Source organism: Streptomyces sp. NPDC054786 (genome assembly GCF_053611685.1).
Window position 1 is genome coordinate 171,592 of the sequence record NZ_JBSHAW010000003.1, and the last position, 57,671, is coordinate 229,262.

The following is a 57,671-nucleotide window of genomic DNA, read 5'->3' on the forward strand; positions in this document are numbered from 1 at the left end:
TCGCTCACCGCGCGCTTGCTGACGATCATCAACGCGATCAGCCCGGCAAGGTTGCGCAAGTCCTGGGCCGCCGGGGAGTCCATCTCCGTGCCCGGGGCGGCGGAGGCGCGCAGCACGCCCAGCCGCTCGGTGCCGTCGAGCAGCGGAACCCACCACTGGGCGGCCTCGGAGGTGGCGCCCGCGACGACGCCCCCGGTCTGGAACGCCCGCCCGGCGAGGGTGCCTTCCACCCGCACCACTTCCGGCGGCGCCGCCGCCCCGCCGCCCGCACCGGGCCCCTGACCGGCAAGCAGGCACAGGACGTCCTGCTGGAGATCGGCCAGGTAGATCAGCACCCCCGTCCAGCCGACCCGGGACGTGTGCTTGACGACCAGGTCCGGCACCTGCTCCAGCGTGATCACGTGACTGGCGGCGATCAGGTCAGCCAGCATCCGCCCCCGGGCGGCTGGACTGCTCATTCAGGTACCTCTTCTCGGTCGACAGCTCGCCGAGCCTTCGCCCCGTGGGCTGTCCATCTCGTGGCACCGTCGGTCGCCATTGCTCCCAGCGGCGATGCGTGTGCTTTCGATGGTGACACCGAGACGGAGCTTGCCGAGAGCGACACCGCGATGAGGTACGAGAGCGACGGCCCGAATCCGTCGCGCGGTGTCGCTCCGCGTCCTCGGCCGCGCCACCATGGACGCGTCGCGCCACCATGGACGCGTCGCACCACCATGGACGCGTCGCTGCACCAGGACCCGAGCGGCAGCGCACCGCCGTCGGCGGCAGGTGGGGCCGGCCGGACCGGCCTAGGGCGCCATTCGGGCAATCGCTCCGATTTCCAGCGCCACGTACGCGCCGTCAGACCCGAAGGCCAGGCTGTCTGGTCCGGCAGCGGGAACTCGTCAAGGAGTGGCGGCGCCGCCCCTTCCCGTGGACGCGCCCCGGCGCGGGAGGCGCGTCGCGATGCCGTCGATGAGGAACGCCAGGCTGAGCTCGAACTGCTCGTCCATACCGGCTCCCGACGGAGCGGTCATCCACTCCGTGAGCAGCGGATGGCGCCCGCCCTCGGCCGCCAGGTCGCGGGCGGCGGTGATGGCCTCGCTGAGCTGCCGCGGGGAGTGGAGTCCGTGCCGGCGGCGCATGGCGAGCTCCTCCGCCTCCTGCTGCGCGCTGCCGAGGATGTGCCGGTCCAGGAGCGCCGCGTAGGTCATGGCCTCGCCGACCGTGATGCCCTGCCGCACCAGTACCTGGAGGACGAACTCGGTGCGGCGCATCAGGTGCGGGCCCAGGGGCGGGCGTGTGGGCATGAGCTGGGCGTACCAGAGGTGGCGCTTGACCATCGCCCAGCTCTCCGTGGCGAGTGCATGCAGGTCGGCGCGCCAGTCGTCGCCGGGCTCGTCGGGCACCGGGATCTCCGCCGTGACGCTGTCGAGCATCAGGTCGGTCAGGCCGTCCTTGCTGAGCACATAGCGGTACAGCGCCATCGGCGTGTAGGGCCCGAGCCGCTTGGCGACCGCCGTCATCGTCAGCGCCTGTGCCCCGCCCTCGTCGGCGACCGCGACGGCGGCCCGCACGATGTCGTCCCGCTCCAGCGGGCTCCGGCGCCGCTGTGGCGAGGGCTGGGTCCAGATCAAAGGGGCCGGTGAGCTGCTCGAATTCTCCTTCACATGGTGAGTTTACCGAATCAAGGTAAGGTATATGCCATATACGTAAGAGCGAAGGAGAGCGCATGAGTCAGTCCGCCGCCCCGGCCGGGGTCCGTCTGGGCATCGTCAGGGGAATCAGCTACGGCATGTTCGGAGCTCCGGACAGCTTCGTGCCCGAGATGAGGAAGCTCGGCGGCACTCTGGTGCGTGTCTACGTCTACTGGGGCCAGGTCGAGCCGGAGCCGGGACGCCATGACTGGACGGTCGTCGACGCGATCCTCGATCAGCTGGATCCGGCCGACGAGGTATGGGTGACCGTGTGCTCCAGCTCCCCGTGGGCGACCCGGCACCGGACCGGCTTTCTGCCGTCGTCGCCCGCCCACGACCCGCGGCGGTACGAGCGTTTCGTCGGCGATCTGGTGACCCGCTGCCGTGGCCGCGTCCACTACTGGCAGTGCAACAACGAGCCCAGCAACACCGGCCTCCTGTGGGCGGGAACCGCGCCGGACTACGTGGAGCAGCTCACCGCCTTCCACCGCTGTGTGCGCGGCGCGGACCCGGAAGCGAAGGTCGTCCTCGGGGGCTGCGGCTACGACGTGCTCTCCAGTCCCGCCGACAGCCCGGCCCGGCAGTTCTTCGACCATGTCGTCGAGCACGGCCGCGAGGCCTTCGACCTGTTCTCCGTCCATCTCTACGGCGACCCGCACGACATCCCGGAGCAGGTGGAGTCCGTCCGCGGGATGATGCGCCGGCACGGCTATGAGCGGCCCGTGGTGGCGGGGGAGTACAACGGGCCCACACTCTTCGAATTCCCCGAGGCCCAGGCCGTGTTCCAGCAGGCGATGATGGCGGCCTTCGCGGGGACGGACCCGGCCGCTCCCGAACCCCGGCCCTCGGACGAGACCTCGGACGCCACCTCGGACGGAACGGTGGACGCGCCCCCGGACGCGGCCTTTGACGCGACCCTGGACGAGGCGCCCCACGAGCCCCCGGACCGCAGGACCATGCGCCTGCTCTACGCCCGTATGCCTCAACTCCCGCCGCAACTACAGATGTTCATGGAGGACTGTCCCCCTTGGCTCGCCGCGAAGCGGGACCGGATCAACTGCCGCCAGATCGTCACCCGTAACGTCCTCGCCCTCGCCGCCGGTGTGTCCCGGACGGCATGCTGGAATCTGGCCCCCGAAATCCCCGGCTACCGTGACCGTCTGAACATGATGGGATTCCTGTTCGGCAAACTGGCCTTGATGGACTACGACGGCACCGGCCTCACCCGACGCCATCCGTCCGCCGACACCTTCGCCCTCCTCACCGCCTTCCTCGACGGCACCACACACGTCCGTCGACTCGACGCCGAAGGCCGGCCGGAGCTGTACGCCTTCGAGGTGTCACGTGAGGGCCGCGGGCCGCTTCACGTCCTGTGGGCGGCCGGGGACGTCTTCACCGGAGAGGACGAGCCCGGGACACCCGTCGACTGGCCGTGGCCCCATGCGACGGTCCACGCCCTCGACGCGTTCGGCACCCCCGTGCCCGTCGAGAGCGACGGCACCACCGTGCACCTTCATGCCTCGGTCACCCCGCTGTTCCTCTCCACCGGCTCGGAGGCGTCGGCCCGGCGCTGAGGTCATCTGCCGCGCGCTTCGGGCGGGACGAGGGCGCCGACGGGACCGGGCGGGAAAGGGAAACGACCGGACATGCCTGCGGCAGCGGCGGGTAGGGGAGCGTGCGACGGGGGCTCAGCAACAGGCGGGAGCCAGAGCATGAGCAACAGCACCACGACCGTGGGACCGGAGACCCTGTCGACGGAGTGTGCCGTTCCGGCTCCGACGGTGCTGCCGCAGATCCAGGTTCCGCAGCGCGTCGCTCCTTCCGACGCGCGGGAGCTGTCCAAGCAGTTCCTGCTGCGGCTGCAGGAACTGGACGAGGGGACCCCCGAGTACCAGTACGCGCGGAACACCCTCATCGAGATGAACCTCTCCCTGGTGCGCTATGTCGCCCGGCGTTTCTCCAGCCGCAAGGAGTCCATGGAGGACGTCCTGCAGGTCGGGACGATCGGTCTGATCAAGGCGATCGACCGCTATGACCCCTCCCGCGACGTGGAGTTCACCACGCTGGCCGTCCCCTACATCCAGGGCGAGATCAAGCGGTTCTTCCGCGACACCACCTGGTCGGTGCGTGTGCCGCGGCGCCTGCAGGAACTCCGCATCGACCTCGCCCGCGCCCGGGAAGAGCTGGAGGGCGAGGGCAGCCACGAGCCGTCCGTGACCGACCTCGCCGCTCATCTCGGTCTGGAGGAGGCCGAGGTGGCGGAGGGGCTCGTGGCCAGCAACGGCTACGACAGCGACTCCATCGACCGGCCGATCCAAGCCGGCGGCAAGCAGCAGACCGGTCTCGTCGCCGACCTCATCGGCACCGAGGACCCCGCCCTCGCCCTGGCAGAGGACATCCAGGCCCTCAAGCCGCACCTGGCCAAGCTCGATGACCGCGAACGCGCCCTCCTCCAGCTGCGCTTCGGGGAGGAGATGACACAGTCCGAGATCGGCGAGGAACTCGGCCTCTCCCAGATGCACGTCTCCCGCCTGCTGACCCGCACCTGCACCACCCTGCGCAAGGGACTCCTGGCCGAGACGTGAGCTGCCCGCCGTGATGACGGCAACGGGCCGGTGGCCGCTTCCGGGGCGCGCGCCGTACCGCGGACGTAGGGGCGAGGACCGGCCCCGCCCGCCGCGTATGACGACAGCGGGGCGGGAGGGCCGGTCTTCGTCCGTCGTCAGCCCGGTTGGCTGCTGTCCTTCAAGCTGCCCCAGCCGTGCCAGCGGTCGATCTCGATCCAGGCGCTGACCCGGCGGCGGTCCCGCTGCGGGTACGGCTTGCCGATGTACTGCTGCGCCAGCCGGTCGATGTCGGCCAGGTCTTCGTCGTCACGGAGCTCGGCGACATGGCCGATGATGCTGATGTGCGTGTACCAGTTGCCCTCGTCCATCACGGTCAGCGAGACGCGGGGGTCATTGCGGACATGCTCCAGCCGTTTGCGGCCCTCATCCATATTGACCAGGACCCGGCCGTTGTCCCAGAGATACCAGGTGGCCGTGGACACCGGCTGCCCATCCGACCGCAGCGTCGTGATGACGGCCGGATTCGGCTTGCCCAACATGGCGACTGCTGCATCGGGAAGCGGTGGTTTCGACATACGCGGCGCTCCTCAGTACGTGAGTACGGTGCTGTTGGCCGGTCAGGACGATCAACATGATCGACTGTACTCACCCCTGCACCGGTTCCCGTCTCCCCGGTCCGCCGCCACACCACACACCCTCCGGTGCGGCGCTCTACTCGGCGGCCACTGAAGAGGAGCAGCGCGGTCCGCTCGGCGCGTCCGGTTCGTTCGGTGTCACCGGCGTGGTGCGGGCCGGCTTCCGGAGAAGGAGCATGGCGGCGTCGTCGTGCAGCTCGCCGCCCACGTGCGCGAGCAGGTCCTCATGGAGCGCGGCGAGGGTGCGGGAGGGCTCGTCCGAAATATGCCGGGACAGTCGCTCCACGAGCGGGTAGAACTCCCGCTTGTGGTCACGGGCCTCGGTCACCCCATCGGTGTAGAAGAGCAGTTGGTTCCCGTCGGCCAGGGCGATTTCCTGAAGGCCGGGGGCCTCGTCGGCCAGGGCCCGCAGACCGAGCGGCGGGGCCGGGCGGACGGGCTCGACGGGCAGCACGCCCGAGTCGTGGACCAGGAGCGGAGCGGCGTGCCCGCAGTTGACCAGCTCCATACGGTCGGCCTCGGGGTATCCGGCCAGCACTGCGGTGACGAAGTCGTCCGGACCGAGGTTGCGCGCCAAGCTCCGCTCGATCCTGTGGACCACATCGAGAAGATCGGCCTCGTCGTAGGCCGCTTCCCGGAACACGCCCAGGACCAGTGCGGCGATCCCGACCGCCGGCAGCCCCTTGCCGCGCACATCGCCCACGATCAGCCGGACCCCGTACGGCGTCGGCACCAGGGCGTAGAAGTCCCCGCCGACCCGGGCCTCAGCAGCGGCGGCGCTGTAGCGGACCGCCGTCTGGAATTGCCCGACCGTCGCCGGCACCGGTTTGAGGAAGGCGTGCTGAGCGGCCTCGGCGACCGAGCGGACGGCGGCCAGTACCTGTTCGCGACGCCTGCGCAGGCCGCTGGCCAGAGCGCTGGCCAGGGTCACGGCGGACAGCGTGGACAACACGATCGCCTGTTCGTTGCCCGGCGCACCACCATGAACGCCCAGCGCTGCACCCACCGCCACCGCCAGGACACCGACGCGGATCACTCCCCACGGCCCGCTGGTGGCGGCAGCCAGCGCGGGGCCCACGGCGAGCAGCGGCAGCCAGCTCAGACCGGTGCCGCCGGAGAAGGCGAGGATCGACACGGCCGCAATGAGCACAACCGGCACGCTGGAGGTGTAGTGCCGACGGGCGTCCGACACGCCGGACGGCGCGGCGCCCCGGGGCGGGGCGGTCTGCCGGACCGGTGCCCGCAGAGCGGAGAACGGCTTGGTGAGCTGCCACCGCGGCCGGTGGTCGTGGTGATGGATCCGGGCTTGGCGCATGGTACTGGTCCGCAGCTCGCTTCCCTGCTCATCGCACTTGAATTCCAAAATGTCCGCTTCGTCAAGGAAACGGGCATCTGCCGGGAAGGGGCAAGGACCGAAATTTCAGATAGTGAGCGACAGTCCCCTGGTCACACGGCTCGCTGTGGGAAGCAGCCGCTTCCGGACCTCGTCGATACGGGAGACCCGGTCCGCCCGGAGCGATACGCCGAGGGCCCCGAGCGTCTGACCGCTGTAGACGGGTACCGCGACGCAGAACGTACCGAGCGCGTACTCCTCCATGTCCGTCACGACCGGCGCCATGGGCAGGGTGTCGAGCTTCCGCAGCAGTTCGGCGCGGCCGGTGATGGTGCGCGGTGTGAGGTCGGCAAGGGGGTGCCGGGAGAGGTAGTCGTCGCGGGCCTCGTCGTCCAGCTCGCGCAGCACGCACTTGCCCAGCGCCGTGGCGTGCCCGGCGTCCTCGAAGCCCACCCAGAGGTCGACGCGTGGTGCCCGGGGGCCGTCGACGATCTCGGCGACCCGGATCTCGCCGTCCTCGTAGAAGGTCAGATAGGCGGCGGCCGACAGATCGTCCCGCAGAGCCGCGAGCGCGGGCCGGACCCGGTTGAGCAGCGCCTGCCCCTGCCCGCCGGTGCGCAGGGTGTCCAGCTTGTCCCCCAGGACGAAACCGCCGTCCTCCAGCTTCCGGATGTATCCGTCGTGAGCAAGCGTGCGCAACAGGTGATACGTGGTGGCCAGAGGCAGCCCCGTCTCCCGTGCCAGCTGTTTCGCCGGCGCGCCGCCCTCGTGCGCACCCACGGACTCCATCAAGCGGAAGGCTCGCTGGACGGAAGTGATGAGCGTAGGGCCTTCTCCATTGCCCATGTATTCAGCCTGCGCCCGGTGCCCCGCGCAGGCAAGGCCGTCCCGTGGCGGCCGCCGCTTCCTTGCGGAGAAGGGTGTGCCCGAGTGGGGTGGGCCAGCCCCGAGGTGCGCGACAGCGGGCACACAGAACACTTATTCGATTATTGGGTACCCTGAAAGCATGTCCATGCATCTCCAGGGCTCGCTCTTCGACCAGGCCGACGAGGTCCGTCTCGGCCCGCTGCGCGGGATGCGCAGGACCGAGCTCGGCGACGGGGCCTGGCTCGATCTGCTGCCCGGGTGGCTGAGCGGGGCCGATGCCCTGTTCGCGCAGCTCGCCGCCGAGGTGCCCTGGCAGGCCGAGCGCCGGCGGATGTACGAGCGGGTGGTGGACGTACCGCGGCTGCTCGCCTTCTACAAGGCCGACGACGCGCTGCCGCACCCCGTATTGGACGAGGCGAGGGACGCGCTCTCCGCCCACTACGCCACCGAGCTCGGCGAACCGTTCACCACGGCCGGGCTCTGCTACTACCGGGACGGCCGCGACAGCGTGGCCTGGCACGGCGACCGGATCGGCCGCGGCAGACGCGAGGACACGATGGTCGCCATCCTGTCCGTGGGGGCGCCGCGCGATCTGCTGCTGCGTCCGCGGCGCGGCGGCGGCACGGTACGGCGACCGCTCGGGCACGGCGATCTGATCGTCATGGGCGGCTCCTGCCAACGGACTTGGGAACACGCGATCCCCAAGACCACGCGGGCGGCGGGTCCGCGGGTCAGCATCCAGTTCCGGCCGCACGGCGTGCACTGAAGACGGGCGCGTCATCCGGTGCGATGCCGACCCGGCTTCCGGGTGAGGTATCCGGCTTACGGAAACGGGTGGGCCCCCGAGTCTGCGTCGGCTCGGGGGCCCGGCAATTGCTGAGGGGAAATGGTCAGTGCCGGTGGCAGACCAGGTGCTCCCGGTGCCAGATCCTGGTCCAGTAGCCGTGGTGGCGCACGCCGTGCCGGTCGCGCCAGGCCGGGTGCCAGGTGCGGGACCAGTGCCCGTGGACCATGTGGCACCGCCCCCGGTCGACGTGTCGCGTGGCCGTATGGTCTCCGTGGTGCGACGGCGTGGCCGAGGCGACACCCACCGAGGAGAGGAGGGCGCCTCCGGCGAGGGCAACGGTGGCGGCGCCGAGAGCGATGGCGCGCTTGAATCCGTCAGTCATTGAGGATCTGCCTTTCTGCATTGCCATGGTGCGAGATGCCCCGCCGATGGCCGGGCATGACTGAACAATGCACCACGACGCCGCCCAAATCCCGCCAACACCAAAGGTTTTGCACAATACAGATGGAAGGCGAAAGAAAGTAACAATCGGACTAATGTGGCTGTGGGGGAGTTGGCGCTTGGCGTGGCGGCCATGGTGGGTCCGGCCGGCGTGCGGCCGCTACGGGGATCGCGCCAACTCCCGTGCGGTGCACGCCGAGCGGAGGCGCCGTTGCCGGCCGGCGCGCTCGGAAGCGGTGTCCGCCTCAGACGACCCAGTGCGCTCGTCGGGTGGTGGAGGACAGCGAAAGGTCATCGGTGAGGGCCGTGGCCATCCGGTGCACGGCCTCGCGCAGGGTGTCCGGTGACGTGGTGTACGGGATGCGGAGGCGCTGTTCGAAAATCCCCGGGTCGGTGGCGAAGTACGCACCGCCCTCGATCCGCACCCCGTAGTCCAGGGCCCGCTCCGCCAGCGCCGAGGCGACGGGGGCGCCGAGGTCGGCCCACAGCGACAGTCCGCCGGGCGGCAGTTGCCAGGTCCACTGCGGCATGTGCTCGGTCAAGGCAGCGGCCAGAGCGGCGCGTTGCCGGCGCAGCTGTTCCAGGCGGGGCGGCAGCAGTTCGCCGGCGCGGGCCAGCAGGGAGAGGGCCAGCAGTTGGTCCAGGACCGAGCCGCCCATGTCGGTGGCGACCCGCTGGCCGGCGAGTTCGGTGGCGAGGCGGGCGGGGGCGCGCAGCCAGCCCATGCGCAGACCGCCCCAGTGCGTCTTGCTCATCGAGCCGATGGTGATGACCTGGCCGGTCCCGCCGGGTGTGGCGCGGGAGGCGAAGGGCGGCGGGGCGGGGACGTCGAGGGCGAGGTCGGCCAGGGTCTCGTCGATGACCAGCCAGGCGCCGGAGCGCCGAGCGGCGTGCAGGATGCGGACGCGCTCTTCATCGGGCATGAGGCAGCCGGTCGGATTGTGGAAGTCGGGGATCAGATAGGCCAGTCGGGGCACCGCCTGGCGGAAGGTCGATTCGATGATCTCGATATCCCAGCCGGTATCGGTCACAGGGACCGACAGGGTGCGCAGCCGGGCGCGGCGCATCGCCTCCAGCGCGTTCGGGTAGGACGGGTTCTCGACCATGACCCGGTCGCCGGTGCGGCACAGCAGCCCCAGGACGAGCGTGAGCGCGTGCTGGGCGCCGGCGGTCACCAGGATCTGCTCGGGCACGGTGGCCAGTCCGCGCCGGGTGAACCGCTCGGCGACGGCGGCGCGCAGTTCCGGGAGGCCGTAGGGGTGGTAGCCGGGAGTGTGCGTGTGCTCGGCCAGTCGAGGGGTGACCTCGGCAAGGGCCTCGACGAGTATCTGCTCCGGCAGTCCGGGGGCGGCCCTGGCCAGGTCGATCGCGGTGTCCTGCGGGCCGAGGAGGCGTGTGATGCCGTTGGGGGCCTGGCCCTCGGGCAAGGACGTCCAGGTGCCGGAGCCCTGGCGGCTGTGCGCGTGGCCGCTCTCGCGCAGCAGGTCGTACACGGCGGTGACGGTGGCCCTGCTGGTGTTCAGGGCCGTGGCCAGTTCCCGTTCGGCGGGAAGTCTGACGTGCAACCCGATACGTCCGTCCAGAATCAGCGCGCTGATCGCCCGGGCCAGGTGGCGGTAGGCGGGCCGCGCTCCCGCAGGGGCGGGCAGCATCGCGGCGAGCTGCCGGCTCCCCAGGTTCCGCTCGGTGCGGTCCGCCCTTTCCACCTGTTGGAACGGATGCGGGTCGGCCATACCACTCTCCTGGAATTGGTCGTGTTGCCCAGGCCAATCACTCTACAGACTTGCCCCGTTGGCCTTGAGGCTCAGACATCACACGATGGAGGCGACCGGGCATGCGGCAGGACATCACGGACCACTTCGCGCGCGGACTCCGGCGCCGTCACGGGGAACGCACCGCGACGCCGCTCAGATCCCGTACGCGCCCGTCCCGGCCCCCACTCGCCTATGTCCCTCTCGGTGAGCGTCCGTTGCGGCGCCTGCCCCAACTGTTCACCGGCCTCGCCCTCTACGGACTGAGCCTCTCGGCCATGGTCCGGGCGTCGCTGGGCGTCAACCCCTGGAGCGTCCTGTACGAGGGCCTGCAGAGCCACACCGACCTGAGCTTCGGCACGATCAGCGCCGTCCTGGGCCTGCTCGTGCTGCTGTTGTGGATCCCGCTCCAGCAACGGCCGACGTTCGGCACCGTCGCCAACACCATCGTCCTGGCGTGCTCATCCGACCTCGGTCTCTTGCTCATCCCCCAGCACCTCGGGCTCCCCGCCCGGGTCGCTCTGCTCGTCGGTGGTGTAGTCCTCAACGGGCTGTCCGTCGCCGTCTACGTCGGCGCGCGCTGCGGACCCGGCCCCCGGGACGGGCTGATGACCGGCGCATCCGCCACCACCGGGCGTTCCCTCCGCCTCATCCGCACCCTGATCGAGATCGCGGTGCTCGCCATGGGCCTGCTGCTCGGTGGGAGCGTGGGGGCGGGCACCGTGCTCTACGCACTCACGGTCGGCCCGACGACCCAGTTCTTCCTGCCGTGGTGCGCCTACCGGAGCACTGCCGAACGTGCCGGTGACGCAGGGCTGTCCGGGCAGTCGCATCCCCGCCGTCCCGGCCCCTCGACACATGACGTCACTGCTGCTCGATGACTCCATCCTGCAACAGCGCTGCGATCGCGGCGTGTCCCGTTTCCTCTTGCCACTGGGACCCGTGAATTCCGTCCGGTGAGCTGACGGTGAGCTCGACCAGCTCCGTGCCCTCGGGGCGCGGACTGCGCCGGACCTCGCAGCTGTCACCCGGGGCGGCGCCCGCCTTCTTCCGCAGCTCGCTCTCGACGTCCTTGCCGCACTTCTCGCGGGCGATGTCCTCCGCCGTCCGGCCCAGCGCATCGGTGAGTTGGGGGTCGGCGCCGTGGCGCAGCAGTGCCCGCACCACCGCAATCGACCCCCGCTCGGCCGCCGCCATCAACGGGGTGCGGTCGCGGTTGCCCGCGTCCGGATCGGCATGTGCTTCGAGCAGGAGTCGGACGGTCCGGTGGTGGCCGCCGGTGGCCGCCCAGATCAAGGGGGAGCAGGAGGTGCCGTCATCCTCCCGCAGGTTGGGGTCGGCGCCGTGCGCGAGCAGTTCGCGCACCACCTCGGCATGGTCCCAGCAGGCCGCCGCACACAGCGGCAGACCCTCGCTCCCCGGCTCTCCCCCGCTCTCCGCATCGGGTGAGGCTCCCGCTTCGAGGAGCAGCCTCACGATGTCCGTGCGCCCGCCTACCGCGGCCAGGTACAACGGCGTCTCCCCGTCGGGGTGCGGTGTGGACGGGGAAGCCCCTTGCCGCAGGAGCGCGTCCACCTGGCGCACCTCGTCCTCGTAGACGGCAGTGATGAGTCGTTGGGCCAACGCCTCGGTCATGCACATTCCTTCCCCGGGAGCATCATCGCGGCTCCCTGGCCTTCAGCCGCTCGTGCGGTTCACATCAGGACGGGCACGTCATGGATCGTCCGCAGGGTGTTCATGGGGGCCGAGGCTAATTCCGGATGCGGAGGTGGTCGACGCAATTTTCCGGGCGGCCGCCCGTGGGGCAGGTGCTCCATGGGCCACCGCTGCGGGGTCCGACGGCGGGGCCGCTTCACCCGCCGTTCGGGAAGAGCCGGTCCAGGTGGTGGCGGAGGACCGCCGCTGCGGACTCCGCGGTGCGCTGGCCCACCAGGACGCTGGTGCCGAGGCCCGCCGACAGGGCGAGCAGGCTGACCGCCTCCGTGCGTACGTCCATGTCGGGTGCGGTCAGGCCGGCTTCGCGCGCCCGCTCCAACTGGCCGGCCACCAAGTCTTCGGCGGCATCGGGCCCGTCGATGAACGGCTGGGCGGCCAGTGCCTCATCCGTCACCGAGAGCACGGCGTAGGCGGTGTAGACGAGGTGAAAGGTCCGGCTCTCCTCGTCGGTGGGGAGTGATTCCAGGAGCACGGCCTCGATCATCTCGCGCGGTCCCGGGGCATCCCCGGCGGCCCGTACCCGCTCGGCGATACGGGCGCCGAGCTCGGTGGTCAGCTGCTGCAAGCCGTGGAGCAGCAGCTTCTCCTTGGTCTCGAAGTAGTACTGCACCAGCCGCAGGGACACTCCCGCTTCGGCCGCCACATCGCGCATCCCGATGGCGTGCAAACCGCGCCGCCCGGCAACCCGGACCAGCGCCTCGGCGATCTGGGTACGACGCTCCTCGTGGTCCACGCGCTTCGGCATCAGCCCGTGTCCTCCGCCTCATTCGTTCCGTCCGGCCTGCGGGGTCGGCTACATGGTACCGCTGTACCACTTTGGTGGTACGGTGGTACCACTAAATCCGCTGTCCGGAGGTGGCCTGCCGTGCCCGAGACCACGACGCATAACCGCAACCCCGCTGTCGGCCGCTATGTGAACGAGGCCGTACGCGACCGGTACTTCGCCGCGTGCGACGCCGTCTACGCCCTGGGGCCGGCCCCGCGTGACGAGTGCGACGTGGAGACCCGCTCCGGGACCACACACGTCTACCGGTACGGGCCGACGGAGCCCGGCGCCGCGTCCCGGACCCCGGTGGTCCTGGTGCACGGCGCCGGCGGCAACTCGTCGCAGTGGTACCCGAACGTCGCCGCCCTGAGCGCCCAGCGCCCGGTCTATGCGATCGACACCCCCGGCGACCCGGGCCGCAGCGTGCAGCGTGAACCCATTCATCAGCCCGAACGTGCCGCACAGTGGCTCGACGAGGCACTCGAAGGCCTCGGACTCGACCGCGTCCACCTCGTCGGGTCCTCCTACGGCGGATGGCTCGCCCTCAACCAGGCGCTGCACCGGCCCGGCCGACTGGCCTCGGTCACCTTGCTGGACCCGGGTGGCCTGGAGAAGGTGGGACTCCGATTCTTCGCCTGGATCTTCGTCAGCCTCTTCGCGACCTGCGCGCCGAAGGCGATGCGACCACGCCTGGCTGCCTGGCTCGACCAGCCGGTCCTGGTGGTGCCGGAACTGCGCGCGATGGTGCGGCTCGGCATTCGCGCCTACCGCATCCGCCGCCCCGCACCGCTCCCTCTCACCGAAGCGGAGCTGCGCGGTATCCGCACCCCGCTCTATCTGTTGCTCGGGAAGCGGAGCCTGCTGGTCCACCCGCAACGGCAGCGGGAGCGCGTCCCGCGCCTGGTGCCCGGTGCCCGCGTCGACATCGTCGCCGACACCGGCCATGGACCACAGATCGACCACGCGGAGTCGGTCAACAGCCGCATGGTGAGCTTCATGGACTCCGTTCACTGAGGAGCGTCCGGGCCGGCCGAAGGAAGCCGGGCCCCGCCCAGCAGCTCCGGGCTCTGCCGCCGCGACGCGTGCGCGCCCTCCGTCAAGCAACCTCAGCGGCCGGGGCCTTGGCCCTCTCCGCTGTCTCCACCCGCCAGTTGCTCCACCGCCGTCAGCACCCGGCCGGCACCGTCCTCCGTGCCGAGCAGCGCCGACACCTGCCGGGCGCGATGACGGTATCGGGGGTCGTGCACGGCCTTCCGTACAGCGGCCGCGAGATTCTCCGCGGTCAGCCGCTGGAAGGGGAGCCTGCAGGGACTGACTCCGAGCGAAGTGAGACGCGACGCCCAGAAGGGCTGGTCCAGCATCATCGGCACGGGGACCGCCGGCACGCCCGCGCGCAGGCCGGCTGCCGTGGTTCCGGCACCCGCGTGGTGGATGACGGCTGCCATCTGCGGAAACAGCTGGGCGTGCGGGACCTCACCCACCGTCAGTACGTCGTCCCCCTCGACCGACAGGCCGGCCCAGCTCGACTGGACCACGCCGCGCACTCCGGCGAGCCGCAAGGCTCGTCCCAGGAGACGTCCGAGGCGTTCCGGGTCGCCGGGCGCCATGCTGCCGAAGCCCACAAAAACCGGTGGCGGACCGGCCTGGAGGAAATCCGCCAGCCTGGATTCCGGCGTCCAGCCGGGGGCCTCCGACGGCCACCAGTAGCCCGCCACCTCCATTCCCGGCCGCCAGTCGGCGGGCCGGGGCACCACCGCCGGGCTGAAACCGTGATGGACGGGCCACGTCGCCCGACGACGTTCCAGGGCATCCTGCCGCACGCCCAGCCGACGCTGCAGATGGTGCACCCCGGGGGCGAAAGCGCGGGCCAGCAACGACTGGGCGCACCGTCCCAAGGCCCGGTTGGCGAACGGTCCCCAGGACGGCATGTCGAAGATGACCGGCGGGAACTCCCGGGTGGGCTCAAGCGGCTGTAAGAACACGCCGACGCTGGGCAGTTGCAGACCCTCCGCCGCCACGAGCCCCAAGGGAGCCAGGCTGCTGGAAAACAAAAGGACTTCTGCGCCCGATGCGCAGGCCTCGGTCACCGCGTCGGCCATCTGCGGAGCCAATTCCCGTGCCAGCTGTACTTGCTCGACCTTGGAGAGGCGGGCCCCCTGGCCGCCCTTCCCCGGGCCGTGCCCTCTGGTGTCATCGGTTCCGGACGTGGCGTACCGGTCGAGCGGAAGGGGGTGGAAGCCCAGGCCGCTGCGGCGCACCAGCGCGGCCGAGCGCGCATGGGTGGCCATCACCACCCGGTGCCCGGCGCGATGCAGCCGGGCCCCCAGGCCGGTGTAAGGAGCCACGTCCCCGTGCGAACCTGCGGTAGCGATCAGGATGTGCATGGTCGGCAGTGTTCCGTTTCGTCGTCGGCGATGATTCCGACCGCGCTCGGCTTCACTCGGCTGGTCTATCCGCCGAATTTCTGATGCAGCCGAACGCGCTTGAATTCCCGCGCAGTTGTGTGGTGGACGGGCAGCGCCTGCGCCCCGCGAGGCGGCGGCCCGGTGCTGGGGTCAGTCGCGGCGCGCGACCACCCGGTAGGCGTTGGACAGCCGGGTGCGCCGGGTGAGGGGCGCGAGCAGGATGTCGAGCCCGACGAGGACGAGCAGCACGGGTGCGACGGCCAGCAGGGACAGCCGGCGGATCCAGCGGTGGAAGGGTCCCGGTCTTTCGGCCAGCCAGGGCAGATCTTCGCTCGGCAGAACGGACTTGAGCAGGTTCACCGCCGCGGACGTCAGATCGGTGGGGACATGGGGCTCCTGCCGGTCGGTGGCCACGACGGTGAAACCCTGCTCGGCCAGTGCGCCGCAGAGGTTGTCCAGGGGGACGAAGTGCAGGTGCTGCGGCTGGAGCCACGGGCCCCACCACTGGCCGAGCAACCGGGCCGCGGCGGATTCCGGGTCGGGCACTTCCACCAGGAGATGACCGCCAGGCCGGAGCGCCGTGTGGGCGGCGGCCAGTTCCTGCCGTGGCGCCAGGGTGTGTTCCAGGTAGTGATGCATGCTCACCACGTCGTACTGGCAGGCCAGTTGGCCTGCCATCCCGACGAAGGAGCCCCGGTAGGCCCGGACGATGCGGCCTTTGCGTGCGGCGATCTCGACGCCTTCACCCCAGTCGAGCCCGTGGAACTGGGTGTCCGGATGGATTCTTCGGGCTTCGGCGCAGAAGTGGCCGTGACCGGTGCCGACGTCCAGCCAGCGTAAGGGGCGGCTGAACGGGAGCAGTGCCCGGGCGCGGGCCCGGTAGAGCTTCACCGCGATGGGCGAGCAGGCCAGCCGCGCCATCGTCGCCTCGCCCAGGCCGTCGTAACAGTCCCGGTAGTAGAAATCCAGCCCGTCCGCGCTCAGCCGGGGGTTCTGGAACACGTGCCCACAGCTGCGGCACTGTTCGAGGACGAACTTCCCGGGCTTGTGCTGGGGATGGTCGGCGGTGCGCAGACGCCCGCGCAGCCGCGAGGAGGTGCACCAGGGGCATGTGGTGCGCCGTGGTTCGAAGAACCGCTCCAGCCCACGTGCCAGCTCGTCCTGGTAACGGGGCCGGTGGGCGGCGATGTGCTCGCTTCGCGTACTCATCATGGGGGGCTTCTTTCCGAGGTAGTCCTGATGGGGGAGCGCGGACACTGGTGCGGAGGGCGGGGGAGGCACGCCGGGCCGGCTCCGGGGCCGGCTGTGGACCGCACGAACCGCCGGAACGCCTGGTTGTGCTCACGGAGTTGGGACGGCACGGGGGTGAGTACGGCGCGGCTTGGACAGGCGCCGCACACACGGCCGCTCCACGCCCGCGTACAGCAGCCACGAGGTCAGCAGGATGACGGGAAGGCCGGCCAGGACCACGGAGAGGTTGCTCCATCCATGACCCGTCAGGGACAGGTACATCAACCCCAGCACCAGGAAGTGGAGGAGATACATGGCGTAGGAGATCTCACCGAGGAACACCAGGGCAGGTGTGCGCAGCAGCGACGTTCTGCCCCGCAGGTCCAGCTCCGCGGTGGCGTACACCAGCATGGCGAGCGGGGCGACGGTCGAGGCCGCGTACAGGAAGCTGTGCGGCAGGTACGTACCGTTCACCACGATCGTGCTGATGACGCCCAGGGCGGCCGGGAGAACGCCGACGCGCGGAATCCGTATTCCCGCCGAGGAGATACGGGCCACCAACATGCCGAGGACGAACTCGGGCAGCCGCGTGAGCGGCAGCATGTACAAGGACCAGTATCCGGGGAACGACGATCCGCCCGGGTTGAGGACGAACTCGTAGAGCACCGGACAGATCCAGACGAGGGCGACGGCCGCTCCCGCGCCGATCAGCAGACCACGACGCGACAGCCGCTCGACCCACGGCAGGAGCAGGGGGAAGAGGAGATAGAAAAACATTTCGGCGGCCAGGGACCAGGAAACGGGATTGCCCGCGGAGATGAAGCGCTGGCTGGGAACCCAGGTGTTCACCAGGAAGAGACTGGAGAGGTGCGCCGGCAATCCGGAACCGTGCGGGGCGGTCGCCCTGCCGGCGCAGGCGAGCGCGGCCACCACCACGCACCAAGTGAGTACGTGATTCGGCAGAATCTTGGCGGCACGCCGCCGCCAGAAGGCGCGTGCGGTATCGGTCGGGCGGGCGGAATGGGTCAGCACATAGCCGCTCAGAATGAAGAAAAGCGAAACCGAACTCGCCCCGACCCATACCTCGGGCCCGAGGGTCCGGGCGAGGTGAGGGTTGATCAACAGCGCGCTGTGGGTGAAGACGACTCCGCCCGCGGCGGCGAAACGCAGACCGGTCAGAGAAGGTAACCGCTGGGGTCGGCCAGATCGTGTGCCGTCCTTTGCCGACGGTTCCTGCGTGCCGATGCGGCCGACAACGCCGGCCGTGGCGGTGGACCGGGACGGCGGTCTGGGGAGATCGTGCACGAGAGGCCTCCTGCGGGAGAACGCCCAGGCCCATGACCACCACGCAGATGCGTATGGGTGCGCGGAGGGGGTCGCCGGGGGATCGGATGGAAGGACTGATCCGGCCCGTGCGGAGGAATGGGCGGCCCGTCGCGCGGATATCCTGATTGACCCACCGCTCCACGTCCCGTGCATAGGGAGGGTGACCCGATTTCACTCGTACGGGCTAGTACCTCATGAGTCCCGTCCGCACCAATTGACCCGGCGTGTGATGCGGGTTGTCGCCTTTGGCCATTCCGTGGAACAGCACGAAATCACGGCCTTCGGCGCATATCCAGAAGCCGTTCCCCGGGGACACCTCGGGGAAGTGGCGCGGTGATATCCGGGCGCCGGTGAATTACGCCACCGGCCGTACAGGTGATTCCTGCGGACCTGTGGCCGGGCGGGTGTAGCACGAAGCGGGCACAGGAAAGAATGATTTCATGCCGCCGTGCCACGAGCACCGGCCGTCCGTGGCACCGATAACCCTCAAGGGCAGGGCATATGACGATGCAACGCATGCCGGTGTACGTGGTACCCGGTAAGAGCGGTACGGCGATATAGGCGCGGTCTGGATGCGCCGCCGCGAGCGCGTGGGAAGCCCTGCGTGAAGGACCGTGCGGCGCGGATGCGGCTTCGGTAAGGGGGGAGGGAAAACGTCTGACTTCTGTGGGCCCGGACATCCACTACAGGCCCAACCCCACACCAAAGGTCTTGAGTTGAAGCACACACGCGCACCCAAACCCCGCACCGTCCTCGTCGGTGCGGGTGCGGTGGCTCTGATCGCCGCCGCACTCACGCTGCAGAGCGCCCAAGCCGCTCCTGCCGACGCCCCTGAGCCCCCGTCGGCCACCGCCGCCGCACAGCGTGCCCGGGGCATCAGCTCCGCCCTCGGCGCCAACGCGGCGGGCTTCTACTACGACGCCCGGAACAACAAGCTCATCGTCAATGTGACCACCGAGGCCGCCGCGGGCAAGGTCCGTGGGGCCGGCGCCGAGGCCAAGGTCGTCAAGCACTCCCTCACGTCGCTGAATGCCGCCCGTGCGACCCTCAAGCAGAAGGCCACGATCCCCGGGACGTCCTGGGGGATGGACCCCAAGACCAACCAGGTGGTCATCGTCGCTGACCGCACGGTCACGGGCGACCGCCTGGCACAGCTCAAGAAGGTCGCCTCCTCGCTCGGTGACCGGGTCACCCTCAAACAGTCGGCGGGCAGGCTCCGGCCCCTGATCGCAGGTGGCAACACCATCTGGGGGAGCGGCGCACGCTGCTCGCTCGGCTTCAACGTCCTCAGGGACGGGCAGCCGTACTTCCTGACCGCTGGGCACTGCACCAACGCGGTGCGGAGCTGGTCCGCCGAGCAAGGGGGCCCGGAGATCGCGGTGACGGAGGCCGGCTCCTTCCCCGGCGACGACTACGGGATCGCGAAGTACGCCGACACCCATATCGCGCACCCCAGCCAGGTGGACCTCTACAACGGCAGCATGCAGTCCATCGACAAGGTGGGCGATGCGATTGTGGGCGAGCGGGTGCAGCGCAGTGGCAGCAGCACGCACGTCCACGCCGGTGACGTCATCGCCGTCGAGGTGACGGTCAACTACCAGGAAGGGCCGGTCGACGACCTGATCCAGGCCAGCATCTGTGCGGAATCCGGGGACAGCGGCGGCTCGCTCTTCGAGGGCAACACCGCGCTGGGGCTGACCTCGGGCGGCAGGGGCGCCTGCGGTTCGGGCGGCGAGACCTTCTACCAGCCGGTGCGCGAGGCCCTTGAGAAGACCGGATCGCACTTCGACTGATCCACCGGGCCGGTGCGGTCCAACGGCCTGTGGCGGCCGGTCCCCGTCTCCGCGGGCAGCTGCTCCCCGCGCTCATCTCCGGGTGCGCGGGGAGCAGTTGACGTCCGAGCCGTGCGGCCGGCGACCCGCTGACTTCGTTCCCCCGTGCGGCTCCATGCCGGGCTGCCGCTGGCCCTGGTCGCGGATGTCCGCACCACGGTCTTGCGGTCAGCGCCGCGCGGCGTGGCGGCGACGCCGGTAGTAATGCACGGTCACGATGCCGAGCAACGGCCCCCAGGCGGCCAGTGGCGCGTAGGCGACGGCGAAGACGACGGTTTGCCAACCGTGCACGACCACACCCGTGCCGTGCGTCCCGTTGATCGTCCGGCCGAGGCTCAACATGATCAGCGCGTACGGGAAGACCAGCGTGAGCGCCGTCGCACCGAAACCGGCGGGAAGGACAGCGGCGAGGACCGGCACCCGGCGGCCGCCCAGGCCGGGGATCCAGCGTGGCACCACCTCGCCCCACTCACTGACCAGCCCGACGGTGAGGTACGCCAGCGCCTCGCTGACCACGCTCAGCACGACCACGTACCACGCGCCGGTGAGCAGCACCGGGCCATGGCCGCGCACCACCGTCGTCGTGCGCTCCAGCAGCGGTCCGTGGAGGTTCAAGGCCACGATCCGCCAGATACCGGAGGGCAGCGTGGTCAGGGTGGTGGCGTACGCGGTCCACACGGCCCATCGGGGCACGGCCGCCGCCGTCCGGCCGTGCAGCTTCGCCTGGATGCGGCGAGCGGTCGAGTGCCCTCCCCGTCCGGAGTCCGCGGGGTCGCCCGATCCGGCGGGCCGGGGCGACAGCGATGAGTCACCAAATGCGCATTTCTCAAGTCCAGTCACCCTCCGATGGTCCGGCGGCGCCCCTGACCGCCACATCGGCCTGGCGAATCATCGGCATCAGCCGGGCGGGGGAGGCCCGGGAGTCCCCAGGAGGAGAGCATCCGTCGCAGCAACGGCTGAGGACCTGCGACGGACATCCCGCTCAGGACAGCGGGCAGCCACGCGTCATCCCACCGCGCGGTACACGGACGCGGACCTCCGCGTTCTGATCAGGCCGCGCGTGCCGGCCGCTACGGGCGTCGCGAGGGCAATGGCCTGAGCGTGGGCCACTGGGCAAGCATGCGGTGGCGCAGATCCGACGAGAGGCGGTGCAGGCCGCGGAGGTCGGCACGGTCAGCCGTCATCCGTGCGACGACGCCGAGCCGGTGGACCACTCGCTGCCGGGCCGTCGCGGTGCCCCACTTCCAGTCACGGTCCGGGATGCGGGCCAGGTGGTCGACGGTCTCGCGGTGGGCCCGCTGCACCAGTGCGTCGCCGCGCAGCAGCCAGCCGGCACAGGCGTCGGTCAGATCGCCCTGGGGTTCGGTGCCGGTCGCGGTGATCCATGCCGTGCGATAGGCCGTCTCCGCCCGGTTCATGAGCGGTGCGGTTGCCGCGGTGGAGCACCAGCACGTGGGAAATCCGATGCGCAGGTAGGCGAGTTCCATGAGTCCGTTGCCCAGTGCGGCCTGCTCGAAGTCGATGAATCTGACGCCCTGAGCGGTGTGCAGGTCGTTGCCGGGACACGGATCTCCGTGCAGCAGGGCGTGCCCCGGTGTCCGGTCGATCCGGTCTACGAGAGCGTCGAGCTCGGCGGGCGCGCAGGACGGCACGGACACTTCGAGCGTCTCGGCGAGATGGAGGAAGGAGCCGATGTCGTCCTGGGTCGGGCCGGACCAGGCCGGCAGGAGACCGGCATCCTCGGGGGCACCGGTGGCGTGCAGCCGCGCGAGGGCGGTGGCGTACTCGACGATCCAGTCACGGTCCGGCCTGCCGGCCTCGACATGCTCCAGTACCAGTACGTGCTCCCCGGCATCGGTGCCCAGCAGCGCGGGCACGATGGCCGGTTCGGCCCGGGAGGCGAGCCGCAGAGCTGTCACCTCGCGCGTGTACCGCTGTGCGGCATCGGGTGCGTCAACGATCTGCTTGACGATCGCCGGTATCCCGTTCAGGGCGACGCGCCAGACGCGTGAGCGCGGGCTGCTGTCCAGTCTGCGGTGCCGTCCGGGCGCCCCCAGCTCTGCTCTTAACCCGTCCCCGAACGGAAGTCGCGACGTCATGGTCCTCATCCTTCCATCCGGGCGAACAGGCCTGGGAACTATGGCGGATTCGGCGTGCGGCCGGCTGCTTACGGATGTCCCCGATCCATGCCGGCCCCGGTGCGGGCGCCCGTCACTGCGGCGGTTTGCCGTGCGGATCCGGGTGATCGTCGGCGGAGACGGCGAGACGGCGAGAGGGCGAGAGGGTACGGAATCCCGCGCTCGCAGTTCATCGCGCGGCGTGGCGCGTCGCTGCCTCTCCGAGAAGACGGTCTCTCCTGAGAAGAGGTCTTCAACTACCCTTGTTCGACGATCCAGCAGGCCCGGTGCGCCAACCACTTCCAGCCACAGCGCTGTCGCCGGCGTTGTGCACCGCAGCCGATGCACGCCCTGCCGTCCGAGTGACGGAGCGTCAAGAACATTGCAGGCGTGCTCACTCGGGTGGGTTACTGAGGCATCCAATCCGGTGGGCCGCCCAACCTCTCGGGGGAATGGCAGCCGGCCTGTCTCCCAGTCCACTTGGGCGTAGGCGGCGGTGCAGCCCTGGCGCCGCGGCGGGTGCCCTCCCGCGCAGAGAATGTGAAGGGCACCGTGCAGTGCCGCTCGTCGGCATCGGCCGGTGCGCCGGCTCACGTCACCACTTCCTGGGGACGTCATGCGAACTGTCCGTACATTGCGCTCCATCCTCGGTGTCTGCGCCCTGACCGTGGCGCTGACCGCCGGGCTGGTCGCGGTCCCGAACCAGGCGCACGCCCAGGTGCCTGTGCTGTGCAGCGAAGCCTCGCTGGTGAATGCGATCACAGCGGCCAACGTGGCCGGTGGCGACACCTTGGCGCTGGTTCCGTTCTGCACGTACCAACTCACCAGCGCGCACGGCAACGGGCCCACCGGCCCGGTGGGGCTACCGCCCATCACCACCCAGATCACCCTGCTGGGGCTGGGAGTCACCATTACCCGTGACCCGAGCGCACCGGCCTTCCGGGTCCTCCAGGTGCAGGGGGCCGCGAACGTGCCCGGCACCCAGGGCCAGTTGAGCCTGGTCGGGGTCACCGTCCGTGGCGGCAGTGCCGTGCCGCCTTTCCCGGGGGGTGGCATCTCGAACCTGGGCGGCACGCTCTCGCTGCTCACCAGTTCCGTCACCGGCAATACCGCCGTCGCCGGGGGCGGTATCTACAACGACAACGGCGCCGTGGCGCTGACCGCAAGCTCCGTCACCGGGAACACCGCCGCCTCCGGCGGCGGCATCTACGTCAACTCCGGGGGCGTGACCCTGCTGGCCACCACCGTGAGCGGCAACACCCCGGACAACTGTGCTCCGTCAGGCAGCGTCATCGGCTGCACCTGACGGCCCGGCCGACGTATCGGCCGACTGCTCCACCAGGCAGCCCACCGCACCGCCGGCGCCGAACGCAGCCCTCCGGTCTCGGTTCGTCACTCCCACTCACACACTCCACCGAAGGAGCAACGCCATGCCAATCTCCCCCAACCAGGGTTCGACCGGAGGCGGGACCACCGTCAATATCACCGGTACCGGCCTCGACGGCGCGACCGCCGTGCACTTCGGCGCCAAGACAGCCCTCATCACCGGCAACACCCCCACATCGGTCACCGTTACCAGCCCGTCCGGCGCCGGTACGGTTCCCGTGACCGTGACCACCCCCGGCGGAACCAGCAACCCGCTGTCGTTCTTCTACGTCGGGGCACCGTTCAAGTCCAGCCTCGCCCCCGTGACCGGGGTCACCGCGGGCGGCAATACCGTCACCATCAACGGCAGTGGCCTGAGCACCGCCACCGCGGTGCACTTCGGTGCCACCACGGCGACCCCCTCCGTGGTCAATGACGGCCAACTGACCGTCACCGTACCGGCGGGTGCGGCGGCCGGGCCGGTGAGCGTCAGTGTCACCACCGCGGGCGGAACCAACAACGGTCTGTCCTACACCTACGTCGACGTGCCGACGGTCGGCACGCTGAACCCCAACTCCGGCCCGGCGACCGGCGGAACCGTGGTGACCATCACCGGCACCAACCTCAGCACCACCCAGTCGGTCACCTTCGGCGCCACGCCCGCACCGTTCTCGGTCATCAACGACACCACGCTGTCCGTCGTCACCCCGCCCACCCCGGACGGTGCCCCCGGCCCCGCCGAGGTCACCGTGACCACGAGCGGTGGCAGCGCCACCGCTGCCTTCACCTACGTTGCCGGGCCCGGCATCTGACCGGCAGCCCGAGCCACTGACGGCCTGGTCCTTGCACCAGGCGCGCCAACAGCCTGTCCGGACAGGGTGCGTCCTGCCCTGCCCGGACACCCGACCTCCCTTGACGAGCCTCGGCCCGGTGCTTCTCCCCTGCGGCCGGGGCTCACGCCCCCGAAGGACCTGGCCGTGAATCGCTCAGCACAATCTCCCACCCCTTCCGCCGCGCAGCCGGCCGCCGCCGTGCCCGCAGTCATCTCCGTCTCTCCCCCCTCAGGTTCCACCGCGGGTGGTAACACCGTGACGGTCACCGGCACCGGCTTCACCAATGCCACCGCCGTGCGCTTCGGCGCCACACCGGCACCGTCATTCACCGTCAACTCCGACACCCAGATCACCGCCACCACCCCGCTCGGGACCGGGACGGTGCAGGTCACCGTCACCACCCCCAGCGGCATCAGCAACCAGTTCGTCACCTACGCCTACGTCGCCACGCCCGCGCCGGCCCTCTCCTCGGTGAGTCCTGCTTCGGGTCCGTCGGCGGGTGGCACGACGGTCACGTTGACGGGTTCGGGGTTCTCGGGTGCGACGGTGGTGCGGTTCGGTGCCGTGTCGGCTTCGTTTGTGATCAACTCCGGTACGCAGATCACGGCGACGGCGCCCGCGGGTTCGGGCATGGTGCAGGTCACTGTGACGGGGCCGGGGGGTACGAGTAATGGTGTGTCGTTCTCGTACGCGGCGGTTTCGGTGCCGGTGTTGATGTCTGTGAACCCGGCTTCGGGTCCGTTGGTCGGGGGTGCGACGGTCACTCTTACCGGCACGGGTTTGGCCGCCGTTGGTGCGGTGCGGTTCGGATCCGTGGTGGCAACGTCGTTCACCGTTGTCTCCGACACGCACCTCACCGCGGTCGCTCCCGCCGGGACCGGCACGGTGCACGTCACCGTGACGGGGCCGGGGGGTACGAGTAATGGTGTGTCGTTCTCGTACACGGCGGTTTCGGTGCCGGTGTTGATGTCTGTGAACCCGGCTTCGGGTCCGTTGGTCGGGGGTACGACGGTCACTCTTACCGGCACGGGTTTGGCCGCGGTTGGTGCGGTGCGGTTCGGGTCCGTGGTGGCAACGTCGTTCACCGTGGTTTCCGACACGCATATCACCGCGGTCGCTCCCGCCGGGACCGGCACGGTGCAGGTCACTGTGACGGGGCCGGGCGGCACCAGCAACGGTGTCTCCTACACCTACTCGCTGACGCCCACCCTGAGTGGCGTCACCCCCAACCAGGGGCCCACCTCCGGCGGGAACACCGTCATGCTCACCGGCGCCAACCTCACCGGAGCGAACGCGGTCAGCTTCGGCGCCACCCCCGCGACGTCCTTCACGGTCGTGTCCTCGACCCAGATCTCCGCCGTGGTCCCCGCGGCGACCCCGGGGCCGGTCGATGTCACCGTCACCACCCCGGGCGGTACCACGACCCTCCAGAGCTCCTACTTCTACGTCAGCACCCCGGTCCTCACCGGCATCGCCCCGCCCTCGGGCCCGCTCTCGGGCGGGAACACCGTCACCCTCACCGGCGTCCACCTCGTCGAGGCCACCGCGGTGCGCTTCGGAAGCACCGTCGCTACGGCGTTCACGGTGGTCTCGGACACCCAGATCACCGTTGTGGTTCCTGCGGGAGCCGCCGGTTCGGTCGATGTCACCGTCAGCACCGCCGGCGGAACCGGCACCGGGGTCTCCTACACCTACCTGGCGGCCCCCGTCGTCACGACGGTCGTCCCGAATCAAGGGCCCACCTCCGGTGGTATCACCCTCACCCTCACCGGCACCCGTCTCGCCCAGGCGACCACCGTGCTTCTCGGTGCCGCCCTCGCCGGGTTCACCGTCGTCTCCGACAGTCACCTCGTGGTCGACGCCCTGCCCGGAGCCGCCGGGCCGGTCGATGTCACCGTCACCACCCCCGGCGGCACCAGTGCCCCGAAGACCTACACCCGAGTTGTCCCACCCGGGATCTGAGGCGGCGGGGCGGGTGCCGGCGCCAAGGACCGGCGGCGGGGACGGCGCCGGTCCACCCGCCGGGTGCGGGATCAGGGATCCAGATCTGCCGGTGAGCCCGGTGCCGGTGGAAACGGCACCGGGCAGCGAGCGATCGTCAGGCCCGCTGCCAGGACACTGCCTGGAAAATCCTGTCGTCACGCTTTCCCCCTGCCCCGCCACGAGTTCAGGCGTCTGCGCCCCGTATGACCGCACCACCGGACGCGACGCCCCGAGGCGCTGGGTGACGCCGCTGCCCCGCACGGTGACGTAAGGTGCTCTCCGGGGATACGTCACTTACGCCGGGAGGGCTTGATGGTTCCGGAACTCGTCAGGATCTGGGCGTCCGGCTGGGCCGTGTCACGGCACACGCCCCGGCCGACGGAGCACCCGTGGGGGCTCTATCTCGAGGTGGGCAAGCCCGGCCAAGTGGGGCGCCATGTACTGCCCGACGCCGATGAGTCCTCGGTACGCGAGGCCGCCGCCTCGGTGACCGTGCCGCACACCTGGCTCAAGGTGCCCATGGAGCCGGACGAGGTCGGGTGCTGGCTCCCGCAGGGCTGGGTGGTGGACAAGGACGAGGCAGGACATCTGATGGCCGTGGATCTGCGGGTCACCGAGCCGGTGGCGCCCAAGGGCTACACCGCGTCCGTGCAGACCCGCGAGGGAGTCGTCCACGTCCAGGTGCACGATGCCGCGGGCGAGCCCGCCGCCCAGGGGCAGATGGCCGTCCTCGGGCGGGCCACGGTCATCGACCGCGTCACGACCGAGGAGACCCACCGCCGTCGCGGCCTGGGCAACTTCGTGATGCGCACCCTCGTCGACCACGCCGTGGCCGAGGGCGCGGACCTCGGCGTGCTGGGCGCGACCGACGACGGGCGCGCACTGTACGAGACCCTGGGCTGGAAGACGCACACGCCGCTGGCGGCGTGCATCTACCGGCCCCAGAGCGGTTGATGTGACGACGGAGCCGCTGCCCTCGCCCCGTACGGCACGCCACCTGACGAGGTGGTTCGGGGGCCGTTATCGCCTCGCGGACGACGTTCCGGCGTAGTCGGCAGCCACCTGCGCCACCCGGGGGCGCCAATGTGCCAGGCCCGCCACCCGAAGGCCCGCGACCTTCCCCGCGTCGTCGGCGTGCCGCAGCGCGACCGCCGCGAGGAAGTCGGGGTTCGCCTCGAACGCGGCCTGCTCCTCCGGCGTCATCGGTCCGCCCTGGAGGGCGAGGGTGCGAGTGCTCTCCGGCGACAGCCCGGTCGCATGCTCGGCATCGGTCGCCGCGAGGTAGCGCTTGGCGGGGATGTGGAGCGCGACCAGCCGTGCGACCCGGGGGCCCAGCAGGCCGGCGACGGCCGCGGCGGCGTGCTCGCCGTGCTGCGCCTCGTCGCCGGGTACCAGGTGATGCCCGATGTCATGTACCAGGCCGGCGACCTGCAGTTCCTCGTCGTGCGGGTGCCGCTCCGCCAGAACGGCCGCGACCTGCAGACCATGGTCGAGGATGTCCACCGGGTCGCCCGAACGGTCCGGTGTGTCCCAGACGTCCGCGCAGTCGGCCAGCATGGCCATCAGCCCGTCCACGGACCGTACTTGTTCTCTGCTCATCGTCGCTTCCCGTCATGGCGCAACCGCCGGCGCCATCCTGTGCGCCGCACCGGAAGAGGAATCTGCCGCACAGGGCTGTCCACGAGGTGTACGCGGGGCGTCCGGGCGGGGACCGGGTGTTCCTCAAGGGCGGTTTCCTCGACGCTGCGGAAGCGGCAGCCCAGTACGAGGACGCTCCGCACTCCCGGCCGGGCATGCCCGGCTCCGCGGTCGTCGTGCCGCCGGCCGACGCCGCGGAGCCCGCCGCTCCTCCCGGTCAGGGACCCCTCCTCGTCCTCAGACGCCTGCCACGTACTGCCAGAAGTCCCGCATCACAGGGGGCGGGGTCGGCCCGGTCAGCTCCAGCTGGGTGAGCAGGATGGCGACCGTGCCGGTGGACGCGGTGAGGTGGGCTGCCGTTCCGGTGCCGCCGATCCATCCGTAGCGTCCCGGCACATTCCACGGCTCGATGGCCTCGATGTCCACCGAGCCGCCGAAACCCCAGCCCTGGCCCTCCAGGAACACCCTCCCGGCCTCGCGCTGCGCCCGGGTCAGCTGGTCGGTGGTCATCTGCCGCACCGACGCGGGCGACAGCAGTGGGCGGCCGTCGACGGTTCCCTCGGCGAGCAGCATCCGGGCGAAGGCGTGCCAGTCGTCGGCGGTCGAGACCAGCCCGCCGGCGCCGGACGGAAATGCCGGCAGGCTGCTCCACTGCCCGTCGGGGGCGTCGGCCAGCTCGCGCTCGCCCTCCGGACCGAGCCGGTAGCAGCTGGTGAACCGGTCGAGCTTGCCGGCCGGTACCTCGAATCCGGTGTCGGTCATGCCGAGCGGCTCGAACAGCCGCTCAGCCAGGAACTCGGGCAACGGACGGCCGGAGACCCTGGCGATCAGCACCCCCTGGATGTCCGAGGAGGTGTTGTACAGCCAGCCCTCGCCCGGCTGGTGCAGCAGCGGAATGCGGGACAGCGCCGCCATCCATGCGTCCGGCGCCGGGACGAGCTGCGGTTGCGGCGGGCCTTGTTTGAGATCGCTGAACAACCGTCCGACCACCGGCAGCGAGAAGTCCGACGGGAAGCCGTATCCGGCGCGGGAGGTGAGCAGATCGAACACGGTGATCGGTCCGGCAGCCGGGACCACGTCGTCGACCGGGCCGTCCGGCGTGCGGACAACAGTCGGTGACGCGAGCTCCGGCAGCCATTTCCCGACCGGGTCGTCCAGCGCGATCCGGCCGTCCTCGACCAGCATCATGACCGCCGCCGCGACGACGGGCTTGGTGAGCGAAGCGATACGGAAGATCGAATCTCTGGCCATCGGGGCGGTGCCGTCGGCGTCGACCGAGCCGGCGGTCTGCACCTCGACCCGGTCGCCGCGAGCCACCAGAGTCACCGCGCCAGGCACCGGCCCGTCGCTGATATGGGTCTCCAGGATGTTGTGCAGGTTGGTCATCGGTCCACCTTCCCGAGTGTGCGGTCGGAAGTAAGACTGCCGCCATGACGCGGACTCATCGGGCCGAATCCATCGCATCCGACCCGATCAGCCCTCGGCGATTTCGCGGACCACGGCGGTCACCGTCATGTTCTCGTCGTGGACCTGCAGAAACCGCCGGCCTTGGTGATCTCGTCGAACAGCGCGCCCATGCGCTGCTCGCACCCGGGCCCCCGGGCCTGGACGGGCGCATTCCGCTCGTCGATGCGGATCCCGCCCCGGGCAGGCCGCTGTGGGACGATTCGGGGCGCGGCACAGGGGCGAAGGCAGCGCAGCTCGTGCCGCAGCGAGCACAAGACAAGCTGACGTGGCAGCGAGGGTGGGGGAGAAGCGGATGTTTGCGAGAGCGCTGGGTGACGACGGTGCCGAGCTGCGGCCGCTGGAGCCATGGCATGCCGGGGAGTACCTCGCACACCTGGACCGGGGCCGCGAGTACATCGGCCGGTACATCGCGCTGGCGGACCGTGCCACCGATCTCGCGTCGGCCACGGCGTTCCTGCAGTCCTATGCGGACAAGGCAGCTGCCGACAGCGGCCGGCTCTACGGCATCTGGGCGGATGGTGTGCTCGTCGGCGGTGTCCTGTTCAGGACGTTCGACCCCGAGTTCGGCACCTGCGAGGTCGGCTGCTGGCTGGAGGAGGCGGCCGTCGGGCGCGGGTTGGTCACGCGCGCGATGCGGGTGCTCATCGACTGGGCGGTCGAGCAGCGGGGGATACACCGTGTGGAGTGGATCGCGTCCTCTTCCAACACCGCCAGCATCAAAGTCGCCGAGCGGCTCGGCATGGTGCGGGACGGAGTGCTGCGGGAGAGCTACCCGTACCGAGGCGTGCGCCACGACATGGAGGTCTGGTCGGTCCTGGCCGGGGAGTGGCGCAAGCAGCGCGCCTCCGGCCGATGACCGCTGCCGCAACGGTCGGGGCCCCTGAAGGTTCGGTCCGGCAGCCCGCGTAAGCCCTGTTCGGAAAAGGTGCGCCGCCACCGTGGCGCACCAACCCCGTGGGGACTTGGGCGAAATACCCCTACGCCACGTCCCTTTTACGGAATCATGTGACCAAACGCCTCACCTCGCATCGGCCTTGAGAGGTGGCGGCGCACTATCAGTGCGCCCCAACGGGGCGACACACAGGGGGAATTCATGAGGACCGTACAGCGGACGCTGCTCGCGGGAGCGCTGACCGGAGCACTGGCCTTGACCATGGGAGCGGGGACCGCGGGTGCTTCGGCACCCGCCGGCGCGGGACCCGACACCGCGACCGGCACCGGCACCGTGCAGACGGTGAACGCCCGTAGCGGTGACGTGATCACCTGCAAGATCACCACTCACCTCCCGCACTACTCCCACCACGCCCACGCGGACAACCGGCACATGGTGAACGTCACCGCGGACATCAAGTGCACCAAGCGGGTGGCGCAACTGGCCATCCGCGTCGGCCTGTACAAGAACGGCACGCTGTACAAGCAGAGCGGGACCAGGACCAACACCGGAAAGAACAAGGTGAGCCAGAACGCCGCGCGCCGCTGCGTGAAGAGGCAGAACTACACGGGGGCCGCCGTCGGCGTGGTCACCTTCCCGCCCGGGTACACCCCGCGCACCAAGCAGGTGAAGCACACCAGCGCCACGGTCCGCATCAACGCCTGCAAGAAGAGCTGACCGAACGTCCCGCGAAAGCGCTGACACTTCGCGGCAGGCGCTCAACGCACGGCTCAGCCGATCCGGTCGTTGAGCGCCACCGGAAACACCTCGAAGAGGGGTTCGCCCGCCAATCGCTCCATCAGGCGGGCGGACCCACCGAGGTAGGTGGAGTCGAGATCCACGTCCGTGGCGACGCACCAGGCCCGGTCCTGTGGCCACCACAGATTCGGCGCCTGCGGAAAGAAGACCCCCGCGCTCCGGTCCCCCAGGGCCGTTGCCGCTTCGACCGGCCCCTCGTACAACGCGTAGGCACGTCCGCTCAGTCGCACCCTCGGCCCCTCGTCATGGAGCCAGCCCCACCCCTCCCAGAGCCCGAAGAGGCACTGCTGCGGAGTGCCGGTCTCCGTCGCCAGCACCGCGCACAGAGCCGCCAGCACATGCGCGGGCAGCGAACCCTGCCACGGTGGCTCGTCCCCCGGGCCGGCCACCTCCTCGAAGCGCGCCAGCGGGTGCAGCGGGCGCCCGGACCGCTGCGCGACCTCCGCCCACCGCTCGAACCGGCCGTCCGCCGGCTCGCTGGGATGCAGAAGCCGTGCGTAGGTCTCGAACCCGGCCGGCAGCAGGGCATGGACACCACTGTCGAACCCGCCGACCCCCTCCTCGATCCAGCGGGCGGACGACACGTCCTGCACCCGACGCGGCGGCCGGGCCCCGTCTCGCGACATCGTCATGACTTTCGCTCCCCCTCGTTCCTGGCAGGGTGCTCAGTATGACCCGCGGGCGAGGGCACCGGCGGAGTTGTCCACAGGGGCAGGTCGCGGCGTGGGTGGTGCCGGCCGGAGGGGCTCCGGCCGGCACCTCGTACGGACAGCAGGGTCAGGCGGTCTGCTGCAGCCGGTGCAGCGACGCCACCAGCTTGTCCACCTCCTCGGATGTGTTGTAGAGCGCGAGCGAGGCACGCGCCGCGCTCTCCAGGCCGTAGTGGGCCAGCGCCGGCTGGGCGCAGTGGTGGCCGGCGCGGATGGCGATGCCGTCGCGGTCCAGCCATTCGGCGATCGTTGACGGGTCGTGGCCGGCGAGGGTGAAGGTCAGTACGGCGATTCTGTCGGGGGCTGAGCCCAGCAGCTCAAGGCCGGGAATCGTGGCCAGGGCTTGCTGTGCGTACGCCATGAGCGAGGTCTCGTAGGCGGCGATGGCGTCGCGGTCGAAGGAGGTCAGCCAGTTCAGCGCGGACAGCAGACCGACCACGCCGGAGATGTGCCCGGTTCCGGCCTCCAGGAGGTGGGGAACGGGGGCGTAGGTGGTACGGGTGAAGTCGACCGACTCGATCATGTTGCCGCCGCCTTGCCACGGCGCCATGTCCCGCAGGATCTCCGGCTTCGCGTACAGGGCGCCGATCCCCGTCGGGGCGAACAGCTTGTGACCGGAGAACACATAGAAGTCGGCGTCCAGGTCCTGCACATCGACAGGGAAGTGCGCCACCGCCTGTGCCCCGTCCACCAGTACCTTGGCGCCGTAACGGTGGGCGAGTGCGGTCATCTCGCGCACCGGTGGGACGGTGCCCAGCACGTTCGACGCCTGGCTGACCGCGACGAGTTGGGTGCGCATGGACAGCAGATCGGCGTACGCGTCGAGGTCGATCTGGCCGTCGGGCTGCAGTGGCACGGGTACCACCCGGGCACGGGTCTCCTTGGCGACCAACTGCCAGGGGACGATGTTCGAGTGGTGCTCCAGTACAGGCACCAGGATGTCGTCCCCGGGGCCGAGGTTGGCCCGTCCCCAGCTCTGGGCGACGAGGTTGATCGCCTCGGTGGTGCCGCGTACGAAGACGATGTCGTCCGGTGACGGTGCGCCCAGGAACTGGGCGACCGCCGCCCGGCCCGCTTCGTATGCCTCGGTGGCTTCCCGGGCCATGGTGTGCGCACCACGGTGGATGTTGGAGTTGGCGGATCCGTAGAAGCCGGCCAGTGTCTCGATCACCTGGCGTGGCTTCTGTGTGGTGGCCCCGTTGTCCAGCCAGACCAGTGGGTGCCCGTTCACGGTCCGGTGCAGGATCGGGAAGTCCCGGCGCGCCAACTCGGGTGAGAAGGCCGCGGGTTGGCCGGGGAGGCCGGTGGGCTGTACGGACCGGATGGTGGGCTGTACGGGTTCGGTAGCGGGTGGTACGGGTTGGGCGCTGGACCGCGTGGCAGTCCGGGCGGCCGGGTCAGCGGTGACCGGGTCCGTGGGCGCGTCCGTGACCGTGCTCATGGCCAGGGCTGTCGCCGGTGCCGTAGCCGGATCGGCAGACGTCAGGCCGCCGACGAGAGGGTCCGGTGCCAGAGCCGTGTTCGGCCACGCGCCCCCGGGAACGTCAGGAATAGTCATGGTAGTTGGAGACCTCGACGTTCTGGAGCACGGCGAGCGCGTCCTCCACCAGCACCGCGGTGTTGAAGTACGCCGTCATCAGGTAGGACGTGACGCCCTTCTGGTCGACGCCCATGTTCCGCATCGACAGGCCGGGCTCCACCTCGTCCTCGACCTTCGCGGGACGCAGACCCACCACGCCCTGCTCGGCCTCGCCCGTGCGCATCAGCAGGATCTCGGTGGTGCCGATGCCGGCACTGCCGGAGAACCGCACCTTGTCCGAGGGGAGCAGCGGGACGCCGCGCCAGGTCAGCAGCGGGCTGCCGAACCGGTTGTCGATGATCGGGGGCACACCCCGGCGCGTACACTCCCGGCCGAATGCGGCGATGGCCCTGGGGTGTGCGAGGAAGTAGGCGGGCTGCTTCCAGACCCTGGTCAGCAGCTCGTCCAGGTCGTCGGGGGTCGGGGAACCGCTGCGCGCCTGCACCCGCTGACCGGGGGCCACATTGTTGAAGAGGCCGAATTCCGGGTGGTTGAGCAGCGAGGCCTCCTGCCGCTCGCGCAGTGCGTGCACGGTGAGGTTGGACTGGGCACGGGTCTGGTCGATGGGCCCGTTGTAGAGGTCGGAGACCCGGGTGTGCACGCGCAGCACGGTCTGGGCCAGGGTCATGTGGTACTCGCGGGGCGTGTCCTCGTAGTCGACGAAGGTCATGGGGAGTTCGGGTTCGCCGACATGCCCGGCGCTGAGGTCGACGGGTACCTCGGCGCCCGGCAGGACGCCGTCCGCCGAGAGGTAGGCGTCCAGCCAGCCCCGTACGGTCGCGTCGCGGTCGCACAGCCCGGCGAGCACGCTGCGTTCGACGCACAGCGCCACGCCGGGTGTGAGCGCCCGTACGCGGTACGGCATGGGCTCGGAGCGGGTCCAGGCGTCGAGGTCGAAGAACTGGCCGTCACCGATCACTTCGAGTACGGCGTCCTCGCCGTAGCGGCCGCTGACCCGCTTCTCGGCGCGACCCTGGGCGATCACCCACAGCTGGTCGTGCGAGTCACCGTCCTGGGCCAGCATTTCCCCGGCCTCGAAGGTGACTTCCGTGAAGGCCCCCGCCAGTTCGGAGAGCAGTGCGTCGTCGGCGTCCCGGAGGTACGGCAGTTCCCGCAGGTCTCCCGGGATGATGCGGGGCGAACCGCCATCGGTGTGGGTGCTGATGCGATCGTCGCCGAGCACGTAGGTGCGGCGGCGGTTGACGCGGAAGACTCCCGATTCGACGTCCACCCATGGCAGGGCGCGGAGCAGATAGCGCGGGGTGATGCCGCGCATCTGGGGGCTGGTCTTGGTGGTGGTCGCGAGTTGCCGTGCCGCATCCGGGCTGAGACTTGTCTGGTCGTTCACAGGACCTCCTCGACGACAGGCGCGCCGGTCGGCCGTGACACGGCCGACCGACCCGCGGGAATCTGATCGTCTGATCGAAGTCCGTCGCCCGCAACCAACCCTTTGCCGGTGTTCGGCCTGAAATGCTCGCTGCACGAACTTCGCAATTCCGTACATCCGTACGGCTACTTGGCGTTGCGCCGCCGCCACCCTGCGCGCGCATTCCGGGATCTTCCGCGTGGCGGCTCCTCGACGCCGTCCCCCTACTTCTCCCAACACCTGATATGCGACGTGATTTACCCTCATAACAGTGCTTGGCGATTCTTAAAGGATGGCTTATGCAGGAGTAGTTGACGATCCGTCAGTGATGTGTCGACCGCCGCGGCGGCATCTCCCCCGGCGCGCCTTCCTCCGCCTCATGGCGTCGAGCCGGGGGCCTGGAGGGGGGCGCTCGATACGTCTCAGGACGTCTCAGGACGTCTCAGGACGTCTCCGGCGCAGGCGCCGACCCCCGCTCCTCCTCCAGCAGCGCCTGCCCCGCAGAGGAGAGCTCGACCAGGCTCTTGCGGCCGTCGGTCGGATGCGCCCGGCGCGTGATCAGCCCCTGCTCCATGAGCAGTCCAACGGCTCGGGCCATGGTCGCGAGGCCGAGGACCAGGCCGGCCTCGACGCCGCCCTCGTCGCCACGGACGGCACCCCCACCAAGTCCAGGCTCGGCGCCAACGCGATCCTCGGGGTCTCCCTGGCCACCGCCAAGGCCGCAGCCGCCGCCCACCGCCTGCCGCTCTACCGCTACCTCGGCGGCTCCGACGCCCGGCTGCTGCCCGTACCGATGATGAACATCGTCAACGGGGGCGCGCACGCCGACAATCCCCTTGACTTCCAGGAGTTCATGATCGCCCCGATCGGCGCGGAGAGCTTCGCCGAGGCCGTGCGGATGGGGTCCGAGATCTTCCACACCCTGCGCCGCGACCTCCTCGCCGCCGGACACTCCACGGGCGTGGGCGACGAGGGCGGCTTCGCACCCGCCCTGCGCACCGCCGAGGAGGCCCTCGACTTCGTGGTGACCGCCGTCGAGCGCACGGGTTGCCGGCCGGGTACGGACATCGGCCGGCGTCGTCCGAGTTCTTCCGCGACGGCGTCTACGACTACAGAGGACACGACGATCGCGGACCTGGCGGTGGCCACGGGCTGCGGCCAGATCAAGACCGGATCGCCGTCCCGCTCCGACCGCATCGCCAAGTACAACCAACTCATCCGCATCAAGGGGGAGTTGAGCGACAGCGCCAGTACGCAGGCGCGGGAACGCTGCGCCGCTAGAGCCTGTCTGCCGGACGGACCCCTAGTCACCCGGACTGACAGCAGCAGGTCAACGGGCTTCGTCAGGACGACGGCCACCGTCGAGCCGGGTGGCAAGGACGCGGATCCCGGGCGGGGTCCGCGTCTCCGGCCCTGGACACGGATTCAGGAGCCGTCTTCCCTGGGCCGAGGGGCCGCGGAGCCGCGGAGGCGTGGCTACTGAACCGCGCCGGTGTCTCCTACTGAGGCTTGAAGGAGCGGATCTGGTAGCTGCCCTGCAGGTTGCCGCCCGCGCCGGCGGGGGTGGACCCGACGCGCGCGTGGTAGTTGGTCTGCGTGTAGTACTGCACGCGGTGCCTGGTGCTGTTCCATACGGAGCGCACGTGCTGTCCCCGCTGGATGAAGGAACAGTCGTCGGCGGTGTTCGCCTTGCTGGACTGCGACCACTGGCAACGGGTTCCCCCACCGTTCCAGTCGCTGTAGATGCAGAAGTACCCGGGCGTGCAACGGAAGGCGGCCGGACGGGCGGAGGCCGTGGGGGTCGCGGTCGCGCTGGGCACGGTTCCCAAGGCGGCGGCCAGGGCGGCTGCGGTGACGACGAACGAGCGGATGTGGCGCATGGGAAGAACTCCCTTTCCTCGAAGGTGGCCGGCGGGGCAGGAGCGCTCCGGACCGGCTGGGCGGAATCGCGGACGGGCAGGAAGGCCACGCCGGGCCGGCGACAGCGGGCGGCCGGCTGCGAAGCGTCACCAGTATGGTTCGCGCCCGTGATGCCCCCTCAGGACATTTCTGGCCGCACCAAGGGCTGTTGGAGCGTGGCGGCGCAGGCGCGGGGCGTACGCCGCACGCACCTTCCCGCACGCGGAGAGCACCACGACCTGGCCGGCCCCCACGTGCACGACCGCGGCTCATCTCCGCTCGCCCGCAGAGCACGGGGAGGACAATTCCGCCGACCAGGCCCTCTCCTGGCCCGAATCATCGAGTTCATGGGCAGTCGGCGGGAATGGGCCGCTGTGGGAAGCCCGCCCGGGTATGACCCTGGTGCCCGGCCCGCCCCGGGACGGTGTGGCCTTTGATTGCAAGGGACATCCGTCGAAAGGGGTGCCGCTCCCGAGGACTGGTCCGTATTGTCAGCTCGCGCCGGAGCCTTCCCGTCCGGGATTTCCTTGCGGGATCCCCGGGTCCCGCGATACCTGGCAGAGCCTGCACCGAGGAGCAGTGGTGACACCCCTGATCGTACCGGTCATGATCGTATTCGGAATATTCCTGCTCGCCATGGTGACTGTGGGTATCTGGACGTATCAGGACACGCTGACGTTCTCCGACTTCGCTCTGGGCGGGCGGCGGCTGAGTGCACCGCTGGCGGCCCTGTCCGCCGGCGCCAGTGACATGTCCGGCTGGCTGTTCCTGGGGTTGCCCGGGGCGGTGTACGCGGCCGGGATCGGCGCCTCGTGGATCGCCGTCGGTCTGGCCATCGGCACCTATCTCAACTGGCGGCTGGTCGCGCCGCGTTTGCGTACGTACACCGAGCTGGCCGGCGACGCCAAGACACTGTCGGCGTACCTGGAGGAGCGCTTCGAGGACGGCAGCAGGATGCTGCGCCTGGTCTCGGCGACCGTCATCGTCGTGTTCTTCACCGTCTACGTGGCCAGCGGTCTGCTGGCCGGGGGAGTGCTGTTCGAGGGGATCTTCGGGGGCGGCTTCGAGTTCGCGCTCACCGTCTTCGCCGTGGTGATCGTCGTCTACACCGTGCTGGGCGGCTTCCGCGCGGTGAGTGTGACGCACTCGGTGCAGGCCACGGTGATGTTCGGCGCGGCCGTTGCGCTCCCCGTGATCGGCATCGGACTGCTCGGGGGGTTCGGCGCGATGCATGATGCGCTCACCCATCAGACTGCGTCCCTGCTGGACATGGGGGCCAAGGCCCACTTCAACGGCTCCCGTTGGACGTCCGGTGAGCCGCTCGGCGCGGTGGCCATCATCTCCCTGCTCGCCTGGGGGCTGGGCTACTTCGGCCAGCCGCACATCCTGGTCCGCTTCATGAGTATCCGCAGCACCCGCGAAATTCCCTTGGCCCGGCGTATCGGTGTGAGCTGGGTGGTCGTCTGTCTGGCGGGCGCGTCGCTCGTGGGGCTGGTCGGGATCGCCGCCCTCGATCAGCCGCTGGACAATCCGGAAACCGTCTTCATCGCGGTCTGCGCCCAGTTGGTCAACCCGTGGGTCGCGGGCATCCTGCTGGTCGCCGTGCTCGCCGCGATCAAGTCCACCGCGGACAGTCAGCTGTTGGTGTCGGCGATGGCCCTCACCGAGGACTTCTACCGGGCCTTCGTCAAGCGGCGGGCCTCGGACGCGTCGATGGTGCTGGCGGCTCGTGTGACGGTCGTGGTCGTGGCGCTGGTGGCCTACGCCATCGCACTCAGCGGCGGAGCCGTACTGGATATCGTCGCGTACGCCTGGGCGGGCTTCGGCGCCGCCTTCGGTCCGGTCATCCTGCTGTCGCTCTACTGGCCGCGCATGACGCGGGCCGGGGCGATGGCCGGCATCGTGACGGGTGCGGTCACCGTCGTCATGTGGAAGCAGATCGACCCGCTCCTCGGGCCGCTCCAGTCGGGCATCTACGAGATGGTGCCCGGCGTGCTCGCGGCCACCGCGGCGGCGCTGCTCTTCGGGAAGTTCGTCGGCCGGCCGCCGCGCCGCACCTGGTCGGGCTCCATGGAGCGGCAGACCAACGCTTCGGTGCCGGTCGGCTGAGTCCGCGGCGCGGCAGGGCACGGCGACGGGCACGGCGCCCTGCCCCACCGGAACGCAGGGCCTGCTGCTGCGGATGCTCGTCGGCGCACGACCGGTGCCGGTGGCACTCATCGAGTACCGCCCCGCCGGGCCACCGTCGAACGTTCCCGCGGCCGTCCATCCCATCCCAGCAGCGCGCGGCACACATTATGATCCGAGGAGGCTCAGCCGGCACCACGACTGGAAAAGATGTGCCCCTCCACCGTTCCTTGCCGCCCCCCGGGCTCGTACGGGTGGCGTCGTTCGCCTTCGTAGTGACGGGCACGGCCGTGCTGTTGAGCAGTTGTACGGGGAACCGGGAGCCGCTGAGCGCCGGCCACACGTCGGCCGCCTCCGCCCCGGTGCGGCTGTGGCCCGAGCGTAAGCCGGCGCCGCAACCCGAGCGCGGGAAAGGGGAGAACCTCCCTGCGACCGTTCCCGGGGTGCCCCCCGTGCCGTCCGGGGACATCCGCAAGGCGAATCTGCTCGCTGTCGTCAAGGCGCAGGTAGCCGCGGGCTCCGCCCTCGGCGGCGGCCCGCAGTTCGATTCCGGCACCACGAGGAAGATCGACGCCTGCGCCGCCGAGCCGGCGCACTGTCCGGTACGGAAACCCCAGTACCGGGATCTGACGGGCGACGGCCGGGCCGAACTGATCGTCGGCATCGAGGCGCCGGACCAGTCCCTGGCACTGTGGGTCTTCAAGCTCGACCACGGGCTGGTCACCCGGATCATGGACGCCGGTGCGACGCCGCTGTCGGTGGAGATCGCGAACGGCGATCTGATCCTGCGGGAGCCCACCGGCACCCCCGGGTACGACACCCGCACGGTCTACGCATGGGACACCCGGACGCGGACCATGGCCTTGAGGTCGATGGAGTTCGACCAGGCGGACTCCGCCACTCCTTCCCCGGAGCGCACACCGTGAGCGCCGGCCGGCCTCGGACACGGCTGCACCTGCCCGCCTGGACGGCGACGCTCTACTGGAAGTTCGCCGTCTTCGTCATCGTCATGTGCTGCGTCCTCGCCACCGTGGTCGGCGTCCTGGTGCACGTCCTCGTCGGCCGGCAGACCGAAAGCCAGGCCCGCAGCGCGGCGCTGTCCGAACTGGAATCCGCGGCGGACGCATACGTCGCCGGGGAGCCCCTCGCCCGCAATGCCGCGGTGAGTCCCGCGGAGCTGCCCGCCTCGCTCCGCGCCATGGCACTGCGGGGTGAGCGCGGCACCCAGCTCGACGACCACAACGGACGCCCGGCGATGTGGGCCGTCGCCCCCGCCGACGGCAAGGCGCTGGCCGTCCACATCGATTACACCCAGCGAGCCGCCGCCCTCCGCGGGCTCGACCGGACCATCATCGGCTCCTCCGCCTTCGCGATCGCCCTCACACTCGGCGTCGGGTTGTTCGGTGTCTCCCGTATCACCCGGCGGTTGCACCACACCGCCCAGGTGGCCCGCAGAATCAGCACCGGGGATCTCGATGCCCGGGTGGACGATCCCCGGGTGCAGTGCCCCTCATCCGCCCAGGACGAGACCGCAGCGGTGGCAGCCGCACTCGACGCGATGGCCGCCACACTGCAGACCAAGCTGCACAGCGAGCAGCGCTTCACCGCCGATGTGGCTCATGAGCTGCGCACCCCGCTGACCGGGCTGCATGTGGCGGCAGAGCTGCTGCCGCCGGGGCGGCCGGCCGAGATGGTGCAGGAGCGGATCCGGACCATGAGCCGGCTGACCGAGGATCTGCTGGAGATCTCCCGCCTCGACGCGGAGGTGGAGCAGGCCGACATCGAGGTGCATCAGCTGGGACCGCTGGCGGAGCGTGCGGTGCTGGCCACCGGCCTGCAGGCCGAGGTCCGTATCCAGCGGGACAGCCGGGTGGAGACCGACCAGCGCAGGCTCCAGCGCGTGCTGGGGAACCTCGTCTCGAACGCCCACAGGCACGGCCGTGGGCCGGTGCTCCTGACCGTCGACGGCCTCGTCATCACCGTGCGGGACCACGGGGACGGCTACCCCGGCCACCTCCTCGACCACGGCCCCCAGCGGTTCCGGAGCCAGTCCGGCAGCGGTCGCAAGACCGGTCATGGTCTCGGGCTGACCATCGCCGTGGGACAAGCCCGCGTCCTCGGCGCCACACTGCGGTTCTCGAACGCGCCGGACGGCGGAGCCGTCGCCGAACTCGTCCTCTCGCCGCCGGTCCCGGCGCCGCGGCTGTCACAGTCGACGGGGTCCGGTAGCTCTTAGACCGTGTCACCGCGGAGCGGGGCGACGGGGTCGGTGGCCCCAGCCCTCTTGGCCTTGCTCGTCATGCTGGGCATGCCAAAGGGCGCCATCCGGCGAAGCCCCCCCGCGCGGGCCACGGCCGGAGCGACCGTTGCCCGGGGCGACAACCGCGGTGGCCGGTGTCGGAACCACCAGCTGATCAACGGGATTCCTCACCAGCTCAGCACGGGTGTCAGCGGTCACGGGACCGACCGCACGCCGGAGTGTCCGCGTCCGAGCGACAAGCGCAGAATGAAGAGAGCCGCTCCGCCGTCCGGAGGGCGGACCGGCCGCTTCGCGCGGTGGGTGGAAGGGAAAGCCGGTGCCATCAGATCGGCCGACCGACGAGAAGGCTCGTGGTCCGCTCTGGTCCGAGCCCGGTTCGCTGCTGCAGCATGTGGCCGTCGCCGTGTTCGGCATCGATGACGACAACCGGATCTGCTACTGGGGCCCAGGCGCCCGGGACCTCTTCGGCTACCACGCCACGGAGGCGCTGTCGCAGCCCGGCGCCCTCCTTCTCCCCGGGCCGGCCGGGGGCCCCGACGACTGCACCGGCATGGTGGCGCGGGGCCGGACCCTGGGGTACTGGCGCGGCCGACTGCATGCCACGCATCGCGACGGCACGGTCTTCGACTGCGGGTTCCGGGTCTTCCCGGTGACCGGCGTCGCGGAAAGCTCGGTGGTCATGGCCCTGGCGAGCCGAGGCGATGAGCTGGACCGGGTGAAGACCAACCTCGCCTTCCTCGACGCCCTCTTCGAGACCTGCCCCATAGGCCTGGCCATGTTCGACGAGGAACTGCGCTACCTCCATGTCAACCAGGCCCTCGCCGACATGAACGGGCTCCCCATCGAGGAACACCTCGGACGGCGCCTCGCCGAGATCGTGGTCACCTCGGACGGCGGTGAGTACGAGCGCATGCTGCGCGCGGTCGCCGCGGAGGGCAAACCCGTCGCGGGGGTGCGGGTGGGGATGCGCACCCGGGGCCACCCGGACGAGGACAAGGTGCTGTCGGTGAGCTTCTTCCCGCTCACCCAGGCCGTGGGCACTCGCCAGGGAGTGGGCGGCCTGCTGGTGGACGTGACCGACCGGGAGCAGGCCATCGTGGAGGCAACCGCCACCCGTCAGCGGCTGGCGCTGCTGGACCGCGCCTCCGCCCGGATCGGCAGCACCTTGGATGCGAAGGTCACGGCCCAGGAGCTGGTCGAAGCCGCGGTTCCGGACTTCGCCGACGCAGCCGTCGTGGAGCTCATGGAGTGGGTGGACGAGCATGAGGCGTTCGACCCGGCCCTGCCGGTGGACACCCACCGCATCGCCCACGGCACCGTTCTGCCCCCTCCCGCGACGGAGCTGGTGAGCGGGCTGGAAGCCGTGCACTACCCGCCGGGCTCCGCCATCCACCGGATGCTGCGGACCGGCCGTCCCCTCTGCGTACCGGTGAACCAGGAGTTCATGGCCCGGACCGTGCTGGACGAAACACGCGCCCGACTGCTGGTCGACAGCGGTCTGGCCTGCCTCCTCCTCGCTCCGCTCATCGCCCGGGGAACGGCCCAGGGCATCGCGGTCTTCGGCCGGTCGCCGGCCAGACCGACCTTCACCGAGCAGGACCTCAGCCTGGCCGGCGAGCTCGCCTCCCGGGCGGCGCTGTGCCTGGACAACGCGCGGCTGTACAGCCGGGAGAGAAACATCGCGCTCACCCTCCAACGGGCCCTGCTCCCCACCTCCTTGGTGACCGGCCCGTACATGGACATCGCTCACCGCTACCTGCCCGGCAGCCGCGTCACCGAGGTCGGCGGCGACTGGTACGACGTGATCCCCCTCCCCGGTGGCCGCGTTGCCCTGGTCGTCGGTGACGTCATGGGTCATGGTGTGGCGGCCGCCGCGGCGATGGGCAGGATGCGTATCGCCGCCAAGGCGCTGGCCCGGCACGACCAGGAACCCGACGAACTGCTCACCGAACTCGACGAGTGCGCCGAAGAAGCCGGTATCGAACTGGCCACCTGCCTCTACATCCGCTACGACCCGACCACCGGGAGCACCCGGATCGCCAGCGCCGGCCACCCTCCGCCCCTCGTCCTCCACCCGGACGGCCGGATCCAGCTCATCGACGAAGTGCTGGGAGTCCCGCTCGGCGTCGGCGGCTGTCCTTTCCGGACGACGGAGGTCGAGCTGCCCGACGCCGCCACCCTCGTCCTGTACACCGACGGCCTGATCGAGGCACGGGGCCATGACATCGACGAGGGCCTGAACGCCCTCCGCGCGGAACTGGGCCGGCTCTCCGGCTCGTTGGAGGCCGCGGCAGACCGGATCCTCGCCCGACTCGTACCGAGGTCCCCGACCGACGACACGGTCGTGCTGCTTGCGCGAGTGCACCGCGCGCCTCGGTGACATCTCGTAGCGACAGCACGCGACACCGGCCGGGGCGCAACGACCCCCGGCTCGCCTGGCAGGGAGCGTCAGGCCGCGCAGCACCATCCGGCACGGGCTTCCGGCAGGACCCCGATCGTGCGCGGTGGCGCAGGCCGGCTGTCCGGGGCGCGCCGCGGTCAGTCCGCGCGGCCCGTGGCAGCCACCGTCACGCCCAGACCGATCATGGCGAAGCCGCCCGCGCCGCCGATCATCGACAGCCGGCGCTCGGAACGTGCGAACCAGTTGCGGGCCGCCGAGGCCGTCAGCCCCCACACCGTGTCCGTGATCAGGCCGATGCCGATCGGCACCAGGCCCAAGATGAGCATCTGGGCGGGCAACCCGCCTGCCGCGTGGTCCACGAACTGGGGAAGTACGGCGGCGAAGAACACGATGCCCTTCGGGTTCGTGACGCCGACCAGGATGCCGTCGGCGATCGTCCGTAGATCGCCGCGAGCAACCTGGGCGGGCCCGTCCGCAGCACTCATCTTCATGTCCTTGCGGTGCCGGAACGCCTGGACTCCGAGGAAGACGAGGTAGGCAGCGCCGGCCAGTTTCACGGCGAGGAAGACCGCGACGGACTGTTCGACCAACGAGCCGAGGCCGAGCGCCACGGCGGCCACCAGCAGATAGGAGCCCAGCACATTGCCCAGAACCGTCGCCAGTGCCGTGCGGCGGCCGTGTGCCAGAGCCCGGCCGATCACGAAGAGCACGCTCGGCCCCGGAATCACAATCACCAGCAGCGACATTGCCGCGAACGCAAGCAGCCGGTCGGTCGACACCATGTCTCTCACCTCGGCGACCATTGAATCAGCCAGGACTCGGTGCCGTGCCCCCTGTCCCGTGAATCATCTGCTGCCACCCGCCGGCCGGGGGTACCCGTGGGCGGCCGGCGGGGTGCTCCCGTAGCGTCCGTGCACCGACGCGGGCTCAGGGGAGTTCGTCGGTGCACCATTCAGCCTGATCCGGCGGATCGCGGACTCCGCCGCGTACCACCTCGGCCGGGAACCGGGCGACAGGAAGCGCTAGCCGACGGGCAGCAGGCCCGTGACCGGGGCCGCCATGTCGGTCACCTGGTGCAGGCGGTTGAGGTCACGGAGGTGCTGCAGCTGGCCGGTGACCGTCGGCAGCTGGCTCTGGTACTTGGCGGGTACGGTCGCGGCGCCGAGGCTGTCGATTTCGCTGAGCACGGAGAGCGTCGGCCGGGTCGGAGGGGCGGGCGGGGCGGCGGGCGCGGCCGAGGCGGACGACACCGCGAGGCCGGAGGCACCGGCGGTCAGGACAAGTGCCGCGTACATACGTCGAGTGGAGATCACGCTTTCACAAACGGCCCCGGGGCCGTGGCGGACACGGCTCGTGAGCGATGTTTGTTGCCTCCACCCTTCCGGCCGCTGCGGACGGCACAGTGGAGACATGAACACAGACGGCACGGACATTCTGACCCGGGCACGCGTGGCGACCAGGCTCCCGGCCCAGGACCTGGACCGGGCCCGGCGTTTCTACTCCGAGCGGCTCGGGCTGGAGCCCGTCGATGAACGTCCCGGTGGGCTGCTGTATCGGTGCGGAGGCGTGGACTTCGTCCTGTTCCGTTCGACGGGGGCCTCGCCCGGCACCTTCACCCAGATGGCCTGGGAGGTCGACGACATCGAGCGAGTGGTGTCGGAACTCAAGCGGCGCGGTGTGGTGTTCGAGGAGGTCGACCTGCCCGGGCTGCTGGGCGGCGGGCGAACGAGCGACAGCATCGCCGAGATCGACGGGAACTACCCGAGCAAGGGCGCGCGGGGTGAACGCGGTGCCTGGTTCCGCGACAGCGAGGGGAACTTGCTGGGCATCGGCCAGCCGGTCGTCTGAGCGGCGCACCATGGGCCGACCGGCAAACGGCGGTTGCCCGGCAGAGGCGAGGATCGCGACGCATCGGGTGGGCGCGAGGTGCCGGTGCCGTCCCGTCCTTTCAGCCGGCGTTGTTGATGGACTCCGGGTTCCACCGGTCGCCACGCAGCCCGTACGGAGACCCCGAACGGAGGCCCCGTACGGAGACCCCGAACGGAGACCCCGTACGGGCCACACCCCGACGAGGCCCCGTCAGGACCTCACCACCGCCACTGACCGCTCCGGGGCCGGAGGACGCCTTGCCCGCAACTCAGTGATCGCGGGCCCCGGCCATGGCCGTCGGACAGGTCTTAGCCCGACGCGTGAGTGGCGCACCAGGGTTTCGGTGCGGTTGCGGCACTCCGAGGCTGCCGCAGGTCAGGATGAGTCCGAGGAGGGCGAGGAATCCCTCCTCCCGGATGACCGAGTGCCGGAGGAGGGTTCATGGCGGACTGGCTCACGATCTCGCAGTTGGCGACGGCCGGCGGCACACTGGTGCTGGCGGCGGCCACCTTTGCGTCGGTGCGCTCGGCCAACCGCTCCGCACGCTTTGCCGAGCGGTCGCTGCTGTCCGGCCTGCAGCCTCTTCTGCTGCCCTCGCGCATGGAGGATCCGGCGGAGAAGGTCGGCTTCCAGGATGATCATTGGGTCCGGGTGCCGGGCGGCAACGGTTATGCCGAGGCCGGTGAGGGCGCGATCTACCTCTCGATCGCGTTGCGCAACGTGGGCCAGGGGCTGGCGGTCCTCGACGGCTGGGCGATTCGGCCACAGCTCTTGGAAGGAGCCGGGGATCGTCCTGATCCGGCGGATTTCCACCGGCTGACCCGTGATCTGTACATCCCGTCCAGAGATCGCGGTTTCTGGCAAGGTACGTTGCGCGACCCCTCCGAGTCGGTATTCGACATGGCGGCCACGATGATTACCGAACGGCAAGCGTTCATGATCGATCTGCTCTACGGCGACGGTGAAGGGGGCCAGCGGATGATCTCCAGATTCTCCGTACGCCCCGTCCACGAAGACGCTTGGCTGGCAACCGTTTCCAAGCACTGGAACCTTGACCGGGCCGAGCCCCGGTAACGACGCCGGGCAGCGGCGGTAGCGGTCCCACGCCCACGCCCGGCGGGGGCGGACGCTGCCGCCGTTCCGGGATGAGGGCCAGGGACTGACCGCCGCTGGGCGGCTCACCGGTGACCTCCTCGCTTCGGTGTGCGGTCCGGCAATTACGGCTCCTTCCACTGCGCGTCGCCCATCGGCACACCACATCCGTGCCCACTGCACGTCCGATGCCGGCGAGCCACAACGGCACAGCAACTCGCCGACTAGACGGGAGGGAGCCCTAGATGTCGCCCGCCTGTTCCCGAGGCTGGTGGTACGGCTGCGGGCCATGGGGACGCCTCGGTGGTGCGGGGCGGGGTTCCTCGGGCGCGAGCGCGGGAGGCCCGCCGGAGTCGATCATGTCCTCGCCGTACAGGTCCTGCACCCAGTTGGCGTGGTAGATGGTGTCGAGGTAGCGCTCCCCGAGGTCCGGGGCGATGGCCACTGCGGTGAGCCCGCGGGTGTCGTGCCGGGACAGCCAGTCCATCGCGCCGCTGACCACCGTGCCGGTCGAGCCGCCGAAGAGGAAACCGTGTCGGGCCAGTTGATGGCAGGCGCGGACGGTGTCCGCCTCCTCGACGCGTACCGCCTCGTCCACAAAGGACTTGTCGAGCAGCGGGGGATGGACGCTCATGCCCAGGCCGGGGATCATACGGCGTCCCGGTGCACCGCCGAATGTCACCGAACCGACACTGTCCACCGCGACGATCTGCACCGGCCGGTGCCACTCCCGGAAGTAGCGCGCACAGCCCATCAGGGTCCCGGTGGTGCCGGCCCCGACGAACAGCACATCCAGGTGCGGGAACCAGCGGGCGATCGACGGTGCCGTCCTCTGGTAGTGCGCCTTCCAGTTGCCCGGATTGGTGTACTGGCTGAGCCACACCCAACGGTCGTCCGAGGCGCACAGATCGCGGACGTAGTCGAGCCGTGCGTTGAGGAAGCCGGCACCGGACTCGTGCGCGGCGACGACGTGTACCTGGCTGCCCAACGCCTCCATCATCAGCCTGGTCGACAGGTTGCAGCGCGAGTCCGTCACGCACAGAAACCTGTAGCCCTTGCTCGCCGCGATCATGCTCAGTGCCACGCCGAGGTTTCCGGACGAGGACTCGACCAGAACCGACTCCGGAGTCAGGGCGCCGTCCCGCTCGGCCGACTCCACCATCTCGGTCGCGGCCTTCAGCTTGATCGAACCGGCGAAGTTGAGGCCCTCGCACTTGAGGAACAGTGACTGCCCGAAGATCGCCTGGAGGTCGACGTAGAGCTCTTCCTCGTTGAAGGCGTAGGGAACGGATATGACTGGCATGATGGGTCCCTCCTCTGCGCAGAGCACCATCGGAATGTCCATCCGACTGTGGCCGGGGGGCTTCTCACTTTGCCGGTGTGCTGGTGTGTCCGACCGCGCCAGAGAGGGGACTCTGCTGGCTGCCGCGGTGTGGTGCGGCTCGGCCGGCGGCGACTGGGCCGGTGATGTCAACGGGGGGCAGTTCCGCGTGGTCCTCCTTGTCGTCGGGGTGGCCGGGGTGCCGGCCGCTCATCCGTACCGGCGCAGTTCATGGAAGAAGTTGTCGATGATCCGCAGTTGTCCGGAGCGGACCACCTCGTCGTAGACGTACTTTCCGACCGCGAGATCGAGCACGCCGAGGCCGAACGGTGAGAAGACCGCGGGCCGGTCCGCCGGGATCGTCACCCGCCCGGTCATCACGTCGTCCAGCGTGCCGTGCAGGAAGTCCCGGTTGCCCGTGAGCTGTTCGGTCAGATGTGGCGAGGTGGCGGCGGTGAGACAGTGCTCGATGTCGTCGACGACGTTGGTCGAGGCCAGCAGAACCTGCGGCGCGAGGTCGCGCAGCGACACGTGCAGGACAACCGGGTTGTGCGCGAACCACGAGGGGTCGTCGACATGCGGCTGACCGGCGACGGTGGCGAAGACCACGAGGTCGCTGAAGCGGATCAACTCCTCGGCGCTCTCGTGCACGGTGATCCGGCCGGCGGTGCCGGACTGCTCCAGGTACAGGCGGAAGCCGGCTGCGCTCTCGGTGGACAGGTCGTGTACGCCGATCTCGTCGAAGGACCAGCCGGTGCCTTCCAGGAACGTGTGGATGTAGCGGGCGATCAGGCCCGCCCCGAAGAAGCCGACGCGCATCGGGCGCGGGCGGCCGCGGCTGAGCCAGTCGGCCGCCGACGCCGCTGACGCGGCGGTTCTGGTCGCGCTGATGATGGAGCTCTCCAGGCAGGCGAACGGGTAGCCGGTGGCGTGGTCGTTGAGGATCAGTACGGCGGAGGCCCTGGGCAGGTCGGACGCCACGTTCTCCGGGAAGCTGGAGATCCACTTCAACCCGTCCACCTGCGCGTCTCCGCCGATCGAGGCGGGCAGCGCGATCATCCGCGAGGACCGGCGGTCCGGGAAGCGGAGGAAGGAGGACGGCGGGTTCACCGAATCACCGGCGCCGTGCAGCCGGTAGGTTTCCTCGATCACCTCCACGATGTGCTTTTCGCGTCCTTGCAGGGCGGTCTGGACCTGCACTCCTGAGATCACCGCGAACGGGGGCACGGTGAGCGACGGTTCGGTCATGGCGGACTCCGTTGCGGTGGAGCGGATGGTGTTCATGGGACGGTCACCTCGATGGTCGGTGAGCAGTCGGCCAGGCGCAGCGGATCGGCCATCGCCACGACTACTTCCCGCGGCCCGTCGAAGGGCTCCCTGCTGTGCGCGGTGCGGACGTTGTCGACCAGCAGCAGGTCACCGGCCTGCCACGGCCGGCGTGCGGTGTTGGCCTCGTAGACCTTGTTGAGCAGCTGGACGGTGTCCTCGGCGATGGGGTCGCCGTTGCCGTAGCGGGTGTTGAACGGCAGACCGTCGGCGCCGTACTCGTCGATCAGGTACTCCCGCACCTCGGGGGCCATCGTCCACTCGTTGAGGAACGCGATTTGGTTGAACCAGCAGCGTCGCCCGGTGACCGGGTGGTGCACCACGGCGCTGCGGCGCTGTCTCGTGCGGAGTCCACCGTCGGGCTGCCACGAGAAGGCGATGGCGTTGGCGCGGCAGTAGTTCTCGACGGCGCTCCGGTCGTCGGTGCCGAACGCCTCCGACAAGGAGGCCCCGATCTCGTCGTTGTAGCTGCGGGTGAGCAGCCAGCCCTCCCGCGCGAACCGGTCGGTCAGCTCGGGCGGCAGCGCGTCGAGCACTGCGGTGGAGTCCGCCACCCCGGTCACCCCGCCCTCGGTGGGTGCGCCGAGGCAGGCGAACAGCATCAGGCCGGGGAACTCGAGCGTGTAGCTCAGTTCGTGGTGCATGCACATCGGCTGGTTCGGCGGCCACTTCGAGGAGGAGTAGACGCCCTCGGAGTAGGTCTGCCGGGAGGCAAAGGATTCCCTCTCCGTCACCGGAATGCGGTCCAGCCGCTGAAGGACCGTGTCGACCTCGGTCGCGTGGCGAAGCCCCAGGCCGCGGACGAGGACCGCACCGTGCTCGACGACGGCGGCAAGCAGCGCGTCCCGGTGCTCGGCCGTCCACCTCGCCGCATCGACAGCGGCGTCGACCCGCAGCATCGGAGTTTTGCCGGGTTGCCGCTCCAGGTCCGGCAGGGAGGTCGGAAGTGAGGATGCCATGGTGTTTTCCTTTCGGTCGACGTCGGATGGCGCCGGCCGGTGGCGTGCACCGTGTGGCGCACGCTCGGATCCCGGCAGTGTCTGCGGCAGTTCGGAGCCGGCCGTCGAACGGCTCTCGACGAGCCGGGCCAGGTCGGCGAGGACCGGGTGCTGTGTGAGGTCCTTGAGGGAGACGACCCGGTCCAGGCAGATCGCGACTCTGACGCCCGACAGCGAGGTGCCGCCGAGCTCGAAGAAGTGGTCCTGCCGCCCGATGCGGTTCTCCGGGACGCCGAGGGCCTTGGCCCATGCGACGGCGAGCCGCTGTTCGGCCGGTGTGGTGGGTGGCTGGTGGCCGTCCACGGCGGCTTCGCGTTCGTCGGCGAGTGCGGCCAGCGTCTTCTTGTCGACCTTTCCGTTGGCGGTCAGGGGCAGACTCTCCCGCCAGTGGAAGGCCGACGGGACCATGTACGCGGGCAGCGACCGGCTCAGCCGGTCCTGCAGTGCGCCGGCCTCCAGCGGGCGCCCCCCGGCGTAGAAGGCCACCAGTCGCTGACCGTGGCCGGCCTGTGCGGAGACCACGACGGCACCGTCGTGGATTCCGGGCACCCGGAGCAACGCGTTCTCGATCTCGCCTGTTTCGATCCGGAAACCACGGATCTTGACCTGGGTGTCCTGGCGGCCGAGGAACTCCAGTTTTCCCTCCGGCGACCACCGGCCGAAGTCGCCGGACCGGTAGAGCCGCCTGCCAGCGTGGTGCGGATCCGCCGGGAAGGCCCGCCGAGTGCGCTCGGGGTCGTTGACGTATCCGCGGCCGACGCAGACTCCGGAGAAGACGATCTCGCCGGGGGCGCCGAGCGGCACCGGTGACAGGTACTCGTCGACGACATAGACGTGCACGTTGTTGACGGGGCGGCCGAGCGGTATCCGTTCGGTGTCCGGCACCCGGTCCATGACCTCGTGGTTGGTGTCGTCGGAGGTCTCGGTCAACCCGTAGGCGTTGACCAGTCTGATCCGCGGCGCGGTCGCGAACCAGCGCTGGACGAGCTCCTTCTTCAGCGCCTCGCCGGTGACCGATACGCACCGCAGGGAGGGCAGTTCGCGGGGGTGCTGCTCCAGAAAGGACAGGACGACATCGAGGTAGGACGGCACCACCTGGAGTACGCCGACGCTGCCGTTGACGATCGTGTCGAGGAACCGCCGGACGTCCAGGACGGCTTCCTGCTCGACCAGCAGGGTCCGCCCACCGGCCAGCAGTGCGGAGAGCAGTTGCCACAGGGAGATGTCGAAGCACTGGGGCGCGGTCTGGGCGACGACCTGCCCCTCGGCGATCCCCAAGTCGTCGATCTTGGCGTAGAGGTGGTTGAGCATGCCCTCGTGCTCACACATCGCGCCCTTGGGCTCGCCGGTGGAGCCGGAGGTGAAGTAGAGGTAGGCGAGCTCGTCCGGGGCGACGGGGACGCAAGGGTCGCTGTCGTCGCGGCTTTCCTCGCACATCGCGTCGATGAAGAGTTTCCGGATCCCGGGCAGCGCGTCCAGGGCCTGGTCGAGGGGGGCGGTGCTGTCGGGTTCGGTCAGCACCAGCCCGCACGAGGCACGGGAGAGCATGGTGGCCATGCGGTCGGCGGGGAAGTGAGGCTCGATGGGCATATACGCGCCCCCGGCCTTGAAGACGGCGATGATGGCGGCCAGCCAGTCCAGGTTGCGCTCGGTCACCACGGCGACCACGTCCTGCCGTTGCAGCCCCCTTGCCAGCAGCGCGTGGGCCAGCCGGTTGGCACGGGTGTTGAGCTCCCGGTACGTCCAGTGCCGAGCGCCGTGCACGGCCGCGACGGTGTCCGGGTGCTCTCGCACACGCTGCTCGAACAGCTCGTGGAATCGCCGTTCAGGAAGCTCCCGCCGCGGTCCGGCGAGCCCTTCGAGCTGGAGGTGGAGCTCCTCGGCGGACAGCAGACTCTGCCGCCCGTGCGCGGCATCCGGATCGGCGGCCATCAACGCGAGCGCGGTGAGGTGATAACCGGCGATTCTGGCGGCACTTGCCTCGTCCAGCACATCGGTCCGGTACCGCAGCCGCAGCAGGCGCCGGCCGTACTGGCGCACCAACGCCACCCGCAGCACGGTGCCCTCGGCCGTCCCTCCGTCACCCGTCGGATCGACCACCGTCTCGGGCGACGGTTCGGGCGGGCTCGGCGTTGCCCCGGGCTCGTCGGTCGGAAGGCCCTGGTACCCCGGCAGTTGCGAGGCGACGCGATGAGTGTCGAGCACCAGCGTCCGCCATGATGCGGCCGCGGTCGTCAGCCCGCAGGGCAGCGGGCTGCCACCGGGCACGGCGATATAGCCGGTCGCGACCGTCTGCTCACCGGTCAGCGCGCCGAGCACCTTGGCGTGCGCGGCCAGCAGCACCGAGTGGAGCGTGGCTCCCCACTCCTGGGCCAGCCGGTCCAGGGCAGGTACGAGGCCCTCTGGCAGCTCCGCCTCGTGCTCGGCGGTGCCCGGAACCGGGGCGCGGGTCCATCGCGGTACGGTGGCGAACCCGCCGACGGCGGGCACATCGCGCCGGAAATCCACGTCGTGCTTCAGAGGCGTTCCCATCGGTTCTACCTCCACTCCCCGCCATCGCCCCGGCGGATCTGCCGGGCCGGATTTCCCCCCCATCGTGCGGCCTGCGGAAGGACTTCGCCCTTCATGAGGAATGAGTCGGGGGCCAGCACCGCGCCGTCACCGATCGTCACGCCGTAGTGCACGAAGGCGCCGACCCCGAGGGTGCAGCCGGAGCCGATCGTGCTGCGGTCGGACTTGAAGGTGCCGTCCTCCTGTGAGTGGCACTGGACGACGCTTCCCGTGTTGAGCGTGCAGCCGTCCCCGATGGTGACCATCGACCGCTCGGTCAGGTAGCAGCCGTCGTCGAAGACCCTGCGGCCGAGCTGGACACCCAGCAGCCGCCAGATCACGTTCTTGAACGGCGTGCCGTTGAAGATCTGCAGGTACGTCTCCGACGGCACCTTCCAGAAGCGCTCACGCTTCCAGAAGCGGCGGTCGTAGATCGAGCAGAACAGCGGGCCCGTGGGGTGGAACGCCGTGACGGCACGTTCGATCAGCACGTAGTACACGGCACTGAAGAGGACGACGAGGACGTTGGCCAGCGCGATCGCCGCCGCACCGAACAGGGCGTAGAGATCGGCGGCGACCGAGACGAGCAGGGTGACCAGGAAGAAGTAGATCCACCGGACCAGCAGGTACCACCCCATGGTGGCGGCATTGTGCCTGTTCTTGGCGGGGAGCCGGCGGCGCAGTTGCTCATCGCTCTTCAGCCCGTCGAAGCTGCTGTCGCGCTGCACCGACCGCGGAATCTCGAAGCTGGGCGAGCCGAGAAGCCCCACACCCTCCCGGATGTTCCCGTCGACGGGGACCATGACCTTCGTCGCGAGGAGGCAGTTGTCGCCCGTCCTGCCCCGTGAGGGGTAGGCGATCCGGTTCCCGAGGAAGTTGCGCGGTCCGATCGACGTCCGGGAGACGCGGAATGCGGTGCTGGAGAAATCGGCGTTGTTGATGGACAGTCCGTCGGCGACCATCGTTCCGCTCCCGACGGAACTCAGATACGGGGTCTCATGCTTCACCTCCGTGCCGAAGTTCGACCCGGTCTGCTCGATCCGGGAGAGGTCGTAGCCGAGGCACCGCAGGTAGTGGACGATGCCGGAGCTGTCGCCGAACAGGCGCGTCAGCGACTTGCTGTTGGTCATGAGAGTGATCGCCCGGTGCACCCCGTAGTGGAAGCCGTACAGGGGATAGACCTTGCCCGGTGTGATGGTCCGGTTCAGCAGGCGCGGGACCGTGGTCAGGAGGAGGAGACCGAGGGGCAGGACGCCGAAGAAGACGACGAGCGAGAACGCCAGGGCGTCACCGTAGAACGTCCAGCTCGTGAGGGCCGCGGGCCCCGGTTCCAGGGCCGCGGCGAGCTGCGGGGCCGCGGCGAGCAGGATGCCCACGGCGCCGATCGTCAGGGGCACGTACACGAGGAGCACGGTCAGCAGTTGCAGGCCGCTGTGCAGCGCCCTCCTCCTGAAACCGCAGTTGGCTGCGCCCACCACCTCGTAGTCCGCGTCGGTCCGCTGCGCCGGTGACCCGTGCCAGTGCTCGCCGTTGGGCACCGCCTGCCCGCTGTGCAGGGAGGAGGCGTGGCCGAGCTGGGCCGCGTCGCCCAGTGAGGTATCGATGTCGAGCACGGTGGCCTCGCTGACGACCGCGTCCTTCCCCAGGGCGACCGTGCCGGTCTGGATCAGTCCGGCGTGGGCCCGATAGCAAGGGAAGAACGAGTCCTTGCGTACGAGTGCTCCGTCGCCCACGGCGAGCAGGTCGGTGCACACGGGAACGTTGCGGGAGAAGATCACGACGCCTCGCCCGATTCGCGCGCCCAGCGCCTTGAGATAGAGCGCGTAGAGCGGCGAACCGACGAACAGGACCAGCGGGTCGGTACGGATCAGTGTCTTGACGATCCAGAAGCGCACATACGCCAGGCTCCAGATACGGATCTGCCGGGGCTTCCACCGGCCGATGAGCATCCACTTCACGAGAACCGGAAGGGCGCACAGCGTCAGAAAGCTCGCCGTGCCGAACAGGACGGAGCGCAGGTACACGTCGAATACGCCGGACCCGGCGGAGATCCACGCGTAGCCCCGCGCGGCGACGAGGGCGATGAGATAGGAGTAACCGAGGAAGGACAGGAGCTGTAGCGCTCCGCACAGAACGTAGTGCGGCCTACCCGTCGGAGCCGTTGATGCGGGTACCGGCGACTCGACGGGGGCGGAGGGCGCGGACACCGCGAGCGCCGTCGTCAGGCTCCTGATCGTCGGATTCCGGTAGACATCCTTCATCGACACCGACGGCAGGTCCGCATGCTTCCTGACCCGCGCACAGAACTGCGCCATCAGCATCGAGTCGGCGCCCAGTTCGTCGAAGAAGTGGCTGTCGACCGATACCTGACCGACGCCCACGACGTCAGCCAGCACCGCGGCGAGAATCCTCTCTACACCGGCGGTCGGGGCGGCAATCGCGCCCCGGACCGTGGGGGATTCCCCCAGATCGGGGGGCAACGCTTCAAACGACTTTCCCGCCATGTGGGCTCCCTCGGGAAGTTCCGGCCGCCGTCGTCCAGTGCCCTGGCACCAGGCGCCTTCGCTTGTTCAGGCGCCAGCCCGAGGGGGCGAACCGAGCGGTGGGTGAGGTGTCGGCACGGACGGCGAATCCGCCAGCGGGAAGCCAGCTCCGTTGTCGTCTGTACTCGACACGAGAGACGGTCAGACATCACAACCTTTGTTCGATGCTAGCGTGGGAGTCGCATGGGTACATTTTGGAAAGTTTTCGCATATTGGTCATCTGCTCGACACGTGGGCGCTGAAGCCTTCGGGCCGGGCCGCAAGGGTCGCCCTCTCGGTCACCGGTGACGGGGCCGGGGGGCGAACCCGCACCCCCCTCCACTGCCCAGCAGTAACAGGGCACCAGGCCCGGTATCAGGCGCCGCACATCGCACTGGGGGAGCTGTCCGCCCGGCCGGGTGCGCGCACGCCGGAATTCCACTTTGTGCGCCGGCTTTCCCCTCGTGCGGAGTACCGCACGGACACCAATTTCCTGCCCGGTTATCAGTGGGCGTGGCCGCGACCGGCCCGGGGCCGAAAGGCATTCGCCGGCGATGTGGGCGGTTCACCCGAATGGGGGCACGTGGGCGCAGCCTTTGTCTCCTATATGGCGCGGCCTTTGTCTCCTATATAAGGGGCCACGAATACTGAGGGTCCAAGAGCGCTGCGTTCCTCTGCGTCGGCAGTAGCGGGCGGCGGCCGTGTCCGAACGGCGGCCGGTGTTCAGTGGTGCCGGTGCGGCGCGCGGGGCTGCTCGCCGTCGGCCGGCTCGATCGTGCGCGACTGCACGTGCTCGTACGCCATGGTCGTCTGCACGTCGGCCACCTCGCGCCGCTCGGTGAGACGGTCGATGACGAACGTGTACAGGCCGTTCACATCCGGCACCGCGATGTGCAGCAGGAAGTCGAAAGCGCCGGAGGTGACGAACAGCCCGATCACCTCCGGCAGTTGCTGCGCCCACTCGCGGAAACCCTCTCCCTCCCGCACGGATCAGGGGTAGCTGACGAGGCTGGCCACGTTGGTGGCGGAGTTGGACGGGCCGCCCCGGTCGTTGATGACGTGCCGGATCGTTCCCGTGCCGCCCAGCGAGACCGTCACCATGGGCGGATTCCAGAGGTCTCAGCTGTTACCACGTTCCCTACAGGGCGGCCGGCTGTCCGAGCGTGGCGTAGTAGGTGCCGACTTCGGTGAGGTAAGCGGCTTCGGTGGTCTGGCTGTCGAAGGCGAAGCGGGGCGCGGCCTTGATCTCGTCCCTGGTGTGGGTGACCGTCACCGTCCTGGCGGCCGTGTCGATGGCGTGCACGATGCCGGCGGGGACCAGGAGGCTCTTGCCGAAGATCCACACGCTGGTGTCGACGATGAGGTGCTGCCTGCCCGGCTCGTTCATCTGTCGTTCCACTTGCCCCAACGTTCCGTCGGGAGTCTCCACGGTGAACCCCGTCAACGGCTCCTGACCCTGGTAGCCAATGTCGGCCGGGTACGCCCAGATGTTCTTCATGACGGTCGGTTCCTTTCTCTCTGCACTATCGGGCCGGGGCGGTCCGCGAGGTTGACCGCCGCCGCGAACTCCGCCCCGGCTCGCCCCCTGCCCTACCCAGGTAACAGAACGTCACACGGCCAAGCATCCAGAGAGAGGCCAACTCAGGGACCGTACCGGCTCCGCACGAGTGGCCCGGCCGAAGCTCGCCAAGGGCTTCCACCTGCGGTTTCGCCCCTTCTCATCCTCCGTGGAAAGAGGCGTCCCAAGGATCTGCGGGGGTGAATCCCTCTCGTGGCCGATGCACTGGGTAAGGGCAGGGAACGCCGCCCGCGCCACAGGCCCCGACAACGGGGAGAAGGGCATGCAGCAGCCGCACACGATCCACGAGCGTCGGCCCCACTCGGCCCGGGGTGTCGTCGACCATGAACGGCAGCCGATGCCCGCGACACCGCGAGCGGCTTCCTCGTCGGCCTTCTCCCGCCTTCTGGAAGGGCGCGTGGGGAGGGCTATATGGGGGAGCGAATCGGGGGTCTGATCGGGTGGTTCGGGGTTCGCCGCTCGCATGGCGGGCACGCTTCCCGGCCACCACGCATGGACGACGCGAAGGAGGTGAGCTCCATGAGCACCACCGAGGCCCCACGCAGGGGCACGGCACCGCCGACACCGCATGTCGGTCTGGCATGCCGACCCGAAGCAGCGGGGCGCGCACGGCGTCCGGCGGAGACGCTTCTGCAGGGCCCGGAGCCCGCCCCGAACCAGGACGACGCTGAGGCGGTGGTGCTGGTCGGCTCGGAAACTGATCACCACCGCCGTACGGCACGCGGGCGGACCGGCCTGCTCGCCGCGCGGTGTCGTGGCCTCCCGGGCCCCAGGCCTGCCTCCCGTGGAAATCCTGGAGCGCAGGCCGGTGCCGCCGTTCGTGACGGATGTCGCCTGAAGTGAGGAGAACGCGTGACTGCCGAAATTCCCGCCCCGCAGACCGAACCCGGTGGCCCGCAGCCCGAGGTCACCGACCCGCAGGCCGAACTGCCCGGACCCCAGCCGGAGCCGACCGCCCACGGCCACCTCACCCGCGCACAACTGACCCGGTCGCCCGGTGACACACACTGGGAGATCGCCATTGTCCTGTACGGCGTCCCCGCCGACGAGTGGCCCTTCACGGAACTGCCCGGCCCGCAAGTGCCGACTCTCACCGCACGCGGACAGGCACTCGCACGCTTGGGCTACGCCCAGACCGGCCCTGGCTCCCACTACTGGGAGTGGGCCGAATGCCAGGACGGCGACCACGACCCCGTACGGCTGATGGCGCATACCGAAGTGCACCCCACCGGCCCGGCGGAGACCGAGTGAAGAGCAGGACCGGCACGCAGCCCGCTGTGCGCATCCCGGCGGCGCGGAGCTGCGGCGACCGGACCGGCTTCCACGCGTCGAAGAGTTTCCTGGCCGGCGGCCCTCGGGCTGCGCGGACGGGCGCCGGGTGAGGTCCGAGAGGCGCAAGGGCGAGCAAGGCGTGAGGGTCTCCGAAGTCGGTGCCGGCCTGCGGTCCGTCGTCGTCACGTCCTGACGCTCGGGTGCGCAGCCTGAGCACCGTCCAGGCCAGGCAGAAGCAACCGGCCTGACGGGGCGGATGCCGGACGAAACGAGCCGCATTTCGGTGCGGGCCCGCTCCAGCCCGTTCAGGGCGCGCCGTGCGCGATCCACCCTGAATCGCGGATCTTCCACCACCCTCTGCACCAGGCATGGGGG

General features: G+C 69.9%; 47 protein-coding genes and 2 pseudogenes (1 of these 49 running past the window's edge). 20 read left to right on the top strand and 29 right to left on the bottom strand.

What is annotated here, in order from left to right:
- Both ACWGI6_RS04385 and ACWGI6_RS04390 read right to left on the bottom strand, forming a co-directional pair.
- Window positions 1–431, bottom strand: partial view of a PP2C family protein-serine/threonine phosphatase gene (locus ACWGI6_RS04385; RefSeq protein WP_453266134.1) — the 5' end (the start) only. 859 nt of this gene lie to the left of the window's left edge; only the first 431 of its 1,290 coding nucleotides appear in the window; it begins with the start codon at window positions 429–431; the stop codon falls past the left edge of the window.
- Between the two features lie 453 nt (window positions 432–884).
- Entirely contained in the window at window positions 885–1,649 is a 765-nt protein-coding gene (locus ACWGI6_RS04390; protein ID WP_453266061.1) for a TetR/AcrR family transcriptional regulator, read from the bottom strand.
- Between the two features lie 62 nt (window positions 1,650–1,711).
- On the opposite strand from ACWGI6_RS04390, the gene ACWGI6_RS04395 reads away from it, so the two are divergent.
- Window positions 1,712–3,250: a hypothetical protein gene (locus ACWGI6_RS04395; protein WP_453266062.1), complete on the top strand. Its 1,539-nt coding sequence runs from the start codon at window positions 1,712–1,714 to the stop codon at window positions 3,248–3,250.
- 138 nt (window positions 3,251–3,388) lie between these two features.
- Entirely contained in the window at window positions 3,389–4,261 is an 873-nt protein-coding gene (locus ACWGI6_RS04400; protein ID WP_453266063.1) for a SigB/SigF/SigG family RNA polymerase sigma factor, read from the top strand.
- 137 nt (window positions 4,262–4,398) lie between these two features.
- Here the strand turns inward: ACWGI6_RS04400 and ACWGI6_RS04405 are convergent, their stop codons facing one another.
- The 3 genes from ACWGI6_RS04405 to ACWGI6_RS04415 form a co-directional block, all read right to left on the bottom strand.
- On the bottom strand, window positions 4,399–4,818 hold the full coding sequence (locus tag ACWGI6_RS04405; protein ID WP_453266064.1) for a PPOX class F420-dependent oxidoreductase: 420 nt from the start codon (window positions 4,816–4,818) through the stop codon (window positions 4,399–4,401).
- A 136-nt stretch (window positions 4,819–4,954) separates the two neighbouring features.
- The gene (locus ACWGI6_RS04410) at window positions 4,955–6,193 is read right to left on the bottom strand and encodes a PP2C family protein-serine/threonine phosphatase (RefSeq protein WP_453266065.1); all 1,239 of its coding nucleotides are present in this window, start codon (window positions 6,191–6,193) and stop codon (window positions 4,955–4,957) included.
- 105 nt (window positions 6,194–6,298) lie between these two features.
- The gene (locus ACWGI6_RS04415; protein ID WP_393904735.1) at window positions 6,299–7,057 is read right to left on the bottom strand and encodes an IclR family transcriptional regulator; all 759 of its coding nucleotides are present in this window, start codon (window positions 7,055–7,057) and stop codon (window positions 6,299–6,301) included.
- Window positions 7,058–7,217: 160 nt separating this feature from the next.
- Between ACWGI6_RS04415 and ACWGI6_RS04420 the strand changes: the two genes are divergently transcribed.
- Window positions 7,218–7,844 carry an alpha-ketoglutarate-dependent dioxygenase AlkB gene (locus ACWGI6_RS04420; RefSeq protein ID WP_453266066.1) on the top strand — a complete coding sequence of 209 codons (627 nt, stop codon included), beginning with the start codon at window positions 7,218–7,220 and terminating at the stop codon, window positions 7,842–7,844.
- Window positions 7,845–7,968: 124 nt separating this feature from the next.
- On the opposite strand, the gene ACWGI6_RS04425 is transcribed toward ACWGI6_RS04420, so the two are convergent.
- Both ACWGI6_RS04425 and yczR read right to left on the bottom strand, forming a co-directional pair.
- Window positions 7,969–8,247 (bottom strand): hypothetical protein, encoded by a 279-nt coding sequence (locus tag ACWGI6_RS04425; protein WP_453266067.1) that lies wholly within the window; start codon window positions 8,245–8,247, stop codon window positions 7,969–7,971.
- Window positions 8,248–8,551: 304 nt separating this feature from the next.
- Window positions 8,552–10,039, bottom strand: coding sequence for a MocR-like transcription factor YczR (gene yczR / locus ACWGI6_RS04430; protein ID WP_453266068.1), 1,488 nt, complete (start codon window positions 10,037–10,039; stop codon window positions 8,552–8,554).
- 101 nt (window positions 10,040–10,140) lie between these two features.
- On the opposite strand from yczR, the gene yczE reads away from it, so the two are divergent.
- Window positions 10,141–10,938, top strand: a complete 798-nt coding sequence (gene yczE, locus ACWGI6_RS04435; RefSeq protein ID WP_453266069.1) for a membrane protein YczE — start codon at window positions 10,141–10,143, stop codon at window positions 10,936–10,938.
- On the opposite strand, the gene ACWGI6_RS04440 is transcribed toward yczE, so the two are convergent.
- Both ACWGI6_RS04440 and ACWGI6_RS04445 read right to left on the bottom strand, forming a co-directional pair.
- Window positions 10,922–11,692 carry an ankyrin repeat domain-containing protein gene (locus ACWGI6_RS04440; protein WP_453266070.1) on the bottom strand — a complete coding sequence of 257 codons (771 nt, stop codon included), beginning with the start codon at window positions 11,690–11,692 and terminating at the stop codon, window positions 10,922–10,924. The two genes, yczE and ACWGI6_RS04440, sit on opposite strands and share 17 nt — an antisense overlap.
- A gap of 217 nt (window positions 11,693–11,909) precedes the next feature.
- Window positions 11,910–12,518, bottom strand: a complete 609-nt coding sequence (locus ACWGI6_RS04445; protein ID WP_453266071.1) for a TetR/AcrR family transcriptional regulator — start codon at window positions 12,516–12,518, stop codon at window positions 11,910–11,912.
- 120 nt (window positions 12,519–12,638) lie between these two features.
- On the opposite strand from ACWGI6_RS04445, the gene ACWGI6_RS04450 reads away from it, so the two are divergent.
- Window positions 12,639–13,553 carry an alpha/beta fold hydrolase gene (locus ACWGI6_RS04450; RefSeq protein WP_453266072.1) on the top strand — a complete coding sequence of 305 codons (915 nt, stop codon included), beginning with the start codon at window positions 12,639–12,641 and terminating at the stop codon, window positions 13,551–13,553.
- Window positions 13,554–13,645: 92 nt separating this feature from the next.
- Here the strand turns inward: ACWGI6_RS04450 and ACWGI6_RS04455 are convergent, their stop codons facing one another.
- From ACWGI6_RS04455 to ACWGI6_RS04465, 3 genes are all read right to left on the bottom strand, one after another.
- Entirely contained in the window at window positions 13,646–14,923 is a 1,278-nt protein-coding gene (locus ACWGI6_RS04455; RefSeq protein WP_453266073.1) for a glycosyltransferase, read from the bottom strand.
- 171 nt (window positions 14,924–15,094) lie between these two features.
- Window positions 15,095–16,156 (bottom strand): class I SAM-dependent methyltransferase, encoded by a 1,062-nt coding sequence (locus ACWGI6_RS04460; protein WP_453266074.1) that lies wholly within the window; start codon window positions 16,154–16,156, stop codon window positions 15,095–15,097.
- Window positions 16,157–16,285: 129 nt separating this feature from the next.
- Window positions 16,286–17,296, bottom strand: a complete 1,011-nt coding sequence (locus ACWGI6_RS04465; RefSeq protein WP_453266075.1) for an acyltransferase family protein — start codon at window positions 17,294–17,296, stop codon at window positions 16,286–16,288.
- 920 nt (window positions 17,297–18,216) lie between these two features.
- On the opposite strand from ACWGI6_RS04465, the gene ACWGI6_RS04470 reads away from it, so the two are divergent.
- Window positions 18,217–19,293, top strand: a complete 1,077-nt coding sequence (locus ACWGI6_RS04470) for a S1 family peptidase (protein WP_453266076.1) — start codon at window positions 18,217–18,219, stop codon at window positions 19,291–19,293.
- 207 nt (window positions 19,294–19,500) lie between these two features.
- Here ACWGI6_RS04470 and ACWGI6_RS04475 read toward each other — a convergent pair whose 3' ends face one another.
- Together ACWGI6_RS04475 and ACWGI6_RS04480 are read right to left on the bottom strand one after the other, a co-directional pair.
- Entirely contained in the window at window positions 19,501–20,025 is a 525-nt protein-coding gene (locus tag ACWGI6_RS04475) for a hypothetical protein (RefSeq protein ID WP_453266077.1), read from the bottom strand.
- A 377-nt stretch (window positions 20,026–20,402) separates the two neighbouring features.
- Window positions 20,403–21,431, bottom strand: coding sequence for an aminoglycoside phosphotransferase family protein (locus ACWGI6_RS04480; protein WP_453266078.1), 1,029 nt, complete (start codon window positions 21,429–21,431; stop codon window positions 20,403–20,405).
- A 634-nt stretch (window positions 21,432–22,065) separates the two neighbouring features.
- Here ACWGI6_RS04480 and ACWGI6_RS04485 point away from each other — a divergent pair.
- From ACWGI6_RS04485 to ACWGI6_RS04500, 4 genes are all read left to right on the top strand, one after another.
- Entirely contained in the window at window positions 22,066–22,755 is a 690-nt protein-coding gene (locus ACWGI6_RS04485) for a hypothetical protein (RefSeq protein ID WP_453266079.1), read from the top strand.
- Window positions 22,756–22,879: 124 nt separating this feature from the next.
- Complete coding sequence (locus tag ACWGI6_RS04490) at window positions 22,880–23,626, top strand: IPT/TIG domain-containing protein (RefSeq protein WP_453266080.1); 747 nt, start codon at window positions 22,880–22,882, stop codon at window positions 23,624–23,626.
- A 219-nt stretch (window positions 23,627–23,845) separates the two neighbouring features.
- Window positions 23,846–25,609 (top strand): beta strand repeat-containing protein, encoded by a 1,764-nt coding sequence (locus tag ACWGI6_RS04495; protein WP_453266135.1) that lies wholly within the window; start codon window positions 23,846–23,848, stop codon window positions 25,607–25,609.
- 333 nt (window positions 25,610–25,942) lie between these two features.
- Window positions 25,943–26,584 carry a GNAT family N-acetyltransferase gene (locus ACWGI6_RS04500; protein WP_453266081.1) on the top strand — a complete coding sequence of 214 codons (642 nt, stop codon included), beginning with the start codon at window positions 25,943–25,945 and terminating at the stop codon, window positions 26,582–26,584.
- Window positions 26,585–26,650: 66 nt separating this feature from the next.
- Here ACWGI6_RS04500 and ACWGI6_RS04505 read toward each other — a convergent pair whose 3' ends face one another.
- Window positions 26,651–27,229, bottom strand: coding sequence for an HD domain-containing protein (locus ACWGI6_RS04505; RefSeq protein WP_453266082.1), 579 nt, complete (start codon window positions 27,227–27,229; stop codon window positions 26,651–26,653).
- Between the two features lie 276 nt (window positions 27,230–27,505).
- A complete protein-coding gene (locus tag ACWGI6_RS04510; protein ID WP_453266083.1) occupies window positions 27,506–28,654 on the bottom strand; it encodes a serine hydrolase domain-containing protein in 1,149 nt (382 codons plus the stop codon).
- Between the two features lie 373 nt (window positions 28,655–29,027).
- Here ACWGI6_RS04510 and ACWGI6_RS04515 point away from each other — a divergent pair, with 373 nt between their 5' ends.
- Together ACWGI6_RS04515 and ACWGI6_RS04520 are read left to right on the top strand one after the other, a co-directional pair.
- Window positions 29,028–29,591, top strand: a complete 564-nt coding sequence (locus ACWGI6_RS04515; RefSeq protein WP_453266084.1) for a GNAT family N-acetyltransferase — start codon at window positions 29,028–29,030, stop codon at window positions 29,589–29,591.
- A 237-nt stretch (window positions 29,592–29,828) separates the two neighbouring features.
- Window positions 29,829–30,344: a hypothetical protein gene (locus ACWGI6_RS04520; protein ID WP_453266085.1), complete on the top strand. Its 516-nt coding sequence runs from the start codon at window positions 29,829–29,831 to the stop codon at window positions 30,342–30,344.
- Window positions 30,345–30,397: 53 nt separating this feature from the next.
- Here the strand turns inward: ACWGI6_RS04520 and ACWGI6_RS04525 are convergent, their stop codons facing one another.
- The 4 genes and pseudogenes from ACWGI6_RS04525 to ACWGI6_RS04540 form a co-directional block, all read right to left on the bottom strand.
- Entirely contained in the window at window positions 30,398–31,057 is a 660-nt protein-coding gene (locus tag ACWGI6_RS04525) for a hypothetical protein (protein WP_453266086.1), read from the bottom strand.
- 145 nt (window positions 31,058–31,202) lie between these two features.
- A complete protein-coding gene (locus tag ACWGI6_RS04530; RefSeq protein WP_453266087.1) occupies window positions 31,203–32,576 on the bottom strand; it encodes a SufS family cysteine desulfurase in 1,374 nt (457 codons plus the stop codon).
- Window positions 32,577–32,679: 103 nt separating this feature from the next.
- Complete coding sequence (locus ACWGI6_RS04535; protein WP_453266088.1) at window positions 32,680–34,062, bottom strand: family 2B encapsulin nanocompartment shell protein; 1,383 nt, start codon at window positions 34,060–34,062, stop codon at window positions 32,680–32,682.
- 487 nt (window positions 34,063–34,549) lie between these two features.
- Window positions 34,550–34,681, bottom strand: a pseudogene (locus tag ACWGI6_RS04540) (MarR family transcriptional regulator); the annotation flags it as partial.
- Between ACWGI6_RS04540 and ACWGI6_RS04545 the strand changes: the two are divergent.
- Window positions 34,679–35,361 (top strand): annotated as a pseudogene (locus tag ACWGI6_RS04545) (hypothetical protein); the annotation flags it as partial. The pseudogenes ACWGI6_RS04540 and ACWGI6_RS04545 overlap by 3 nt on opposite strands.
- A gap of 218 nt (window positions 35,362–35,579) precedes the next feature.
- Here the strand turns inward: ACWGI6_RS04545 and ACWGI6_RS04550 are convergent.
- Window positions 35,580–35,960, bottom strand: coding sequence for a peptidase inhibitor family I36 protein (locus ACWGI6_RS04550; protein WP_453266089.1), 381 nt, complete (start codon window positions 35,958–35,960; stop codon window positions 35,580–35,582).
- A 625-nt stretch (window positions 35,961–36,585) separates the two neighbouring features.
- On the opposite strand from ACWGI6_RS04550, the gene putP reads away from it, so the two are divergent.
- The 4 genes from putP (at window position 36,586) to ACWGI6_RS04570 (ending at window position 42,746) form a co-directional block, all read left to right on the top strand.
- Complete coding sequence (gene putP / locus ACWGI6_RS04555; protein WP_453266090.1) at window positions 36,586–38,088, top strand: sodium/proline symporter PutP; 1,503 nt, start codon at window positions 36,586–36,588, stop codon at window positions 38,086–38,088.
- Window positions 38,089–38,558: 470 nt separating this feature from the next.
- On the top strand, window positions 38,559–39,032 hold the full coding sequence (locus ACWGI6_RS04560; protein WP_453266091.1) for a hypothetical protein: 474 nt from the start codon (window positions 38,559–38,561) through the stop codon (window positions 39,030–39,032).
- Entirely contained in the window at window positions 39,029–40,342 is a 1,314-nt protein-coding gene (locus tag ACWGI6_RS04565; RefSeq protein ID WP_453266092.1) for an ATP-binding protein, read from the top strand. Before ACWGI6_RS04560 ends, ACWGI6_RS04565 begins: the two co-directional genes overlap by 4 nt.
- A 340-nt stretch (window positions 40,343–40,682) precedes the next feature.
- Window positions 40,683–42,746 carry a SpoIIE family protein phosphatase gene (locus ACWGI6_RS04570; RefSeq protein ID WP_453266093.1) on the top strand — a complete coding sequence of 688 codons (2,064 nt, stop codon included), beginning with the start codon at window positions 40,683–40,685 and terminating at the stop codon, window positions 42,744–42,746.
- Between the two features lie 158 nt (window positions 42,747–42,904).
- Here the strand turns inward: ACWGI6_RS04570 and ACWGI6_RS04575 are convergent, their stop codons facing one another.
- Together ACWGI6_RS04575 and ACWGI6_RS04580 are read right to left on the bottom strand one after the other, a co-directional pair.
- On the bottom strand, window positions 42,905–43,549 hold the full coding sequence (locus ACWGI6_RS04575) for a LysE family translocator (RefSeq protein ID WP_453266094.1): 645 nt from the start codon (window positions 43,547–43,549) through the stop codon (window positions 42,905–42,907).
- A 240-nt stretch (window positions 43,550–43,789) separates the two neighbouring features.
- Window positions 43,790–44,062 (bottom strand): hypothetical protein, encoded by a 273-nt coding sequence (locus tag ACWGI6_RS04580; protein WP_453266095.1) that lies wholly within the window; start codon window positions 44,060–44,062, stop codon window positions 43,790–43,792.
- 115 nt (window positions 44,063–44,177) lie between these two features.
- Between ACWGI6_RS04580 and ACWGI6_RS04585 the strand changes: the two genes are divergently transcribed.
- The gene (locus ACWGI6_RS04585; protein WP_453266096.1) at window positions 44,178–44,615 is read left to right on the top strand and encodes a VOC family protein; all 438 of its coding nucleotides are present in this window, start codon (window positions 44,178–44,180) and stop codon (window positions 44,613–44,615) included.
- 462 nt (window positions 44,616–45,077) lie between these two features.
- On the top strand, window positions 45,078–45,710 hold the full coding sequence (locus tag ACWGI6_RS04590) for a hypothetical protein (protein ID WP_453266097.1): 633 nt from the start codon (window positions 45,078–45,080) through the stop codon (window positions 45,708–45,710).
- Window positions 45,711–45,969: 259 nt separating this feature from the next.
- Here ACWGI6_RS04590 and sbnA read toward each other — a convergent pair whose 3' ends face one another.
- From sbnA to ACWGI6_RS04620, 6 genes are all read right to left on the bottom strand, one after another.
- Window positions 45,970–47,031, bottom strand: coding sequence for a 2,3-diaminopropionate biosynthesis protein SbnA (gene sbnA, locus ACWGI6_RS04595; RefSeq protein ID WP_453266098.1), 1,062 nt, complete (start codon window positions 47,029–47,031; stop codon window positions 45,970–45,972).
- Between the two features lie 228 nt (window positions 47,032–47,259).
- Entirely contained in the window at window positions 47,260–48,333 is a 1,074-nt protein-coding gene (gene sbnB / locus ACWGI6_RS04600; protein ID WP_453266099.1) for a 2,3-diaminopropionate biosynthesis protein SbnB, read from the bottom strand.
- Entirely contained in the window at window positions 48,330–51,905 is a 3,576-nt protein-coding gene (locus ACWGI6_RS04605; protein WP_453266100.1) for an amino acid adenylation domain-containing protein, read from the bottom strand. The genes sbnB and ACWGI6_RS04605 overlap by 4 nt, the downstream gene beginning before the upstream one ends.
- 5 nt (window positions 51,906–51,910) lie before the next feature.
- The gene (locus tag ACWGI6_RS04610) at window positions 51,911–54,427 is read right to left on the bottom strand and encodes a Pls/PosA family non-ribosomal peptide synthetase (protein WP_453266101.1); all 2,517 of its coding nucleotides are present in this window, start codon (window positions 54,425–54,427) and stop codon (window positions 51,911–51,913) included.
- Between the two features lie 741 nt (window positions 54,428–55,168).
- The gene (locus tag ACWGI6_RS04615; protein ID WP_453266102.1) at window positions 55,169–55,432 is read right to left on the bottom strand and encodes an Lrp/AsnC ligand binding domain-containing protein; all 264 of its coding nucleotides are present in this window, start codon (window positions 55,430–55,432) and stop codon (window positions 55,169–55,171) included.
- Window positions 55,433–55,583: 151 nt separating this feature from the next.
- Entirely contained in the window at window positions 55,584–55,943 is a 360-nt protein-coding gene (locus tag ACWGI6_RS04620; protein ID WP_453266103.1) for a PRC-barrel domain containing protein, read from the bottom strand.
- Between the two features lie 933 nt (window positions 55,944–56,876).
- On the opposite strand from ACWGI6_RS04620, the gene ACWGI6_RS04625 reads away from it, so the two are divergent.
- Complete coding sequence (locus tag ACWGI6_RS04625; protein WP_393904691.1) at window positions 56,877–57,275, top strand: DUF6303 family protein; 399 nt, start codon at window positions 56,877–56,879, stop codon at window positions 57,273–57,275.
- Window positions 57,276–57,671 lie beyond the last annotated feature (396 nt).

Coding starts and splice junctions, on each gene's coding strand:
- ACWGI6_RS04395 (WP_453266062.1), top strand. CDS start 1,712: ATGAGTCAGTCCGCCGCCCCGGCCGGGGTCCGTCTGGGCATCGTCAGG.
- ACWGI6_RS04400 (WP_453266063.1), top strand. CDS start 3,389: ATGAGCAACAGCACCACGACCGTGGGACCGGAGACCCTGTCGACGGAG.
- ACWGI6_RS04405 (WP_453266064.1), bottom strand. CDS start 4,818: ATGTCGAAACCACCGCTTCCCGATGCAGCAGTCGCCATGTTGGGCAAG.
- ACWGI6_RS04410 (WP_453266065.1), bottom strand. CDS start 6,193: ATGCGCCAAGCCCGGATCCATCACCACGACCACCGGCCGCGGTGGCAG.
- ACWGI6_RS04415 (WP_393904735.1), bottom strand. CDS start 7,057: ATGGGCAATGGAGAAGGCCCTACGCTCATCACTTCCGTCCAGCGAGCC.
- ACWGI6_RS04420 (WP_453266066.1), top strand. CDS start 7,218: ATGTCCATGCATCTCCAGGGCTCGCTCTTCGACCAGGCCGACGAGGTC.
- ACWGI6_RS04425 (WP_453266067.1), bottom strand. CDS start 8,247: ATGACTGACGGATTCAAGCGCGCCATCGCTCTCGGCGCCGCCACCGTT.
- yczR (WP_453266068.1), bottom strand. CDS start 10,039: ATGGCCGACCCGCATCCGTTCCAACAGGTGGAAAGGGCGGACCGCACC.
- yczE (WP_453266069.1), top strand. CDS start 10,141: ATGCGGCAGGACATCACGGACCACTTCGCGCGCGGACTCCGGCGCCGT.
- ACWGI6_RS04440 (WP_453266070.1), bottom strand. CDS start 11,692: ATGACCGAGGCGTTGGCCCAACGACTCATCACTGCCGTCTACGAGGAC.
- ACWGI6_RS04445 (WP_453266071.1), bottom strand. CDS start 12,518: ATGCCGAAGCGCGTGGACCACGAGGAGCGTCGTACCCAGATCGCCGAG.
- ACWGI6_RS04455 (WP_453266073.1), bottom strand. CDS start 14,923: ATGCACATCCTGATCGCTACCGCAGGTTCGCACGGGGACGTGGCTCCT.
- ACWGI6_RS04460 (WP_453266074.1), bottom strand. CDS start 16,156: ATGATGAGTACGCGAAGCGAGCACATCGCCGCCCACCGGCCCCGTTAC.
- ACWGI6_RS04480 (WP_453266078.1), bottom strand. CDS start 21,431: ATGACGTCGCGACTTCCGTTCGGGGACGGGTTAAGAGCAGAGCTGGGG.
- ACWGI6_RS04485 (WP_453266079.1), top strand. CDS start 22,066: ATGCGAACTGTCCGTACATTGCGCTCCATCCTCGGTGTCTGCGCCCTG.
- ACWGI6_RS04490 (WP_453266080.1), top strand. CDS start 22,880: ATGCCAATCTCCCCCAACCAGGGTTCGACCGGAGGCGGGACCACCGTC.
- ACWGI6_RS04500 (WP_453266081.1), top strand. CDS start 25,943: ATGGTTCCGGAACTCGTCAGGATCTGGGCGTCCGGCTGGGCCGTGTCA.
- ACWGI6_RS04505 (WP_453266082.1), bottom strand. CDS start 27,229: ATGAGCAGAGAACAAGTACGGTCCGTGGACGGGCTGATGGCCATGCTG.
- ACWGI6_RS04510 (WP_453266083.1), bottom strand. CDS start 28,654: ATGACCAACCTGCACAACATCCTGGAGACCCATATCAGCGACGGGCCG.
- ACWGI6_RS04515 (WP_453266084.1), top strand. CDS start 29,028: ATGTTTGCGAGAGCGCTGGGTGACGACGGTGCCGAGCTGCGGCCGCTG.
- ACWGI6_RS04520 (WP_453266085.1), top strand. CDS start 29,829: ATGAGGACCGTACAGCGGACGCTGCTCGCGGGAGCGCTGACCGGAGCA.
- ACWGI6_RS04525 (WP_453266086.1), bottom strand. CDS start 31,057: ATGACGATGTCGCGAGACGGGGCCCGGCCGCCGCGTCGGGTGCAGGAC.
- ACWGI6_RS04530 (WP_453266087.1), bottom strand. CDS start 32,576: ATGAGCACGGTCACGGACGCGCCCACGGACCCGGTCACCGCTGACCCG.
- ACWGI6_RS04550 (WP_453266089.1), bottom strand. CDS start 35,960: ATGCGCCACATCCGCTCGTTCGTCGTCACCGCAGCCGCCCTGGCCGCC.
- putP (WP_453266090.1), top strand. CDS start 36,586: ATGATCGTATTCGGAATATTCCTGCTCGCCATGGTGACTGTGGGTATC.
- ACWGI6_RS04575 (WP_453266094.1), bottom strand. CDS start 43,549: ATGGTGTCGACCGACCGGCTGCTTGCGTTCGCGGCAATGTCGCTGCTG.
- ACWGI6_RS04580 (WP_453266095.1), bottom strand. CDS start 44,062: ATGTACGCGGCACTTGTCCTGACCGCCGGTGCCTCCGGCCTCGCGGTG.
- ACWGI6_RS04585 (WP_453266096.1), top strand. CDS start 44,178: ATGAACACAGACGGCACGGACATTCTGACCCGGGCACGCGTGGCGACC.
- ACWGI6_RS04590 (WP_453266097.1), top strand. CDS start 45,078: ATGGCGGACTGGCTCACGATCTCGCAGTTGGCGACGGCCGGCGGCACA.
- sbnA (WP_453266098.1), bottom strand. CDS start 47,031: ATGCCAGTCATATCCGTTCCCTACGCCTTCAACGAGGAAGAGCTCTAC.
- sbnB (WP_453266099.1), bottom strand. CDS start 48,333: ATGAACACCATCCGCTCCACCGCAACGGAGTCCGCCATGACCGAACCG.
- ACWGI6_RS04605 (WP_453266100.1), bottom strand. CDS start 51,905: ATGGGAACGCCTCTGAAGCACGACGTGGATTTCCGGCGCGATGTGCCC.
- ACWGI6_RS04610 (WP_453266101.1), bottom strand. CDS start 54,427: ATGGCGGGAAAGTCGTTTGAAGCGTTGCCCCCCGATCTGGGGGAATCC.
- ACWGI6_RS04620 (WP_453266103.1), bottom strand. CDS start 55,943: ATGAAGAACATCTGGGCGTACCCGGCCGACATTGGCTACCAGGGTCAG.